We start from the raw sequence: 57,107 nt of genomic DNA, 5'->3' as shown, positions 1-57,107 counted from the left end.
CGTTCATCACCTTGTTCCAGGCCGAGACAAAGTCGCAGACGAATTTGCCCCCGGCATCGGCCTGACCGTAGACCTCGGCCAGCGCTCGCAGTTGCGAGTTTGACCCAAAGACCAGATCAACACGTGTTCCGGTCCACTTGACCGCCCCGCTGGTGCGGTCGCGGCCTTCATAGACGCCGTTGCCCGCAGCTTTCCACTCGGTACCCATGTCCAGCAGGTTGGTAAAGAAATCGGTGCTGAGCGTGCCGACGTTGTTAGTGAACACACCATGTGTTGTGTCGCCGAACGTCGCGCCCATTACCCGAAGCCCGCCAACCAACGCCGTCATTTCCGGGGCTGACAGAGCCAGCAGCTGCGCCCGATCGATCAACAGTTCTTCGGGCGATACGCTGTAGTCGGACTTTTGATAGTTCCGGAAGCCGTCTGCAAATGGCTCCATCACCGAGAACGACTCGACATCCGTCTGATCCTGCGTCGCATCTGTGCGGCCCGGGGCGAACGGTACCTGAACCTCATGACCCGCCGCTTTGGCGGCCTGTTCAATACCGGCTGCACCGCCCAGAACGATCACATCGGCCAAAGAGACCCGTTTGTTGCCCGACTGCGCATCGTTAAACGCTTTCTGAACGCCTTCCAACGCATCCAGCGCTTTGGACAGCTTCATCGGTTCGTTCACGTCCCAGTCTTTCTGCGGCGCAAGACGGATGCGGGCGCCATTGGCTCCGCCGCGCTTGTCCGACCCGCGGAATGTCGAGGCCGAAGCCCAGGCGGTCGACACCAGTTCAGAGACCGACAGGCCGGCTGCCAGAATCTTGCTCTTCAGGTCAGCCGCATCCGTGTCGTCGATCAGGTCGTGATCCACGGCCGGTACATTGTCCTGCCACAGCAACTCTTCGGTCGGGGCCTCATCACCGATATAGTTCGAGCGCGGGCCCATATCGCGGTGGGTCAGCTTGAACCAGGCACGGGCAAAGGCGTCCGCGAACTCTTCCGGGTTCTCGTGGAACCGCTTTGAGATCGGGCCATAGATCGGGTCCATGCGCATCGCCATGTCCGCCGTTGTCATCATTGTCTTGACCTTTTTCGACGGATCATGCGCCGCAGGGGCCATATCTTCTTCTTTCACGCCGACCGGTTCCCAGATCCAGGCGCCCGAGGGGCTTTTGGTCAGGTTCCAGTCATAGCCGAACAGCAGGTCGAAATAGCCATTGTCCCATTGGATCGGGTTCGCGGTCCACGCCCCTTCGATCCCGCTGGTGGTGGTGTCGTCACCCTTGCCCGAACCGAACTTGTTTATCCAGCCAAAGCCCATTTCCTCGATCGGCGCAGCCTCGGGTTCCGGACCAACCAGATCGGGATCACCTGCGCCGTGTGCCTTGCCAAAGGTGTGACCACCCGCGACCAATGCGACTGTCTCTTCGTCATTCATTGCCATCCGACCAAACGTGTCGCGGATGTCACGACCAGAGGCCAACGCATCAGGCTGCCCGTCGGGGCCCTCGGGGTTCACATAGATCAGGCCCATCTGCACGGCGGCCAGCGGGTTTTCCAGATCACGCTCGCCTGAATAGCGGCTGTGAGGGTTGTCTGTCGGAGCGAGCCATTCCGTTTCCGTACCCCAATAGATGTCTTCTTCGGGTGCCCAGATGTCTTCGCGGCCACCGGCAAAGCCAAAGGTCTTGCCACCCATGGATTCGATGGCGCAGTTACCCGCCAAAATAATCAGATCTGCCCAGGAAATCTGATTGCCGTATTTCTGTTTGATTGGCCACAGCAGACGGCGCGCCTTGTCCAGGTTGCCGTTGTCCGGCCAGCTGTTCAGCGGCGCAAAGCGTTGGTTGCCGGTCGACGCGCCACCACGGCCATCTGCGGTCCGGTACGTCCCGGCGCTGTGCCAGGCCATCCGGATGAACAGCCCACCGTAATGACCGTAATCCGCCGGCCACCAATCCTGAGAATCCGTCATCAGCGCGTACAGGTCTTCCTTCAGCGCCTTCATGTCCAGTTTCTTGAACTCTTCCGCGTAATTAAAATCGCCCCCAAGCGGGTTCGACGCGGGCGCATGCTGGTGTAGGATCGACAGGTTCAGTTGGTTGGGCCACCAATCCCGGTTTGACCGGGTTCCGGCGCCATGCATCACCGGGCATCCGCCCGTTTTGGGGTTATCACTTCCATCCATATCGATCTCCATTCCTGGCTAATTTCCGGCAGGTTCGCACGGTTCAAACTTGGTCGATCAAGAACTCATGCAGATGACACCTTTACCCGCCCTTAACTCGCGCCCAGGGGCACGCGTTTTTCGCTCGGGGGGATCGGCGACTCTTTGGTCTTGTCACCACCAGAAGTAGCAAATCAAAATCATGCATAAAAGTTTTGTTTAATGATGAATGCGATAGGAAATGATTATGGTATTTTCATAATCCACTGCGTGACAACCCGTTCACCGGCAGCACCACAAAATAACCTTGGGTCACATCCCAATAGCGCCAATTGTTTTTTTCGACCGCTGCGCCACTGTCAGACCCACGGAAGGTTACAGGCATAGCCATACCCGATCCGGCACTGAGGGAGTCAAAATGGAATTCGACTACGTCATCGTTGGCGGCGGGTCCGCGGGTTCGGTACTGGCCAATCGCCTCAGCGCCGACCCAAACACCCGCGTTTGCCTGCTTGAGGCTGGCGGTCGTGGCGACAGTATTCTGGTCCGTATGCCCTCGGCCGTGGTCGCTGCCCTGCCCGGGCGGCCAAAGATCAACAACTGGGCGTTCGAGACCGTGCCACAGCCGGGCCTGAACGGACGCCGGGGGTATCAGCCGCGCGGCAAGGCACTGGGTGGGTCCAGTGCCATCAATGCGATGCTTTACATACGGGGACAGCGTCAGGACTATGACGGCTGGTCCGATCTGGGCTGCACCGGCTGGGATTGGGAGAGCGTGCTACCCTTTTTCAAACGATCCGAGAATAATGAGGACGGAGCCGATGATCTGCATGGTGACAGCGGTCCGGTTCAGGTTTCACACCAAAAAGAGCCGCGCCCGATCACTCATGATTTCATCCGCGCAGCCGAACAATTGCAGCACCGCCGCACGCATGACTTTAACCGTGGCAACAATGAAGGGGTCGGCCTGTACCAAGTGACCCAATTTCACGACCCGGCCCGAAATGGAGAGCGTTGTTCAGCAGCTGCGGCCTATGTCTTTCCGGTGATGGACCGCCCGAACCTGAAAGTCATCACTCATGCAGTGGCAAAAGAACTGACATTCGACGGCAAGCGCGCGAGCGGCGTGATCTACAAGAAAAAAGGCAAAGGGCCCGACATCGTGGTTACGGCCAGACGAGAAGTGCTGATTTGTGCCGGTGCACTCAAATCTCCACAATTGCTGCAACTGTCAGGAATTGGGGATGGCGCGGACCTTGCCCGACACGGCATCACCGTGCGCCATAACCTGCCCGGCGTTGGCCAGAACCTGCAGGATCACCTAGATTTTATTCTGTCCTACAAAACAAAAGACACTGACAATTTCGGGATCGGGGCGACCGCATCGGTGAACCTGCTGCGGCACCTGCTGCGTTGGCGTAAGACCGGCGTTTCAATGGCGGCCACGCCGTTTGCCGAAGGGGCGGCTTTTCTGAAAACATCGCCTGATCTGGATCGGCCTGATATTCAGCTGCATTTCACTATTGCCTTGGTCGACGATCACGCCCGCAAACTGCATTACGGTCACGGATTTACTTGCCACGTCTGCAAATTGCGCCCCGAAAGCCGGGGCACGGTGGGGCTGCACAGCGCCGACCCATTCGCCGCCCCTGCCATTGATCCAGCGTTCCTGTCTGACGACCGTGATCTGGAAACGCTGATCAAGGGCGCGCGGATGACGCGTGACATCATTCAGGCCCCGGCGCTGGAGAAGTATCGGCACAAGGAAATGTTCGGAACCGAAACCGCGCAAACCGATGCCGATTGGGAAAACCACATCCGCGATCGCGCCGACACGATCTATCACCCGGTCGGGACCTGCAAAATGGGTTTGGATGACATGGCCGTGGTCGACCCGGAATTGCGCGTACGTGGTATCGATGCGCTGCGCGTGATCGACGCTTCGGTTATGCCGACGCTGGTGTCCGGCAACACCAATGCTCCCACCATCATGATTGCCGAAAAGGCCGCTGAACTGATCAAGGCTGCTGGCTGAGCGTCAGGTGTCTTTCATCAGGGCCTCAAGCCCGGTGCGGTAATCAGGATAAAGCAGACGTACGCCCAGTTCGTCCTTGATCCGATCATTCCTGACCCGCTTGTTTTCGTTATAGAAACTGCGGGCCATTGGGGTCAGATCAGCCTCGTCGAACGGCACCTCTGGCGGTAAGGGCAGGCCCTGCAACTCAGCGGCATAGGCGATCACGTCCTGCGGTGGCACCGGCTCATCATCGCAGACGTTATATATGGCACCAGGGTTGGGCGCGGCCATCGAGGCGGCCAGAACCTGTGCGATATCCGCGACGTGAATGCGCGAAAACACCTGACCGGGCTTGATAATACGCCGCATCCCCGCCCGCTTGAGCTTGGAAAACGGACCGCGACCGGGACCATAGATGCCCGCCAGCCGGAAAATATGTGTGGGCAGATCAGGGATGCTCATCCACTGCTGTTCAGCCTTCACCCGCCATCTGCCACGCTCAGCCGTGGGCGCAGGCGGGGTAGTTTCATCCACCCATGCGCCTTGATGATCGCCATAGACTGCGGTCGTCGACAGGTATCCCACCCATTCAAACTGCGCAGCCCGCGCAGAAATCTCATCTTGCAGGGCAGCCAGCACCGGGTCTCCGTCCGCTTTCGGCGCCGTCGAAATCAGCAAATGCGTCACCCCGTCCAGATTCGGCACCTGCCCTGGCCAGACCAGCGGGTCTGCTCCGGATGCGCGAATAGCGGGGGATTGGGCCGGGTCGCGTGTGGTGCCGCAGATACGCCAACCTTGTGGTTCAAGTAGCTGGGACAAGGCTTGCGCCGAATATCCGTGGCCGAACGAAAAAAGAGTTCCTGTCATGGCGCCTTAGATGATCCGCAATCCCGGCGGATGCAAGCAATTGCGCCGGAATACTTGATTCGAATCCCTCAATGCGCCTTTCTTTTGAGTATGAGTGACAAAACACCCAATCTGCACGCTGCCTATGCCCTGGACTCACCGGAAGAACACAAACGGCTCTATGCCGAGTGGGCCGGGGACTATGACGATTCCTTTGCAGCACTTGAAGACTATCAACTGCACATCCATACGGCCCGTGCCTTTGTGAGCGCGGGTGGGCAAGGCCCGGTTCTGGATGTGGGCGCAGGCACAGGACTGTGCGGTGCGGTTCTGGCCGGTCTGGGCGTCGGGCCAATTGACGCCACGGATATCAGCGCCGAAATGCTGGATCAGGCCATGCGCAAGGATATCTACCGCGATGCGATTGAGGCAGACCTGAACCAGGGTATCCCGGTCCCGCGCGACAGCTATGCGGGCATCGTATCCTCGGGCACTTTCACCCATGGCCATCTGGGCCCTGAGGCCCTGCCCGCCCTGCTGCGCATCGCCCGCCCCGGCGCACAGTTCGCCCTGTCGATCAACGCAAAACACTATGAAAAAATGGGCTTTGCCGAAACCTTGCATAAAATGGCGCAGGGCCAGATTCGAAACCTGACCCTGCCCGAGGTGCGCATCTATGGGGACCTCGCCGCAGGCCCCAACAAGGATGATACCGCTCTGATCGCCTTGTTCGAGCGGAGCTGACCTTTCAGGTATACATCTGCTTTTTGAAAGCGCGCGTCCGCGTCGTCGCCTCGGCCGAGCCGTCGTGATAGGTGCCAAACCACTTGTCGAACGGAATCTCAGAGGTGCCGTAGTTGCACTCGAAATACCGATGATGCAGCTGGTGGAAGAAGTCCCCTGCGCGGGCGGCATCGGTTTCCCGGGCACGCAGCTTTTCAAATCCGGAATGCGACAGGACCGGGCTGACCTGTTGGAAATAGGCATGGAACAGCAGGTGCAGCGGATGCGAGGGCACGATCAAGTGGATGAAGTAGGTGGTGAAGTACAGGATGTTTTCGAACCAATGGTTTGAAATGCCTGACCACGGCCCCGTATTTACGTTGCGGTGATGCACGGCATGCACGTGTTTATACAGCTTGGGGTGATGTTCCAGCCGATGCACCCAGTAAAAATGCAATCCCGACCACATCGGTATGAATGCCAGCCAAACCACGCACCAGACCGGTGCGCTGGCCCAAGTTACGGTGGGCACATAGCCGTTCGCCATCGCCCAGTAGATGATCCACTGATACACTGTCGCGACTGTCATCGCGCTGCCCAGCGTCCACCAGATATTGTCCCAAACCTGATTGCGAAAGGTGAACGTGCCGTTGCTGCGGGTCAGGTCGCGGCGGTCGAACTTTTTGTACATGCCCTGCCCTTTGCGCATGTACAGCCACCAGTGCAGACCACCCGCGATTAGAATCTGAGGCACCATGTTCAGCAGCCAAATGCGGAACATCCAGCCGGGTGCAAAGCTTGTCATCGTCTCTAACGCTGGGAAAAAGAGTACATAGGCTGTCACCGCCACCACCAAGCACAGAGTCAGCGACGTGATCTGCAACCAGGCACCGCTATACCATTTCAGCACGGCAGCGGGGCGCGGGGGCCAGTTGAACAACGGGTTCAATCCCACTGGCCCCTCGGGGTGGTAATTCCAGCGGGCGGCTTCGGGGTCCTGAGTGGAATCAGTCATAGCATTACCCTTTATGAGGCGTAGTCTGAGCCATCGGCATCCAGCAGAGCCTTGATTTCACGCAGATGCGCATCGGCCTGGTCGGGATACTCGTCCAGTTCCTGTGCCGTCTTTTCGGCAATCTCATCCGACAACACGCGCAACGGCTGGCCGGTTTGCAGCGCACGGATATACGTTTCGGCCGCGCGTTCGAAATAGTACAACCGGTTGAACGCATCCGCGGGATCGCTTCCGATCACCAACACGCCATGGTTGCCCATGATCATGACCTTCTTCTGCGGATCCGACAGCATTGACGCGCAGCGCTCACCTTCGCTTTCAAAGGCCAGACCACCAAATTCGTTATCCACCACATAGCGATTGTAGAAGGTGGCCGTATTCTGATCGATCGGCGGCAGGCGACTGTCGGCCAGCGAGGCCAGAACGGTGGCAAAGATCGAATGCACATGCATCACACAGCGCGCATGCGGGCAATGGCGGTGGATCGAGCCATGCAATCCCCACGCGGTTGGGTCAGGCGCACCGGGCTGAGACATGACGTTCGGGTCATTGGCATCCAGCAGCAACAGATTCGAGGCCTTGATACGGGCAAAATGCATCTGATTGGCATTCATCAGAAACTGCGTGCCATCATCATTCACTGCCAGACTGAAATGATTGGCGACGCCTTCATGCATGTTCAGACGTTCTGTCCAACGAAAGGTGGCGGCAAGATCTACGCGGTCCTCCCAGTGGTCGATATTGGGGCGCAGGTTTGTGATGGCCATTGCGGGCTCCGATAGGGTAGTTAGGGCTGCGGAAAAGCCTGCCTGCGCTTTAAAAAATTGACCAACGAAAAAAACAGTCCTAATTCATAAGTTGAGCTAATGGCAGGATTATGCGAATGCAGAAACAGCTTCCTCCGCTGGGGTGGTTACGCACGTTTGAAGCCGCTGCGCGCCACTTGTCCTTCACCGGCGCTGCCCGCGACCTGAACATGACCCAAAGCGCGGTCAGCCAGCAGATCAAATCGTTGGAGGGATATCTGGGCCAGCCCCTGTTCCTGCGCCGCCCGCGCGCGCTGGAACTGACCGAGGCCGGCATCACCTATCTGCCGGTGGTGCGCGAGGCGTTTCGAACGCTGGTCCGCGGCACGCAAGCCGTCACAGGCGCGCAGCAAAACGCCGTTCAGGTGCAAAGCAACATCACGTTTGCCGTCAATTGGCTGGCCCCGCGCCTGCCGCAATTCCGCGAGGCACACCCAGAAGTCCAACTGAACATTTTTACCGAATTATGGGAGCCGCGGGAGATGGCCGAAGGGGCCGCCGTGGAAATCCGATTTTCTCTGCGCCCATCCGATATGGTGCGAACGGAATTGTTGCGGACCGATTATTATTACCCAGTCTGTGCGCCGGGCTATGAAGTGATGCTGGACACGCTGCAACTAAAGCCGTTGTTCGATTGTTCGAATCTGCTGTCAAACTGGGCAAATTGGGCCGAAGAACAGGCTCTAATTTGGGGAAATCCGCCTATCACTTACTCGACAACCTATTTGGTCAGCCTGTCCGTCGCGATGGCAGGCGGGGGGCTATGCCTGACCCACGACACTATTGCACGCGGCTTAATCGAACAGGGGCGGCTTGTGGCCCCCTTTGCCCATCGCGCTCCAATGCCCGAAGCCTATTATCTGTTATTGTCACCCCAAGCCGAAGAAACCCCGGGGGCGCTGGCTTTTGCAGATTGGTTGCGCCGCGAGATGGAGGCAGACGCGCAGTCTTGATAAGGGGTACTCCCGCCCATCGTCACTGCCGCTGTGCGGCACTTCCTCTGGTTGGGTCCGGCAGCGCTGACGCGCTGCGTGACGGTTTCATGACAGCTGTACGGTGGGGGTTGAACCTTTCTCTGCATTCAGGAAAGTTGAGCCATGGAATACACACCTTTCCCAAGCTGGCCCGATGTCGCCCCTAAATTGATTGCCGTTGCCGCGGGACGGGAGGCCGCGGATTTGGTCATTCGCGGCGGCACTTGGGTGAATGTACATAGCCGCGAAACCCTACCCGATCACGACATTGCCATTGCCGCCGGGCGCATCGCGTATGTTGGGTCCGACGCGTCCCATTGCATTGGCCCCGACACGCAGATCATCGAAGCACATGGTCGCTATATGCTGCCGGGACTGTGCGACGCCCATATGCATATCGAATCGGGGATGTTGACCCCGGCTGAGTTTGCCCGTGCGGTGATTCCGCATGGCACCACCTCGATGTTCACCGACCCGCATGAGATTGCGAATGTGCTGGGGCTAGACGGCGTGCGCATGATGCATGATGAGGCGCTGATGCAGCCGGTGAACATCTTCACGCAGATGCCGTCATGTGCGCCGTCGGCACCGGGGCTTGAGACCACAGGTTATGAAATTACTGCTGAGGATGTGGCAGAGGCCATGAACTGGCCGGGCATCATCGGGCTGGGCGAGATGATGAATTTCCCCGGCGTTATTCACGGCGATCCGAAGATGCTTGCTGAAATCGCTGCGACCCAGCGAGCCGGGAAAACAGTCGGTGGGCATTACGCTTCGCCTGATTTAGGGCCTGATTTTGCAGCATATGTGGCCGGCGGACCAGCGGATGATCACGAAGGCACTTGCGAGGCCGATGCCATTGCCCGCGTGCGGCAGGGCATGCGGTCGATGATGCGGCTGGGCTCGGCTTGGTTTGATGTGGAAAGCCAGATCACAGCGGTCACCAATAAAGGATTGGACCCGCGCAATTTCATCCTGTGTACCGATGATTGTCATTCCGGCACCCTGGTCAATGACGGACACATGAATCGGGTTGTGCGCCATGCAATTGCTTGTGGTTGCGATCCGCTGGTGGCCTTGCAGATGGCAACGATCAACACGGCCACCCATTTCGGGTTGGAGCGTGAGATCGGTTCGATCACTCCGGGACGGCGAGCGGATATTATTCTCAGCTCGGACCTGACCGAGCTGCCCATCGAGATGGTCATTGCCCGCGGTCAGATTGCCGCCGAAAAGGGCGCAATTTCAGTAGATTGCCCGCATCTGAACTGGCCGGGTACTGCGCGCGACACCGTACATTTGGGGCACGCACTGACCGGTGCGGATTTCGAAATCAATGCCCCCGCAGGTGCCAATCGTGTGCAGGCCAATGTGATTGGCGTTGTGGAAAATCAGGCCCCCACAAAGGCGCTGAAATGCGAGCTGCCAATCATCGGCGGGTTGGTCGAAGGCGAAGGCGAGGTCTGCCAGATCGCGCTGGTCGAGCGCCACCGCGCCACCGGGGGGGTGACAAACGCCTTTGTCTCGGGCTTTGGATATCAAGGCAAAATGGCGATGGCTTCGACTGTGGCGCATGACAGTCACCACATGATCGTTGTCGGCACCGACCGTGACCAGATGGCACTGGCAGCAAACCGTTTGGCCGAGGTGGGGGGCGGCATCACTATATTCCGCGATGGCGCGGAACTGGCACTGGTGGAACTGCCCATTGCAGGCCTGATGTCGGATAGCCCAGCGACTGAAGTGGCGGCGAAAGCAGAACAGATGGTCGCGGCGATGCAGGCCTGCGGCTGCCAGTTGAACAACGCGTATATGCAGCACTCGCTGCTGGCCTTAGTCGTGATTCCCGAATTGAGGATTTCAGACCTTGGGCTGGTGGATGTGCGGACCTTTGAAAAGATCGACCTTTTGGAACCCCTTGCATGACAATAATCAGAACACCCGACGTTCCTACACCCGAGAAGTTCACCGACCCCGCGGCGGCGGTGGCTCGTCTGGAAGAGATTTACGATCAGGCGACCCAGTTCCTCTGCGACAGCTTTGCAAAGGCAATAGAAGGGGAGGCACCGCCCGAACGATTCAGAGCCTATTACCCGGAAATTCGCATCAAAACGGCGACCTATGCTCAGGTCGACAGCCGGCTTAGCTTTGGTCACGTCTCTGAACCCGGCACCCATGCCACCACGGTGACACGGCCCGATTTGTTCCGGTCCTACCTGACGCAGCAGATCGCCCTTTTGATCCGCAACCACGGCCAACCTGTGTCCATCGGCGCGTCGGACACGCCGATCCCGGTGCATTTTGCCGTCGCTAACAATCCCGACCTGGTGGTTCCGCATCAGGGAGCAGCCGGGTTTACGCTGCGCGATGTGTTCGACGTGCCGGATCTGACAACAACCAATGATGACATCGTTAACGGGGTTCATGATCACGAAGGGGATCACGGCCCGCTGGCCTTGTTCACCGCGCAACGGGTGGATTATTCGCTGGCACGGCTGGCGCATTATACGGCGACCGATCCCAGCCATTTCCAGAACCACGTGTTGTTCACCAACTACCAGTTCTATGTGTCCGAATTCGAAAACTACGCCCGATCACAGCTGGCCGATCCGGAAAGCGGCTATACCAGCTTTGTTTCAACCGGAAATGTCGAGATCACCTCGCCAGATGGCACATTGGACCAACCCCTGAAACTGCCGCAAATGCCGACCTATCACCTCAAACGCGAGGATGGGTCCGGGATTACTCTGGTCAATATCGGGGTGGGGCCGTCGAACGCCAAAACAGCCACCGACCATATTGCCGTCCTGCGCCCGCATGCCTGGTTGATGGTGGGCCATTGCGCCGGATTGCGGAACACCCAGGCATTGGGGGATTTCGTGCTGGCCCATGCCTATCTACGCGAAGACAAGGTACTGGACGACGACCTGCCCGTCTGGGTGCCGATCCCGCCCCTGGCCGAGGTTCAGGTCGCGTTGGAACGCGCCGTGGCCGAAGTCACCGAACTGGAAGGCTATGAACTCAAGCGGATCATGCGGACAGGTACCGTCGCCTCGGTCGACAACCGCAACTGGGAACTGCGCGACCAATCCGGCCCAGTCCAACGCCTCAGCCAATCCCGCGCGATTGCACTGGATATGGAAAGCGCCACCATCGCCGCCAATGGCTATCGTTTCCGGGTTCCATACGGCACATTGCTGTGTGTGTCCGACAAACCGCTGCATGGTGAATTAAAGCTTCCCGGGATGGCGTCGGCGTTCTATACCACTCAGGTCAGCCGCCATCTGGCGATCGGAATCCGTGCGATGGAACACCTGCGCGGCATGCCGTTAGAGCGTCTGCACAGCCGGAAATTGCGTTCATTTGACGAAACGGCCTTTCTCTGAAGCAAAAAAGCAACGAAATCCCCCTATTTTTAGGGTTTTCGACGCTACTATTCGTTGTGTTCGCCCACAATATCCCGTTACAGTTACGCGGTGAGGCCCTATTTATCGGGCACGTTAAGGAGACCAAGAAATGGCAAAGCCTATGACAAAGACTCAGCTGGTTGCTGCTCTCGCTGAGGAAATGGGAACCGACAAGAAAGCTGCAAACGCTGCGCTTGAGGCCGTGACCGGCCTGATCACCCGCGAAGTGTCGGCTGGTGGTGCGGTAACCCTGCCCGGTGTTGGCAAAATCTACTGCCGCGAGCGCCCCGAGCGCATGGTGCGCAACCCCGCCACCGGCGAGCAGTTCAAGAAAGAAGCCGACAAGGTGGTCAAGATGACCATCGCGAAGGCGCTGAAGGACAGCGTGAACGGCTGATCCCAGTCTAAACGGACAAGCGATTGAGGGCCGCCGATTGGGGGCCCTTTTTCTTTGCCTCTCAGTGCAGGCTTAGCAGCACTTCCAAATCGCGGCGGTTGAGGCGGGTCATCAAAGCCCTGTCATCAGCAGACAGTTTTGCCCCTTTGCGAATGTATGCCTCGAGATACGCGGCAATTTCACTGGTCGAGCGATAGTACAAATCCGGCGAAGACCGGCTGAGTTCATCCACAAGCCTAAACAGCAGTTTCTTCTGTTTTTCCGAGTCCAGATCTTTGCGTTTTTCTTCCAGCATGAAGTTTCCTATCACCCTTACAGACGAGGTAGGGCTTCATAGCTCTTCAACAACTCTTACGCGTTGTTTCTTTCCGATATTTTGGGCGCTTTTTTTGCATCTAGCGACTAGAAGCAATTTTGATTGCGATGAGTTCTTTCGGCCCAAAGATCAAAACCCTGTTTAAAAACTTAAATTGGCAACCAGCAATCCGCCTCGTCAAAATAAAACCTCGTGAAAACTGGAGGCGCAAGGAAGGGACTTGGCCTCAATAAGATTTCTATCAAAGCTGTTTCATCTGGAAGCTTTTCACTACTTACTAAAGAACTTTCGGCGTCAATAACCCAGTGGTGCAAGTTTTTTGATTTTAAAACCGAGACGAAAGCGTGCTTCTTCAAACAGCCAACTTTCGCGGTTTCATCAATCAAACGAATTTAGGAAGTTTGTCGACCGCTCAGGCTCTCAAGAGCCGCCAATCGATAAGACTGATAAGCAAAAGCAAGCAATGAGAATAGCAGTAAAAGAATTATTCTTTTCATAATCTTAAGCTACGCATACACAATTGATTTCACAAGCCGACGCAAAGCCATAATCTTACTCTGCAAAGCTGCGAAAACTGCCTGCTTTTCCGATGGAAACAACGGGCGCCTTGGCGCCCGTTGTTTGGTTAATCGCCAAAGTTGATCAGTGAACCGTCTCAACCTTGTGGAAATCCAGATCGCGGTCTTCGGGCATCGAGTCGATGCTCAGCACCTCTTTGCGCTTGGCGATCAGGATATAGACCACGCAGGCCAGATACAGGCCGACGACCACCGCTCCGATCCACTGGATCTGCAACCACTGGCTCTGGAACAACAGGGTCAGCACGAACAGCAGCACAACGTTGCCTGCGACATAAATCGCCTTGCCGAACCGCTCGACCGTCATGTTCAGGTTGTCAGTGTAGAGCCTAATAAGCGAGTCCAGCGAGTTGATCACGAAGGTCACGCCCACAATCACCATCGCGATGTTGGTGATGCCTGCGGTGCTGATGCCGTTCAGGTGGTAGTAGTAGAGAACAGTGAACCAGATCGCCAACGGGATCGACGGGAAGATCAGCAGCGCCGCCAGCAATTGCCAGGTCTTCAACCCACCCACAAAGCGCGAGGTGAACTGGCCAATCATGATCGACCACGCAAACCACCAGAACAGGTAGAAGGCGTGATAGTCGGTCAGCGGCAGGACGAATTTGTGCAGGTTGGCGAAATAGGCCCCGATATTGCTGCTGGTTTCCGCAAAACCGGTAAAGCCCATGCCAGCTGCAACCCACATGCCAAGGATCAGCGCCAGAAACAGAAAGGTCGAGCCCACCGAAAGGATACGCACGTATTTCAGGTCGGTCGACGAATAGGCCGCCGCCAGAATGACCACAAATACGATGACATAGAAGGTGGTGACCACGGATTCACCGTCTCCGACCTCGGGCAGGTAGCCGGGCAGGTAGATCAGGAACAGGCTGGCGGTAAAGGCGCAGGTGCCGATGATGACCACGTTGTTGATCAGCTTGACCAGCGGGATCTCAAAGAACTTGACCCGCGGTTCGATCACGCAGAAGTAGAACGCGGTCAGGAAATAGAAGGCCCAGATCAGAAAGCCCCAGAACCCGAACTCGATCGCCAGCGGATTAGCAAAGGCATAGGCTGGATCTTCGGCATAGCCGCCGAACTCGGTCAGCGGGAACATGATCAGGCCGACATCCAGACCGGATGTGAACAAGATCGCGATGAAGGTGAACAGATGGACAGGCGTCACGCCGACGCAGCGCAGATTCCACCATTTCACTACGAAGAAAGCGACCAGGCCCAAAGCCAATAGGACGCCAAAAGACAGAATGTATTCCAGAAGCACTGACAAACCTCCCATAATCAGCCAGATTTTTCGCATCTATCTTTAATTGGCCAGTCAATCAATAAAAACGTCGCAGTTTTCACGCTTGCCCCAAAGGTGTGGTTTTTTGGCAAGGGGCGGTTGCGGCCTGATGGAAATTCGGAAACAGTCGCCGCGTTCTGACTGGGGGATGCTCAATGGATCTGCGCGCCATCGCCATGGGGCTGGTTTTTGCTTTTATCTGGTCCTCGGCTTTCACCTCAGCCCGGATCATCGTTGCCGATGCGTCGCCTCTGTTCTCGCTGGCACTGCGATTCTTGATATCGGGATTGATAGGCGTGGCTATCGCACGGGCCATGGGGCAAAGCTGGCACCTGACCCGATCCCAGTGGCGCGCTACAATTCTGTTCGGAATCTGCCAGAATGCCCTTTATTTGGGTCTGAATTTCTATGCGATGCAAACAGTCGAAGCCTCGGTGGCGGCTATAATCGCGTCCACCATGCCGTTGCTGGTCGCTTTGGCCGGATGGTTGTTTTTGGGTGAAAAGCTGCGCCCGGTTGCGGTGCTGGGTCTGATCGCCGGATTTGCTGGCGTCGCCCTGATCATGAGCACCCGTATCGGCGGTGGCCTCGACCTGTTTGGTGTGGCTTTGTGTTGTATCGGGGCGCTGGCGCTGACTTTTGCCACACTGACCATCCGCGGCGCCACATCGGGCGGCAATTTCATGATGGTAGTCGGATTGCAGATGCTTGTGGGCTCAGCCGTTCTGTTTGTTGCCGCCCCCATATTCGAGACGATCTTTATCCACCCAACCGTGCCCCTGGCGATGGCCTTCACCTATACCACTTTGTTCCCGGGCCTGTTGGCCACGCTAATCTGGGTTCTGCTGCTGGACCGGATCGGAGCCACCCGCGCGGCGACCTTCCATTTCCTCAACCCGGTCTTCGGCGTTACCATCGCCGCTATTCTATTGGGTGAAAAGCTAGGCCCGCTGGATGCTGTCGGGGTTGGGATCACGACACTGGGCATTTTAGCGGTGCAGCTTTCCCGCCAACCTGCTCAGGGCAAAAAAGCCTCGACCTGACGCAGCAGCTTGGGTGAGTCCGGTTTCACACTTGCACCATATGTAACGACGACTTCCCCGTTGGGATCGAGCAATATTTTGTTAAAATTCCAACCAGGCTCAAATCCGGTTTGCGCCTTTACCTCCTTGTAAAATGGATGGGCATCGGCACCCCTGACCGGCGTAATATCCGTCATTGGCAATGTTAGTCCATAATTCAACTCGCAGAATTGCCGGACTTCTTCAGCAGACCCTAACTCCTGATTGAACGAGTCTGACGGCACGGCCAAAACCACAAGTCCGCGGTTAGAATAAACCTCATGCACCTTTTGCAGAGATTCATATTGTCCGGTAAATCCGCAGTGTGACGCAGTGTTGACGACAAGAACCGGTTGTCCCCTCCAATCTGCGATCGAAATGGTGCCACCATCGATTGACGCGAATTCTCCGATCAGCGGCGCGGCCTGAACGGCGCGACCAAGCATTATCAAAGCCGTTAGTAGAAGCATTCTGATCATTACATGGCCTCCCTTTGCTCTCATTACGTACGGAAACCGATTGCAGATCACCTGCACGACTGCGCGAGGACACTGAAATAGGGCTTTGAATTCTGCACCCCTGCCCCCAGATTATGCCACAAGTTTAATGACCGGAGGACCCATGACCCAATTCACTAAATCCCCCGAGGCCATCGCGGCATTGTCGCCCGAAGAGTTTCACGTCACGCAGCGCAGCGGAACTGAGCGCCCGGGCACCGGCAAATACCTGAGCAACAAGGAACCGGGTATTTACGTGGACATCGTCTCGGGCGAGCCGTTGTTCGCCTCGACCCACAAATACGAATCCGGTTGCGGCTGGCCCAGTTTCACAAAGCCCATCATCCATGAGCATGTGGAGGAGTTTCACGACGCCACCCATGGTATGATCCGCACGGAAGTCCGCTCAAAACATGGCGACAGCCATCTGGGGCATGTGTTCCCGGACGGCCCGCGTGAACATGGCGGGCTGCGCTACTGTATCAACTCTGCCGCCTTGCGATTCATTCATCGCGATGAGATGGAGGCCGAAGGTTATGGCGAGTACCTGATCCATGTGGAGGACATCAAATGACCGAACAACGCGCCGTTCTTGCCGGGGGCTGTTTCTGGGGCATGCAAGACCTGATCCGCAAATTGCCGGGCGTGTCGCGCACGCGCGTTGGCTATACTGGCGGTGACGTGCCCAATGCCACCTATCGCAATCACGGCACCCATGCCGAAGGGATTGAGATCTTTTTCGATCCAGCCAAGATAACCTATCGCGAATTGCTGGAGTTTTTCTTTCAGATCCACGACCCGACCACGCCGAACCGTCAGGGCAATGATCGCGGGATGAGCTATCGCTCGGCCATCTATTTTGTCGATGACGAGCAAAAACAAGTGGCGCTGGATACGATCGCCGATGTGAATGCCAGCGGTCTGTGGCCCGGCAAAGTGGTGACCGAGGTCGAGCCCGTCAGTGATTTCTGGGACGCCGAGCCCGAACATCAGGATTACCTGGAACGTATCCCAAACGGTTACACTTGCCACTTCCCGCGCGCGGGGTGGGTTCTGCCCAAACGCGACGCGGCTGAATAATACGGGTAGCCCCCTGCGGGGCTATTCCGACGCAACGCGGGGCCTGCCACTGGCCTCAACGGTGACCATAGCCTCGACGAATACCTCCTGCGCTTCGATACGGGCAGTGCGGATGTCCCGGTCAACCACGACCCGTATATCCGCAGCCCCGGCCTGACGCACAGCGCCCTCTGCCTCGTCCCGCAGCACCGATTCAAGCATGTCCAGCGCCTTGTCGGACTCGGTGAAATCCTGTGGACCGTCCTCAAGATGTACCCTGAACCGCCCCTCGGACGGGGATGTCACCGTGCCGGACCGGCGCAGGGTCAGCCGTCCGACCACAGCACCGATGGCGTTGGCCACGCCCGCGTGTTCAGGCAGGATCATGCGGGCGTGCAGTCGTTCCCCAACCGCTGGGTAATAGCTGGGGGCCGAGGCCCCAAGACCCACCACATCCACATTCAACGCTGTATCCAGCGCCAAAAGTCCACGATGGCGCGCCAGCCCTTTTTGCGTCAGAACGTGACGGGCAAGATCGGCAGAGGGCACGCCAAAGTCATCGGCCTCTTCAGCAAAAGCACTCTCTAACAAGGTCAATACGGTCTGTTCGGTCAACTGGTCCACGATCATCTGCGCCAGCTTTTCCGGTGATGCGGCCAACATGTCGCCGGTTCCCACACGCTTGCGCGCGACAATCTCCAACGCTTTACGCGCCGCATCCGCATCCCACACATCCAGCCGGCCCAACATATGGCTGGCATCCGAAGGCGTCACGCCAGAGACCTGAACGATCCCGCGATCCACCAGGCGCGTCAGGGCACCGTTTTCCATCCGGGTGCGCAATAGATCGCTGAGCGGCATGACATTATTGCCCAACCGCTCCATCAACGCCTCTTCCCGCGCGCCCAGGCCTTCGGCGTGGATGCCTGGGACTTGGCGGGCAAACCGGGTATCATGTTCGCCCACCGTTGTGGACCGCAATTGCATATCCAAAACCGCGTGGACAACATCTGGTGCCTCAGATGCAATCAGGGAAACCGGCAAAACCCGTCGCGGCCCCAAAAACACACCGCCACCCAAACCTTCGGTCACCACATGCATCTGACTGTCACCACCCAGACCATGGGTACGCATCGCCACGGCTTCAACCATGGTGCGGAAACCGCCGACCTGAGCGCCCGCTGGGTCAATTGCAGGTTTGCCATCGCGGATCAGGGCCACATCCGTGGTCGTTCCACCGATATCCGACACCAGCGCATTCTCTGCCCCGGTCAGCCAACTGGCTCCGACGATAGACGCAGCAGGTCCGCTGAGGATGGTCTCAATCGGGCGTTCCCTTGCCTGTTCGGCACTCATCAACGCACCATCTCCACGCACAACCATCATCGGCGCGGTGATGCCCAATTCCAGCAACCGATCCTGTGCGCGCCCGATTAACCGGTCGATCATCCCGATCAAACGGGCGTTCAATACCGCCGTCACCGCCCGTTTCGGACCGTTCAATTTGGCTGACAGATGATGTGAGCATGTCACCGGCGCGCCGGTCCTGTCGGTGATGATCCGTGCGGCCTCCAGCTCATGTGCGGGGTTGCGGGTGGCAAATTGCGAGGCCACCGCAAAGCCAGATATGCCTTTATGAGAGTCTAAAAATGCGTCCAACGCGGTCACATCCAACGGCGTGGTCTCTCCCCCGGCATGGGTGTGACCCCCGGAAATTACCAACGCCGGATCGCCCTTCAGCGCATCCCGCAATCCGTGCTTATCCAGATCACCATCCTTGAACCCGATATAGATTAACGCAACCCGTCCACCCTGCCCTTCAACGAGCGCATTCGTGGCCAGTGTGGTCGACAAGGACGCCATGGAAATCTGCCCCGGCGCCACTTGCGCCGCATCCAGAACCGCCTGAATAGCCTTACCCACACCGATCGCCAGATCAGCTCGCGTGGTCAGGGACTTGGCCGAGGCGATCACCTCTCGCTCATCCCGGATCAGCACCGCGTCGGTGTAAGTTCCACCCGTATCCACCCCCAAAGCCAGCGCCATCGGGTTCTCCTTCCTGTTCGCTGCTGATGGGTGTAGCGGTTTGGACCGACACGTCCAGCCTGTTTGCGGCACTTACGCCAGTTGTTCGACCGCCCAGCGCGCAGCATCCGCCACCGTTGGGTCTGGATCTTCCACCAATCCTTGCGCCACCGGTCGCAACGAAGCCATTCCCGAATTGCCGATAGCATACAGAGCATTACGCACGAACCGATCGCGCCCGATCCGTTTGATGGGCGACCCGGAAAACTTCGCCCGAAACGCGGCATCGTCCAATACCGCCAGCTCAGCCAGGGGTGGCGCTTTCAGATCGTCCCGTGCGGCGTACCGGACATCGCTGGCCGCAACGGCGAATTTGTTCCACGGACAGGCTGCCAGACAATCGTCGCAACCGTAAATCCGATTGCCCAGCTTGCCGCGCAGGTCTTCCTCAATCGGACCTTTATGTTCGATTGTCAGATACGAAATGCAGCGCCGCGCATCCAACTGATACGGGGCCGGAAACGCCTCCGTTGGACATGAATCCAAACAAGCCCGGCATTTTCCACAATGATCGGTTTCGGCCACGTCGACCGGCAAGTCCAATGTCGTGAAAACAGAGCCTATAAAGGCCCAATTTCCCCAATCTCGGCTGACAAGGTTGGTATGTTTCCCCTGCCAACCCAGCCCTGCGGCATGGCCTAACGCCTTCTCTGGAACAGGCGCGGTATCAACAAAAACCTTAACTTCTCCGCCGCTTTCGGCAATCAGCCAGCGCGCCAGCCGCTTCAGCCGTTTCTTGACCAGATCATGATAATCCTTGTTCTGCGCATAGACAGAGATCGCTGCCCTGTCTGGATGATCCAGTATATCAGTCGGATCATGCTCGGGCGCATAGCTTTCGGCCAGCATGATCACCGACCGCGCCTCGGGCCACAGGGCCGCCGGATCACCCCGCCAATGGGTACGCTCAGCCATCCATCCCATCTGCCCATGATACTCAGCCTGAAGAAATGCCTCCAGCCGTGACGGCACCTGCGGTACATCCCAGGGTCGACAGATCCGGCAAGACACAAAGCCTTCGCTCAGTGCCTGCGCCACCAACTTTTCCTTTAGATCCGATCCGCTCTTCATCTGGCTAAAAATATCCTCGGGGGTGAATTGGCCTATAGGGCCAATAAGGGGCAGACAGCCCTTGTTCCACCCTATCAGAAATCCAGATCGGCGTAATGCGCAGGGGGTCGGAATCCAGGCACCTGATCCGCAAGAATCGACCGAAACGCGGGGCGTGACTTGATCTTGGCATACCAGTCTTTCACCGCTTGCGATCTATTCCAGTCCACGTCCGAGATATAATCCAGCGCTGACAAATGTGCAGCAGCGGCAAAATCGGCCAATGTCATCTGATCCCCCGCCAGCCAACGGCGGTGATCCAAAAGCCAGGCCATGTAGTCCAGATGATATTTGATTGCCCGCGCGCCTTCCTTGACGTTCTTGCTGTCCGGATAGCCTTCACCGGTGACTTTCTTGTTCACACGTTCATACAGCAGTTTCGAGGTCACCTCGTGGTGGAACTTATCATCGAACCACCCCACCAAACGCCGCACTTCGTACCGGCTTTCGGGTGTTTTCGGCATCAACGCAGGCTCCGGACGCGTTTCCTCGATATATTCACAAATCGCCGCGCTTTCCGCCATCACTTGCCCGTCCAGCCGCAACACCGGCACCTTTCCGGCAGGGTTGCGACGCAGGAAATCCGGGTCTTTCTCCCAGTATTTCTCCTCGACCAGCTCAACCTCGATCTTCTTTTCCGCCAAAGACAGACGAACCTTGCGGCAATAAGGGGATAGGGGAACGTGAAACAAACGCGCCATGAGCTTCCAATCGAACCAGTGTATACCCCCCAGCTTTAGCCTTGAGGGGTGTTGAGTTTCAATCCTCGAAACAATCCGCGCGACCATCTGCGCGGATGGTGGCCGCTCCATCCAGGATCGACGCGGCCCGTCTGCGCGTTCGCACTGACGGATCAGTGACCGAGCGATTGCGGGGTGAGGGCAAAATCGCCGCGATCCGGGCCGCCTGAACCGGACTCAGCCGGGCAGCGGATACGTTGAAATTGCTTTGAGCCGCCGCTTCGACCCCAAATACGCCCTGTCCGGTTTCAGCGACGTTCAGATAGACCTCGAGAATACGCTGTTTGCTCCAGAAGATCTCGACAACCGGCGTGATCGAAGTTTCCAGCGCTTTACGCACCCAGCTGCGGCCCTGCCACAAGAATACGTTTTTCACCACCTGCTGGGTAATGGTCGACGCCCCGCGTGATCCGCCATCTTCAAGCGCATCGCGAATTGCCTCAACGTCAAAGCCCCAGTGTTGGCAGAAATTCGCGTCCTCAGCCGCAACAACTGCACGCGCCATGACGGGTGAGATTTCCTCGATCGGGACCCAGTCACGCTCGACCTTGCCCAGCCTACGCCATTCCGACCAGATCGTGTGTGTCACGGGCGGGTTTACCACCGAATACAAAGCGACCAATGCAACGACCAACACAACGGCCGCCAACAAGCCACGACTGACCCATCGGCGAAGCCGTTGCATCAGTGGGGTTTTGGCTTTGGATGCCTTTTTTTTCTTACCGCTTTTTTTGCGGACTGCTGCTTTTGCCATGTCACAGCTATACGACGTTGGGCGCGCGTTTGAAACGGGTGTTGTCGGTATAAGGATTTAAGAAAACCCGCGCAGCCAATTGGCGCGCGGGTTTGAGACTGGTCTGTTGCAACCCGTTATTCAGCCGGAACAGCCGTTGCTTCGGTGGTCAGAGGGTGGCTGAGCTTGTTCAGCATCTCTTTCGGGCAAACCTGCAAGAAGTTGGCCTTTTCAACATCCCAATGCTGCAGGATGTCGGCGGCCTTACGGCTGAAGGTTTCGGCCTGATGGGTTTCGATCAGCGATTTCAGCTGATCTTCCCAATGGTCGACGGTCACCGGGCAGGTCACCAGCGTTTCCATGTTCATCAGCGCCTGCGCCTTGCCTTCCGGGTCGTACAGATAGGCCATACCGCCGGTCATGCCTGCGCCAAAGTTGGCACCAATATCACCCAGGATCACCGCGATTCCGCCGGTCATGTATTCACACCCGTTCGAACCGCAGCCCTCGATCACAACCATTGCGCCCGAGTTGCGCACTGCGAATCGCTCGCCCGCGCGACCAGCGGCAAACAGGTGGCCATCGGTGGCGCCGTACAGGACGGTGTTGCCGATTATGGTGTTGTCATCCGCCTTCAGCGGGCTGACCTGTGGCGGACGCACGACGATGGTGCCGCCCGACAAACCCTTGCCGACATAGTCATTGGCATCACCCGACACTTCCAGCTTCAGACCGGGTGCTGCAAAAGCCCCCAGCGACTGACCGGCCGAGCCCTGCAGTTTGACGTGCAGGTGATCGGACTGGAACGTGTTCCGCATGCCAAAGTTCTGCACGATATGGCTTGAGACGCGGGTGCCCACAGTCCGGTGCGTGTTCTGCACCGCATAGGACAGCTGCATTTTCTCACCGTCTTTCAGGAACCGCGCGGCATCCCGCACGATTTCAGCGTCCAGCGTATCCGGCACCGCGTTACGGTCCTTGTCGCGATTGTAGACGATATCATGCGCGCCATCGACGGTGATCAGCAGCGGGTTGAGGTCGAGATCGTCCAGATGCGCCGATCCACGGCTGACCTGCGCCAACAGGTCGGCCCGGCCGATGATTTCATCAATCGAACGCGCGCCGAGGCTGGCCAGAAGCTCGCGTACTTCCTGCGCATAGAAGGTGATCAGGTTCACCACCTTGTCTGCGTTGCCGGTGAATTTGGCGCGCAGGTCCTCGTCCTGCGTACAGACACCGACGGGGCAGGTGTTCGACTGGCACTGACGCACCATGATACAGCCCATCGCGATCAGGGCGGCAGTGCCGATGCCGTATTCTTCGGCCCCCATCATCGCAGCCATGACGATATCGCGACCGGTCCGCAGACCACCATCGGTCCGCAGGGTGACACGGTCACGCAGGTTATTCATTGCCAGAACTTGATGCGCCTCGGTCAGGCCCATCTCCCACGGCAAACCGGCATATTTGATCGACGTCGCGGGCGACGCACCTGTACCACCGTTGTGGCCCGAGATCAGGATCACATCCGCCTTGGCCTTGGCCACACCGGCGGCAATCGTGCCAACGCCCGAAGACGCCACCAGTTTCACCGTCACCTTGCAGCGCGGGTTGATCTGTTTCAGATCATAGATCAGCTGCGCCAGATCCTCGATCGAGTAGATATCGTGGTGCGGCGGCGGCGAGATCAGCGTCACGCCCTTGGTCGAATGGCGCAGACGCGCGATCAGGTCGGTGACCTTCATGCCCGGCAGCTGACCACCCTCACCCGGTTTCGCACCTTGGGCGACCTTGATCTCCAGCTCTTCACATTGATTTAGGTACTCGGCGGTTACACCGAACCGGCCCGACGCCACCTGTTTGATCTTGGCTGACGGATTGTCGCCATTGGGTTCCGGTACGAAATGGGCCGGATCTTCACCACCCTCGCCCGAGTCGGATTTCGCACCGATCCGGTTCATCGCCACGTTTAGCGTCTTGTGCGCCTCGGGGCTGAGTGCACCCAGCGACATGCCCGGCGTGACAAAGCGTTTGCGAATCGAGGTGATCGATTCCACCTCTTCGATCGGCACCGGTTTGCCCATGGGTTTGAAATCCATCAGGTCGCGCAGATGGATCGGCGGGTTCGACTGCATCTTGGCCGAATACTGCTTCCACAATTCATATGAGGCCCTATTACAGGCCATCTGCATCATATGCATCGAGGTTGCTTCCCACGCGTGAGTCTCACCCGACTTGCGTGCTTTGTAGAAACCGCCGATGGGCAGCACATCCAGACCGCTGTCCCAGCCCTTGGCGTGAATTTCTTCGGCTTTGACGCGGATGCCGTGAATCCCGATGCCCGAGATACGGCTGATCATGCCTGGGAAATACTCGGCCACCATGGCGCGGCTCAGACCCACGGCTTCGAAATTCAGTCCGCCGCGGTAAGAGGAGACAACCGAGATACCCATCTTGGCCATGATCTTGAGAAGACCCTGATCAATTGCCTCGCGATAGCGGGCTACATTTTCCGTCAGCGAGCCATCCAGCAGGCCACGTTCAATGCGGTCGGCCAGCGAATCCTCGGCCAGGTAGGCGTTCACAACCGTCGCGCCACAGCCAATCAACACGGCAAAATAGTGCGGGTCGATACATTCCGCCGACCGCACGTTGAGCGAGCTGAAGGTCCGCAGACCCTGACGTGTCAGATGGCTGTGTACCGCGCTTGTGGCCAGGATCATCGGCATCGCCACTTTGTCCGGCCCGGAATACTGATCGGTCAGCACCAGATGCCCTGCACCAGAACGCACGGCCTCTTCCGCTTCGGCTCTAATACGGATCAAAGCGCGGTCCAGCGCGCCCTCACCGGGTTCAAAGCTGCAATCGATCTCAGCCAGCGGCGCGTTGAAGTTTTCGGCCAGAATTTCCCACTGAGCGTTGCCGACAAAAGGGCTTTCCAGAACGATGATCTCGGTCTGGCTACTGTCCTCGTCCAGCACGTTCTTGAGGTTCCCGAACCGCGTCTTCAACGACATCACGCGGTATTCGCGCAAGCTGTCGATGGGCGGGTTGGTCACCTGGCTGAAATTCTGCCGGAAGAAATGGCTCAGCGGACGGTACTGCTTTGACAGCACAGCCGAAGGCGTGTCATCCCCCATCGAGGCCAAAGCCTCTTTGCCGTCCTCGGCCATGGGTGCAAGGATCTGCTCAAGTTCTTCGATCGAATATCCAGCCGCGATCTGACGTTTGCGCAGTTCCTCACCCCTAAACAAGGGCTGTTCGGTTACACTGCCCAGCGTAGTGTCCAGATCGTTGATTTTGCCGACCCAGTCGCCGAACGGCAGGGCGCGCGCCAGCTTGTCCTTGATTTGCTTGTCACGGAACAGCTTGCCCTTCTTCATATCCACAGCCAGCATCTGCCCCGGACCCAGCGCGCCTTTTTCGGTCACAGTGGCCTCATCAATCGGCACCATACCAGCCTCAGAGCCCGCAATCACCAGACCATCGCCCGTCACCACATAGCGCATCGGGCGCAACCCGTTCCGGTCCAGACCGGCACAGACCCAGCGGCCATCGGTCATCGCCAGCGCGGCGGGACCGTCCCACGGCTCCATCACCGAGTTGCAGTAGGAATACATGTCACGCCAGGCCTGCGGCAGTTCCACCGCCTGCTTGGACCAACTTTCCGGCACCAGCATGGTTTTCGCCATCGGGGCCGAGCGGCCCGCGCGCACCAGAACCTCGAAAACCGAGTCTAATGCGGCCGAATCCGACGATCCACCCGCGATGATCGGCTTGATGTCTTCGGCATAGTCGCCAAAGGTGCCACTGGCCATGCGGATCTCATGACTTTTCATCCAGTTGACGTTGCCCTTCAGGGTGTTGATTTCACCATTATGGGCCAGCATCCGGAACGGTTGCGCCAACCACCATTGCGGGAAGGTGTTGGTCGAATAGCGCTGGTGATAGATCGCAAAGGCGGATTCGAACCGCTCATCCATCAGGTCGGGGTAGAAAACCGCGACCTGCTCAGCCAGCATCATGCCTTTATAGATGATCGAGCGGCAGCTCAGCGACGCCAGATACAGGTCCGAAATCCCGGAAGCGGCGGCAGCTTTTTCAATACGGCGACGGATGACGTACAGCTCACGCTCGAACGTCTCTTCATCTACACCTTTCGAGTTCGAGATCAGGATCTGTTCGATCTCGGGCCGGGTCGCGTTGGCCTTTTCACCCAAGCAGGTCACATCGACCGGCACGTGCCGCCAGCCGTAAATGTAATATCCCATTCGCAGAACTTCGGTTTCTACGATGGTCCGGCACTGTTCCTGCGCGCCGAAATCGGTACGAGGCAGAAACACCTGACCGACAGCGATCAACTGGTCCAGATTGGGCTCATGACCTGTGCGGCGGATCTGGTCATAAAAAAAACGAACCGGGATCTGCACGTGGATGCCCGCACCATCGCCGGTCTTGCCATCAGCATCCACGGCGCCGCGGTGCCAGATCGCTTTCAGCGCATCAATACCGGCGTCGACAACCTTGCGTGATGCTTTGCCGTCAACGGATACAACAAGACCCACACCACAGGAAGAATGCTCTTCTTCCTCAGAATAGAGACCGTTTTTTGCCATCCATTCACGTTTGGCTTCTTCGGCCCGTACCCAATCGGCATCATATTTGGTCATTGGCTGTCTCCTTCTTCCGAGGGGGCAAACATCGCCTCGACCTCGGCTTTGGTCATTTGCTTGCGCTCACCTGCGAACGCATACCCTTTGGGCTTTTTGTCGATAAAAAGTTCCAGTTGCAGTCCGTGGCCCGTGTCTTCGAACAGGCCCGCTGCTATTTCTGTGTGTCCGTGCATGTCGCCGGGCGCGGTGACCCGGTACCACAGGGCTGAGCCGCATTCGGCGCAAAAGGCGCGTTCGGCCCAGTCGGACGAGGTAAAGGTCTTGACCGGTCCCAGCGCGGCATACCCCTCTTCGGCTTGAAAACTCACCAGCATTGAACTGGTCCAGCGGCGGCACTGGTCGCAATGACAGGCACCCAGCGCATCCTTCGCTGGGGTGGCGGTGACGGTGACCGCACCGCACATGCATTGGCCTTGCAGTTCAGGCATTCCTGACCCTCCTGTCGCTGGGCTGGGTGTTACTCGGCTGCGACGGCAGCCTTGCTGTTGAACCTGTCAATGATCGCATCGGCACAGTCGCGGCCGTCACGGATCGCCCAGACCACCAGCGAGGCGCCACGCACGATGTCACCAATGGCATAGACACCGTCCATCTCGGTTTCGCCGGTTTGGAACGCGGCCTTAACGGTGCCCCAACGAGTCACGGGCAGGTCGGGCTGACCAAACAGCGTAGGCAGGTCTTCGGGCTCAAAGCCCAGCGCCTTGATGACCAGATCGGCCTCTTCGACATAGTCCGCACCTTCGATGACCTCGGGGGCTTGGCGGCCAGTGGCATCTGGCTGACCCAGACGCATCTTTTGCACCATCACGCCAGAAACCTTGTCATCGCCGGTGAACCCTTTGGGGGCGCTCAGCCATTCAAAGATCACGCCTTCTTCCTCGGCATTCTGCGTTTCACGCTGCGATCCCGGCATGTTTGCCCGGTCACGGCGGTACAGGCATTTGACCGAGGTCGCCCCTTGACGGACCGAGGTGCGTACGCAGTCCATCGCGGTATCGCCGCCACCAATCACAACAACTTTTTTACCGTTGGCATTCAGCCGGCCATTGTCGAAATCCTCGACCGCGTCACCAAAGCTTTTGCGATTCGAAGCGGTCAGGAAATCAATGGCAATTTCGATACCATTCAGGCCACTGCCTGGCATGGACAGATCACGGGACTTGTAGACCCCGGTTGCGATGATCACTGCATCATGCTTGGCGCGAATGTCGTCGAATTTGGCGGCGTCCACGTCGCAGTTCAGCTCGAAATTGACCCCGCCATCAGCCAGCAATTCGTTGCGACGCTGAACAATGTCCTTTTCCAGCTTGAAGCCTGGAATACCGTACATCAACAGGCCACCGGCACGGTCGTGACGATCATACACAGTGACCTGAATGCCAGCCCGGCGTAGCATGTCCGCAGCCGCCAATCCACCGGGTCCGCCGCCTATGATACCGACGCTTTCGCTGCGCTCGGCACCAGGTGCAACGGGGGTCACCCAGCCTTTGTCCCAGGCGGTGTCCGTGATGTACTTCTCAATCGTTCCGATGGTAACCGTGCCGTGACCTGATTGTTCGATCACACAATTGCCTTCACAAAGACGATCCTGCGGGCAAATGCGGCCGCAGATTTCCGGGAAGGTATTGGTGGCCTGGCTGGTCTGATACGCCTCCTCCAGACGGCCCGTGGCGGTCAGGCGCAGCCAATCAGGAATGTTGTTGTGCAGCGGGCAATGCGACTGACAATAGGGAACACCGCATTGGCTGCAGCGACTAGCCTGTTCTTCCGCCTTGGCTGCGGCGTATTCAGCATAGATTTCGTCAAAGTCTTCTTTGCGGTCATCGGCGGCACGCTTTTCAGGCATGACGCGGTCGATCTGCACAAATTTCAGCATCGGTTGCTTGGCCACGGGTCAGACTCCATGAATTGGCTTGGTCGCGCCTGTTTAAGAGATACCTTACGGAATTAAAAGTCAATTATGCTGACCTAAATTAAAAAAATATACGACGTCAGGAAAAGTAATTGGAAAATGTCGTCATTTTTAGTTCCGTTTCGGACCCTTTTACGTGCTTTCCTTTTCGGCACCGCACTTATACCCATTTCCCCTAACAATACGCGGCGGCAGCACGGCAGGTTAAATGAGTCTATTTCAGTTGATTCTCGCGGCGATTATTCAGGGGATAACTGAGTTCTTGCCGATCTCTTCCTCGGGTCACCTGATCCTGCTGCCCAGCTTGACCGGTATGGAAGATCAGGGGCTGGCCATCGACGTCGCCGTGCATGTCGGCACGTTGGGCGCGGTTATCCTGTATTTCTGGTCCGATGTGAAACAGGCCGCTGCCGGCCTGCCACGCGCCCTGACCGGGCAGATCGACACCCCGCAAGCACGGCTGGCGATGAGCCTGATCATCGCAACGATTCCCACGGTCATTGTCGGTGCCATTTTGTTCACAACCGGGCTCAGCCAGTCCCTCCGCTCAATGGCGGTGATTGGCTGGACCATGCTGGGCTTCGGATTGTTACTGTATTGGATGGACCAAAAGGGCCCCCAAACCAAGAAAACCAACGATTGGGGCCCGCGCGATGCGGTCATCATGGGTTTGTGGCAGGTTCTGGCGTTGATCCCCGGCACCTCGCGGTCAGGCATCACCATCACCGGCGCGCGGCAGCTGGGCTATAGCCGCGAAGACGGCGCGCGGATCGCGATGCTGATGTCGATCCCGACGATTCTGGCCTCGGGCGTATTACTGTCGACACAGGTGATCCGCGAGGCTGATGCCCAACTGGCTAAGGACGGTGCCATAGCCGCTTTTTTTGCCTTTATCTCGGCCTTATTGGCGCTGTCCCTGATGATGCGCCTGCTGCGCAGCGTCAGCTTTACGCCTTATGTAATATATCGCGTGATTCTTGGGGCAATCCTGCTGGTGATTGCCTATAGCTGATCAGGTACGCAGGTTGTCTGCCGATTTCTGGATCTCATCATACTGGCCCGAGGGACGGAACTTCCACAGGTAGTCCGGCAAGATGGATTCCAAAGTAGCCGGTTCGATCCCCAAGTCGCCAAAGCCTTTGGCATCGCCCGACACCACATTGTCCCGGCGCAGATTCGTCAGCTGATCGCGCGTCAGAATGTGGTTGGGAAACAGCTGAAAACTGACAAATTTGGCTATATCCAGCACACCCGCCATGATCCGGGCGGCCCAAAACGGCACACCAACAATCACCCGGCGGCGGTGAATCACCCCCAGCATCTGCTGCATCAGCGCGCGGAAGGATTTCACCTCGGGGCCGCCCAGCTCATAAGTGCCACCCTCGGCCTGCCCCAGAACGCCCTGCACGGCGGCTTTGGCGACATCATCCACATAGACCGGCTGGAACTTGGTCTCTGCGCCGACCAAGGGCAGGAACGGCCCCATCCGGGTCATCCCGGCAAAGCGGTTAAAGAACTGGTCCTCGGTTCCGAAAATAACCGACGGGCGCAAGATCACAGCGTTCGGCATATGCGCCAGCACACCGGCCTCGCCCTGTGCTTTGGTGCGGGAATACTCGCTTTTGGCCGTGGCATCCGCGCCGATGGCCGAGATATGCACCATCCGCGCAACACCCTGTTCGGCAGCGATGCGCGCGATCCGCTCAGCCCCTTCGGCCTGTACCGCGTCAAATTCGTTCTTACCCAGCTCGTTCAGCACACCCACGCAGTTCACCACCGCATCGGCCCCATGCATCACGGCAGCAACCGACGCATCATCGCGGATGTTGCACAAAATGGGTTCAACCTGACCAACCACGCCATAAGGTTTGACGAACATCGCCTCATTCGGGCGCCGCACTGCGACCCGCACACGCCATCCTTCATTTGCCATACGCCGGGCGATATACCGACCGACAAATCCCGATCCGCCATAAATCGTGACCAGTTTGGACATGCGAGGGCTCCTGCTGATTGGTCTTGATCCGATCTACCGCCCAAAGCACCGGCAAACAAGGCGCAATAACGCCGCGCGTCCGCGAAAACCCCGGCAATTTCCCAAGCGTTTCGGAGGTGGGTCAAAAAACTTGTGAAAATCTTCCCGAATCTGGTTGACGCCCCCCGTCAGTAGGCTTAAACGCCGCTCCACGACACCTGCCCAGGTGGCGGAATTGGTAGACGCGCTAGCTTCAGGTGCTAGTGTCCGTATGGACGTGGAGGTTCGAGTCCTCTCCTGGGCACCAAATCCCCGACAGATTTTTGGCTTGTCTCTAATCGTATCAGATACGTGTTCGGGTGACGTATTCCCCCAATTTTTATCTATTAGACGTCTCTCCCTTCCGGCTATGCTTTGCCAGATTACTGCGGAGACAGACTGGCTAAATGGTCCCGTTCAGGCCTTAGCGAGACCCGCATCTTTCGTGACGCTACGTCACAAAAACTGGCCGGGTAAGTGAGCATCTTTACGTAAAGGTAAGCTTTCCAATCATTTTTTGACTGGTCGGTTAATAAATGACGCAAAAACCCGGATTCTTCCCCCTTACGGTGGCAAACGACCTGCCTAAATGCGCTCTGTCGCTGCGGATCATCACTCACGGATTAATGATCCTCGAGCTCTCGACCATAGGGTTCGGGTCGGGTCCGCAGCGGCAAATTTTTACGCTTTGAATTTGAAGGACCGCAACAATGAAGAAAATTTCGTTTCTCAGTCGCTTCAAGTTAATGAAAGCGCACCGGATGGACGTTTCAGAAGATGACCTGTCTTCGGATTATCGGCGCAGGCTGCCCCTGGTGAAGAAATCTGAACTCAAGGTGCTCTTTCGAACCGTGCTGGAAGAAAAGCGGGCGGACCTGCCATCGCGACGCCGGTGATGGCATACCAACGACGGTTTAGAGCCCTCCGTTTGAACGGGTCAAGCTTACCCTGTCAGACCCGGGATTTTTCGAACTTTTCCCAAGCGGATTGAAACGCATTGAAATCAAACCCCGGCTGTTCGGCAGCGTCGAGGACGATGCGTTCGGTGGACAGCAATTTCTGGATTGCGCCCTCTAGTTGGTCAACAACATCTTCTGGTATCACCAGCGCTCCGTGCTGATCGGCATGGATCAGATCACCAGGATTGACCGAAAGACCAAAGATCGAGACCGGCGTATCGACCGCGCGCACGTGGACAAAACCATGGCTTGGCCCGACCGATCCGGCAACCACCGGGAACCCCTGTGGCAGATCGCCAAGGTCGCGCATGACACCGTTGGTCAGCGCGCCGGACATGCCGAACCCCTTGTGTACGGTGGTGTTGATCTCACCCCAATAGGCACCGATACAGTTGGGGAAATCGACATCCTCGATCACCGCAACCGAGGGTGCGGGACCTTCGGCCATGTATTTGTAATAGTCCATCCGGCGTTCCCTGATGACCTCGGGCGCCTCGGACGGAGGCTGCACAGCGGCGATCTTTGCCGTACGGGCGTAGCCCACGATCGCAGGTTCCGACGGGGCCGAACACAGCATGGTGCCGCGCGAGAAGCCGTCAAATCCGCGCTTGCCCTGCGCCACCTCGATGGCGTTGCAGACGGTGGGGGTGTCAACCTTGCGCAACAGGGTCAGAAGGGAAGGTGTCATGGGGCCTCCAGCCAGCGGATCAGGGCCGCTGTTGTGTCATTGGGTTGTTCCAGAGTGGGCAGGTGCCCTGCCTCTTCGATGATTTGTAACGTGCTGTTGGGCAGAAGGTCGTGCATCAACTGGTGTCGCTCGACCGGGCACAGGCCATCCTCGCGCCCACACATCACCAGTGAGGGGCCCGTGTAGACAGCCAGTGTTTCGGTCTGGTCCGGGCGATCCATCAAAGCGCGGGATTGGCGAAGGAATACGTCCGGACCCAGATCAACGGCCATCGCCATGCATAGGTCCAGAATGGCCCCCTGATGCGGACCGTCGGCCAGGTAATTGGGCTTCATCTCGTCGCGCATCACCTGCCGCAACTGACCTTCCTGAACGGCCTTCATCTGCGGCCCACGCCGGGCTTTGACATCGGGCTTTTCGGCCAACGGATTGGTGTCCATCAACGCCAACCGTTCAACGCGATCCGGGGCTTCCCGCACCACCTCCATCGCAACGATGCCGCCCATCGACAGGCCGGCCAGCGCAAAGACCGACGGTGCGTTTGACAAGATTTCGGCTGCCATCTCCTGAACACTGTCCTGCGTCACCAGAGGGAAGGTCATCAGCGGCCGTGACCCGGACAACGCAGCGATCTGCGGCTGAAACAACCGAGCATCACACATCATACCCGGCAAAAGAACCAGCGGTGTCATGCCGAGGCCAGTATTGCACCCTCGGACAATGCCGTCAGCTTGGCATAGGCAATATCGGGATCCACCGCGCCAAATCCTGCAAAGGTGCCAAACCCACAATCACTGCCTGCGATCACCCGATCGGCACCGACGATATTGGTAAACCGCGTGATCCGCTGCGCCACTAATTCAGGGTGTTCGACAAAATTGGTGGTGGTGTCGACCACACCGGGAACCAGAACCTTGTCGTCCGGAATCTCGGAATTACGGTCGCGGAACACGGTCCATTCATGGGCGTGGCGCGGGTTCGAGGTTTCAAACAGCACGTAGCGGGATTTGGTCGCCATCAGAGTGCTGAACACCTTATCCATGGCGATGTCACAACAATGTGGCCCTTCGTAATTGCCCCAGCAGATATGCACCCGCACCCGGTCCTGCGGAACATTCTGCAGCGCGTGGTTCAGGGCCTCGACATGCATGTCGGCGATCTTGACGAACTCTTCATCGGTCAGGTCGGTGAACAGCATGTGCCGCGACAGGGCCAGATCAGGGCAATCCAGCTGCAAATCCAACCCGGCGGCCACGATGGTTTCGTATTCCTCCTTCATCGCATCGGCCAGCGCGGCCAGATAAGCCTCACGCGTGGGGTAGAAATCGTTCTGCAGAAACAGCGAGATGACCCCTGGTGAGGCGGCATTCATAAAGCCCTGCCCGGCCCCGTGCTGCGCCATCGCAGCCTTGAGGTTGGCGATGTCCTTCTCAAGCTCACCCTGCCCTTTCGACCGCACCTCGCCGGTACATTGAGGCCGCGCGTATTGGGGCGTACCGCCATCATCAGCCAGCCGTTGCAGAAAACCGGGGAACATCTTCAGATCGGCGGGCGCATTGCGCGGGCTATCGCCTGAAAACCCGGTGTAACGGTCCTTGACATAGGTGGCATAAGAAATCTTTGAGGTCTCGCCATCGCTGACAATATCCACACCGGCCTCGATCTGCTTGCGCACGGTCTCTGCCACGGCGTTAGTCATGCAGGCGTCAAATGCGGCGGGGTCAAAGGGTTCCTCCCGCTCGCGCGCAAAAATGAAATCCACCACGTCCTGAGTTCGTGGCAAGGATCCGACATGTGTTGTCTTTACGGTCATGAAACCTCCATTAATTCTTGCGTGCCATCAGTACTGTGTGGCTTTGGGTCTCCGGATCCTTGGCTAGAAATCCGGTCATGATCATCCCGTTTTCTTCAAGGCAGGTGGCGTAACCGGCGGGTGAGAGAGAGGCGTGATACACGGGTTCGCCGCCAACAGTTCCCTGTTCCTCGCCCGCGCTGGGGCCAACGGTCAGCATCAACATTCCGCCCTCGCGCAGATGGCGGGCCATCCGGGCGATGCAGTCTTTCTGCTCGTCCGCGGTCAGATGGAAAAAGCTGTTCCAGGCGACAATACCATCAAAGCTCTGGTCCAGTTCGAAATTACGCATGTCGGCCTGCCGCCAGTCTCCATCAGGCCAACGGCTATGGGCGATCTCAAGCATGGCCTCGGAAAAATCGACACCTGTGACGGTGAACCCTTCGGCCTTGAACCATCGGGCAATGGGCTCACCGGTGCCGCAGCCCAGATCAAGGACGTGATCGCCGGGCTTCAGACTGGCGGTGAAGCGCGCCAGCCAGCGCGCTTCGAACAAAGCCCGCGAGCGTTGCTCGTCATAGGCTTTGGCCTGCCGTTCATAAACGGCGTGGGTATCGTTCGGATCGACGGTCATCCGACCCATGTGGCTCCGGCGGGGTCATCGGTCGCCGTGATGCGGTACAGGCCTGCCTGCCCGGTCATGGACGGCGCGACGGTGTAAGCCTCACCCGGCATCACCAGCGCGGTATCACCGTTGGACAATGTGACCTCATATCCGTCTACGGTGATACGCCAATGGCCGCTGGCCGGCATCAGAACCACAGGCTTTTCAGCTTTGACCGGATCATTCACAGCCGAACCACGGGTCAGGAAATCAATCTCGAACCCCGGCTTGTCCTTGATAAGACCGGTCTCACCAATCACCAGCGCAGGTTTTTCAGCGCCCAGCGCCATCAGGTCCCAATAGCGGGCGACGTATTTGCCGATCACCGCGTCGACCGGCACCTCGGGATAGGCTTGCAACTCTGCTTCGTTCAACAAGGACATCGGCCGGACATTGTGGGGCAGTTCCTGACCCTTTTTGCTGTCGTAAAGCACACCGTTGTCGCCCAGCATCAGACCATGCGCCTGTGCGTCCTCGATCACCTGCGGCGCCCACGTGACACCGCCACCGGCATCATCGCCACCGAGGATCGACATGATCATGCCGTAGTCCTGACCGACATTCTCGAACCCGCGGAAGATACCGGTGGGAATGTTGAAGATATCCCCCTCTTCGGCAATGAATTCTCCGGCCGTGCCATAGCGTCCCCAGAAGAACCGCCAGCGGCCTTTCGCGACAAAGAACACCTCGGCCGTGGTGTGGCTGTGCAGCGAGTTTCGGCATTTCGGCGGCTGACCCGCCGCGCCGATGTTAAAGCCGATCTTGTCGATGATGTGGACGTGCTGATCGGGCGATTCCGACACGCCGCCACCGATGATGGTAAAGTTCTCTTTCTGATCGCTGCCCGGAGTGTGAGCGTCGATAAAGGCAGTTTTACAGGGTTGCAGCTCGCCATAACGGACGATGCGTTGTTGAATGGTACTCATGACGGTGTCTCCTTGGATTTTGGGGGAAAGATGGGATCAATTCCCGCCCCCCGGAGGCCGATTGTTCAGACGTCGTGCGCGCAGCGACGCACGATGGGTATGATAGCGCCGTGCAGTCTGGCTGGCGTTCAGGGATGAGACCATCGCGGTCACCTAGCCCTCTCCACCCTGCAGCAGGATCTGTTTCCAGACCGAAGTTTCGTCGAACAGCGTGTACTCGCGCCGCAGCTGTGGCTGACCGCCGATCAGCGCACCAAACTCAGCATGGCTGATCCCCAGAACATAGACCTGCGCGCCGGTTGGGGCACCAAATGCACCCCAGCCATCATGTTTACCCCACAGGCTCCAGCGCACGGCAGCACGGGGCGGCATGTTCGGATCATCGCGACCAATCTGGTGTTCAACCTTGAATTCCGCATTGGGGAAGCTGGCCCGCAGACCCATCCAGAACCGATCCACCGCATCCCAGCCATGGCCAGTGACACCGCCGACATATTCCGATTGCACGGCGCGGTCATACTCGGCCTCGATCACGCCCATATCGGCATTCATGATCTTGGTCAGGATATAGGCATAGCGCTGACCCCATTCATTGTCATTGCCCTTGCCTTTATAAGGGCCGGGCTGGTCGGTTTCTGGCGTCAGCGGTTTGACGCAGTTCTCTGGCCCACCCTCGCGCGCGATCAGGTCGGCAGCGTATTCCTTGGGATCCCAGCCCATCTGCCGGACGATGGCACCCTGATCGCGGATCAACCATTCATCGTCGATCTGATTATCTTTGGCGTGACAGTCGGCCAGAATCCGATAGCGCAGCTTTGTGCCGGTCGGCTTGCCATACACCCCTTCGGCCAAATGCGTCGCGGTGGAGATAATCCGATGCGAGCTTAACATCCCCTCTTCCGGCGTGCCGGACCAGATCACATCCTCGCCCAACAGCTGCCGATCCGGAAACTCAGCCAGTGTTGCCATGGTGGCGCCGATGACGTTCTGATTGCCCAGAACCACAGATCCGGGCGAGCGAACGACGATATCCTTGCTGTAATAGTCATGCAGCGTGGCGATGCCCCGGTCTTCCCAAATTTCCTTGGTGATACCGATAATGTAGTCGGGAAAATCCCGGAACTTCGGATCGAAGCCTTTCATATGTCTGTCCTTTGTGGGGTCCACCCTTTTGGCAACCGGGCCGAGGTACGTACAATCAGCGGCCCGTCTATGGCCACCTTGCGCGCCGCGGCGGTTGCCGGGTTTTCGATATGATCCAAAAGCGCGTCTACGGTTTCAGAAACCATCAGATTGGCCCGCTGTCGGATCGTCGTGAGGTTATAGGCAAGCCACCCAGCCTGCGGGACATCATCATACCCGATCACCGAGACATCTTCGGGCACACGCAGGCCAAGCTCAAAGCGGATGACATCCATGACGGCCAGCGCCATATGATCATTTGCCACGAACACGGCATCAGGCCTGTCATCCGGTGCAACATCAAACATGCGACGTGCAGCCGTTCGGGCATTTTCCGTGTGAAACTCACCCACACCATGGGCAAACACGGTCTCACCGGCCTCAGCCAATGCCGCCCGGAACCCGGCCTCGCGGTCACGCTGGGTCGAGGCACCCTGCCAACCCGCGATGTAAGCAATGCGACTGTGGCCAGCGGCAACCAGGAACTCGGCCACCTTGCGGCCACCGGCATAATTGTCCGACGTGACCGACGTGATCCCGTCCAGGTCCTGACTTCGGTTGAACAGCACCACGGGTACACCCGCCTGCTGACAGCGCGTTGCAATATCTGACGACATCGCAACCGAGGCCAAAACAACGCCATCCACCTGATAGTCGAGGATTTCCTCCATCACGTCATCAATGTTACCCGCCGTGCGAGAGGCCATGAAGATCAGCACGTGATACCCCTGTTCTTGCAGGGCGTTGGACAGTTTCTCAAGCGCTTCGGGATAGAAGTAGTTGTCCAGATAGGCGACCACCAGACCGATGATACGGCTTTTGCCCGACACCATTGCGCGCGCCAGAACATTGGGTCGATACCCCAGCTCTGCCGCCGCCTTGCGCACCTTTTCTTCAGTCTTTTTGCTGACCGAGGCACCCGGCGTGAACACCCGGCTAACCGCCGACTGACTGACGCCTGCCAGTTGCGCAACCTGAAGGGATGTGACTTTTTCTGCCATCAATCCGCTGTCCACCCCCCGTCAATCAACATCGAAGTTCCGGTCACCAAAGCCGAGGCGTCCGAGGCCAGATAGGTCACCGCGCCCATGATGTCTTCGACTTCACCGACACGGTCCAGCTTGATCTTCTCCATGATCCAGGCGGCGCGCTCGGGGTCATCGAAGGTGGCTTGCGTCAAGGGTGTGCGAATGAAGGTCGGGCAGACCGTGTTGATGCGGATGCGCTGCTTTCCCCATTCGATTGCCATGGCTTTGACCATACCCTCAAGCCCGTGCTTGGTGGCACAATACAGCGCCCGATCGACCCCGCCGACATGGCCCATCTGGCTTGAGATATGGATGATCGAGCCCGGCCTGCCCGTCGCCATCAATACCTTGGCCGCATAGGCCGACAGGAAATAAGCCGACCGCAGATTTACATCTGTGACCGCATCGAAATCCTCGGGCGTGGTGTCGATCGCCGCGCTGTGGCGCGCGGTTCCGGCGGAATTCACCACGACGTCAAAGACGCGCCCATCAAACAGCTTCTGCAGGGCATTCAAATCGCCCTGATCCACAACCGCAGCTTCGGCCGACCAGCCCTGCGCCTGCAACGCCGCGACGGTTTCAGCCAGCCGGTCTGCCCCACGCGCGGCGCAGACCACATGCGCCCCGGCCTCGGCCAAGGCCACCGCACAGCCCTGTCCAATCCCCGAGGACGCGCCGGTCACAAGGGCGGTTTTGCCGTTCAGCGAAAACGAAGGGGTGCGGGGCAGGTCAGTCATCAGCTCATTCCATCAGGCGTTTCAATGCGGCCCAGATTCCGGGCCTTGTTGAATTCACGCAGACGGGCGAAAACGTCAACGCCAAGCTGGCGGTAGGCATCCAGAAGATCGACCAGCACCCAGTTTTCGCGTATGCGCCCGTTTTCCAATCGCCAGAAATCCAGACTGCACATGGTGATTTTCTTGCCCGAAGGCGCAATCCCCATCCATCCGTCATGGGTAACCGTCTGGATCATGTTCGGCCAGCCGGTCACAGCCGCATACTCGCCATCACCAAAGAAATGATAAGTGATGTCGTCCACATACTGCCCGCGATCCGGCATGCCGTTCAGGAACGGAATCTGATGCCAGTTGCGAAACCCTGCGTAACCGCGCCCGGTGCCGATGCCCGAAGGCCCGTACCAGTTCATGCGTGGATGCCAGAACCGCTCCATCTCCATCACTTCGGGGCCACCTTGTGACGGGTGTTTTTTCAAGTGTTCCAGCATGTCGATAATGTGTTGGCACGTCGCCTTGCCCTTGGCCGCATCGTAAGGTCCGGGCACGAACCCGTCCTGAGTGGCTGGTCCGGGCACATGCCATTCACGGCCAAGGCTGGGGGCCATCGGCCAGGCGTTGGCCTGCATCATCACCTCAGGGATGTCCCAGAGCGCCTGAACCTCGACGACCTGTCCGTCCACGAAACGATAGAATTCGTGAAACCGCATGGTGACCTGATGGCCCGTCGGTGGGATATCCAGCCAAGGCCCGGTGAAGGTACCGGTGTAATACCCCCCGCACCCGACCCAATCCGCGCCGTTTTCGTCCGGCCCGGCCATGACGATATAGTCGCGACGCTCCAGATCGGGCCATGCGTCCAGCAGGTCCTTATAGGCGAAGTCGTAATATGCATCGCTGCCGATACTGTCACCAAAGGGATGGCATAGGTGGAACACTGCATCCGATGTCGTGACCTCAGCCAGCGCCTTGCGGACGCCGGCTTCGGAAAAGTCATACATCGCGGCCCTTAGCAAAGCGATCAGGGCCTTATGCTGTGTGTGCTTGTCGCTCATTCAGCGGCATCCCGATACGGTGCGGGCTTGCCGTAAGGCACGTTGATACCGCCATAGCGGCGCACCCGCACGTTGCACTGTTCAGCATGGCCCACAAAACCTTCAAGCATGCACAGGCGCGACCCATATTCGCCAATCAACGTCGCCGCCTCGTCGGTCAGAACCTTTTGATAGCTATGCGTTTTCAGATACTTACCCACCCAAAGACCGCCAGTATAGCGCCCGGCTTTCTTCGTTGGCAGGGTGTGGTTTGTTCCGATCACCTTATCCCCGTTCGAGACATTGGTGCGCGGACCAAGAAACAACGCGCCATAGCAGGTCATGTTCTCAAGGAACCAATCATCCCTATCTGTCATCACCTGCACATGTTCGGATGCGATATCATCGGCGACCTGCAGCATCTCATCATATGTGTCGCAAACGATCACTTCGCCATATTCGTCCCACGATACTTTCGCGGTGCCTGCCGTGGGTAGGATTCCCAGCAGACGGTCGACCTCGGCCATCGTATCCTCGGCCAGTTTGCGCGAGTTGGTCAGCAGCACGCAAGGACTGTTATAGCCGTGTTCCGCCTGACCCAGCAGGTCGGTCGCGCAGAGTTCCGCATCGGCGGCAGTCTCGTCGGCGATGACCATGGTCTCGGTCGGGCCAGCGAACAGGTCAATGCCGACACGGCCGAACAGTTGCCGCTTGGCTTCGGCCACAAAGGCGTTGCCCGGACCGACCAGCATATGCACGGGGTCAATCGTTTCGGTGCCCAGCGCCATCGCGCCGATGGCCTGAATGCCGCCCATGACATAGATCTCATGGGCGCCGCCCAGATGCATCGCGGCAATCACCGCTGCGTTCGGCTTGCCATTGAACGGAGGTGTACAGGCGATGATGCGCGGCACGCCCGCCACCGAAGCCGTCGCCACCGACATATGCGCCGAGGCGACCATCGGGAATTTGCCACCGGGCACATAGCATCCCACCGACTGCACGGGGATGTTCTTGTGGCCCAGAATGACGCCGGGCAGGGTTTCGACCTCGATATCCACCATGGAATCGCGCTGCGCTTGCGCAAAGTTGCGCACCTGTTCCTGCGCGAATTTGATATCGGCCAGTTCACGGTCGGTCAGTTGCCCGATGAGGTCGTCAATGTCCTGCTGAGACAGGCGGAACGACGGGGGCGAATAGTTGTCGAACTTTTCGCTCAGCTCGCGCACGGCCACATCGCCACGGGTTTCGATGTCTTTCAGGGTCGCTTCGACCACAGCGCGGGTTTTGGCGTCATCTTCGGCCCGGTCAGCATCAGATTTACCGCGTTTGAGATACTCGATTGTCATGTTTCCAATCCTCAGTTTTCCGGCCGGGGCGCTACTTTTTCACCCCGGTCAAAAGCTTCCCAGCCTTCCCCGTTGAACAGATCGACACCCAGCTGCGCCGCGACATGTGCGAAATCGACGTTCACCCAGTTGTCGACGACCTTGCCATCGACCACTTTCCAGAAATCCATGTACCGGATCTCGACCCGTTTGCCGGTGGGGGCGATGCCCAGAAACTCACCGGAATGGGTCGCCTCTTGGCGGCCAAACGCTGCGGCCCATTCGCCCATATACAGGCGGGCCTCATCAATGCAGGTCTTGTCCGAGAACGCGGCCTGAAACGGGCGCTGCCAGTTGTCCTGAAACTCTTGCAGGCCGGTCTTGGTGCCACAGCCCTGATTGCCCATCCAGCGAAAGCCCTGGGCAAAGAACTCGCCAATGTCATCAATGCGGTGGTCATTCAGGCCATCGACCATGGTTTCGATCACGCGGCGCGTGTCTTCGGTTTTGTCCAGGTCCGTGTCGCGGGTTAGAACCGCTTGTTCGGGGCGGGAACCTTTCATCTTTTTATCCTTTCAGGTTGCCGAGGGAGGGATTGGGTCAAGAAACCCCAATGCTTAGAAAATCCCTGGGCATCCTGTTCAGCGCCGGGTGGCGCGACAGGGCGTTATGGCGTGCGTTCTTGCTCATTACCCTTTCACCGCTCCGGCGGTCAGACCGCTGACGATCTGGCGCTGGAAGATCAGAACAAGAAAGATCAGCGGCGCGGTGATCGATACGGCGGCTGCCACAGCGACCACCTGATCGGTTGTCGTGGTCTCGCGGTTGAACATGCCGACAATGGCGGGAACCATGGTCTGGTTCTGCGCATCCAGCAGCAGCGACGTGACGAGGATGTCGTTATACGCCAGCAGAAAGCTGAACAGCCCGGTGGTGATCACGCCCGGCCACATCACCGGCATGATCACGCGTCGGAACGCCTGGAAGTGATTGCAGCCATCAACGCGCGCGGCCTCATCCAGTTCGGCCGGGATATTCTGGAAGAATGACCGCAGCATCCAGATCGTAAAAGGCTGGTTGATCGCCACCAGCACCGCAATCACGGCAAATGGCTTACCGTACAGCGTCGGTGCGTTTTCCCCCAGGATCGGCGCCAACCATTCGGATGAGCTGATGAAGACCGGCAGATAGCTGGCCACCAGCGCCGAGGGCGGCAGCGCGCGGAAGATCAGCGCGACGATCAGCAGCCAGAACGCCAGAGTCGAACCCGACCGTGCCAGCCCGTAACCCGCCAGTGTCCCGACCGACAGCGACAGAACAACAACCCCCGTGGTTACGATCAGCGAGTTCTTGAAGTTGTTCGAAAACCCTCGGTCGATCCAAACGGTTTTATAGTGTTCGGTCGTCAGCCCCAATATGTCCCGCCCCAGAGGGCCAAAGAGCGGGTTCAGTATGCTCAGAATGGCAGGCAGGATCACGAAGAATACGATCAGAAAGGCCACCACGGTGGCCAGAATGCCAATCACCCAGCCAAACCACTCCTGACCTTCTTTGGAATAGGCTTTGATCATCCCAGGCATCTTTTTGGTCACCAGAGCAATCGTGCCCCAGATCACCCCGATCCCCAGAATGATATCCAGCAGCGAAATCCCCTTGCCATTGGCCAGCGTCGCCGGTCCGAAGATCACGTTCAACGCGTTGCCGTCAAAGGCATCGACCGGGGATTTGAAACTCATCACCGTGATCCAGAAGATCGGGAAGATGGCGACTATGCACCAGAAGGCCAGGAAGATGTTTGAAGTCAGCCGCAGGCTGAGCGGTTGGCGAAGCGCGCGCGAGGACATGTCAGTGACCTCCTTTGTGATCGCGCCATGTCCGGCGCAGCGGGAAGATAAGAAGGATGGCAATGCCGATCATGGTCAGCATGGCGCTGGCCGAGGCCCGGCTGATCGAACGGTTGCCCGCCTGATCAGGCACCAGGAAGTCATAGGTCAGCCATTGTAGTGAGATGACATAGCCTTGGCTGGCGAAACCGACGATCTCTTCGAACACCCGATAGCTGTCCATCAAGTGGATCATCGACACAAAGATGATCAGCGGCATCAGATGCGGGATGACGATGTATTTCATCCGCTGCCACCGGGTTGCGCCGTCAATCACAGCACTTTCCAGGCTGTCCTGATTGACCGTTTGCAAACCGGCATAAAACACGATGGCGGCAAAGGGGGCGACGTGCCAGACGCGGTACAGCATCATCAGCACCTCAATTGTCCAGGCCTGCGCAAACAGCGCGATATCGCGGTTCAACCACCACTCCAGCAGCGCCGTCAGGATACCGTCGCCGCGAAACAGCCAGTTGACCGACAGCACCCCGATCACCGGGGTAATGATGAAGGGCAACAGCGAAATAAAGATAACCGGCCCTTTTATCGCCTGCGCGGCATTGTTGATCAAAACGGCGATCCCCAGCCCGCAGACGATGACCAGCGGCAGGGTGATCAGCGTGAAAGTCAGCGTGAACCGCAGCGCTTTCCAGAAGTTGATGGTGGACAACACATTCCAGCTGCCCTCGCTGATCGCGCGCCATGCACGTTCAGGCTCCAGCACGTTGCGATAGCTTTCCAGCCCGACATACTGGGTCTGCATGATGACCTTACCCTCTTCGTCGAGTTGGGGTTGCGAAACCGTCTCGGTCACACAGGTCTGGGTCAGAAAGCCGGGGGTGCAGGTTTCAACTTCAACCGTCTCATAGATCGGTTGGGTGACATAGAAACTCTGCTTGAACACGCTGATCAGCGGGAACGCGATAAAGAGAAGCATCATAAAGACAGAGGGGCCAACAAAGGCGGCAAATGTCCGGAAATTCATGGCTCTGCCTTTCTCATGGTTCTCAAAGGGAAGAGTGCAGGAGGACCGAGGCCCTCCCGCGGGAGGATCAGTTGTTGATCAAACCGGCTTCTTTGGCGGCGGTGATGTAATCCGCCTCGATATCGGCCAGTGTGGTTTGCGCGTCCTTGGCGCCGGTCATGAAATCAGCCAGACCGTTGCCCAATGCTGTGTGCATGATGCCCATCGGGCCCGAAGCCGGGTATGCCTTGGCCCCGGCTTGGGCCGATGCAGCCGCACCGGCGGCCAGTTCACCTGCCTTGTAGGCCGGGTTCAGCCAGACGGCAGCGTCATTGTTGGCACTGACCATTTCCTCATCCATGCCTTCAAGCATGACGCGGAAGGCGGCGTCAGCCTCTTCATCGCTCATGTTCGAGGCCAGAACGAAACCGTCCCACCAGATCGTGGTGGCCGGTGCAGCCGAGCCCATCGGAGCCGCCGACATGGTAACCTTGCCCACCACCTGGCTTTCGGCTTCGTCATTCATTGCAGCGGCGCGGCTGGCCCACAGGTTTGCCATGGCAATCTTGCCCTGCTGGAACTGCTGCTGAACGTAAGTTGAATCCGAGACCAGATATTCCGGATCCATATAATCGGTCATGGCCTTCAGGGTTTCCAACGCCTTAACGCCCTGCTCGTTATTGATCGCAGGCATGTTGCCGTCGCCAAAGAAAGATCCGCCTTCACCCATATACATGTTGATGAATTCCTGACCGAGGTTCCAACCGGTCTTGAAGGTGCCGCCGATCGGGTATTCCATAACACCCGCATCTTTGATCTTGGCGGCGGCGGCCAGAACGTCATCATAGGTTGCGGGCTCGGCAATACCCAGGTCGGCCAGAACGTCGTTGCGGTACATCATGTGCTGCGCATTCACCATCATGGCAATTGCCATGGTCTTGCCATCCACCTTGATCAGCTGGTTTGGCAGCAGGTTCTGTCCGTATTTCTCGACCAGATCGTCCAGCGGCCGGATCGTGCCTGCATTCAGCAACGGGATCAGAGTCGTGTTCGACACCCCACCGATCTGATAGAGCGACGGGCTGGCGGCAAAAGCCTCAGGCTGTTTCTCGCGGAATTCCTGGTCCAGCGAGGCATTGAAATTGCCGCATTCGGCCATCGCATCGGTGACGGCTTTCCAGGCCTCGAAACCAGCCGAGAGCGATTTGAGCGGTACGTCATTTTCAAACGAACAGGCAGCCCATGTGCCACTTGCCGCGATGGACATGGCACCTGCCATGAGGATCGTCTTGAGTTTCATGCGTTTCTCCCTGTCAGGATCGGTCCGTCGTCGACGTCCGGACCGGTGTTAAGCCCGTATGGGCTGTTCGTGGGGTTGTTCCCCGATCCGCGCACCGCTTCCAGCTTCGAAGAGGTGACAGATTTCTTTGGGCACCGAGAACGAGACGGGATCTCCAATCTCGGCGCGGAAGGCTTTGTCGGCTTTGACCGATACCAGCGCACCGCCGACCCGGACCGAGATCATGGTCGCATCGCCCAGCAGTTCCAGCGTGTAGATCGGTGCGGTGATTTCGCCCTGCCCTTCGGCAAGGCCAGCATCTTCAGCGCGGAAGCCCAATGTCATCGGACCGTCCGGTGCGTCGACCGGAATGGCTACATGTTCGGCGCGGAACACACCGCCCGAAACCTCGCCATCCATCAGGTTCATCGCCGGTGAGCCGATAAAGCTGGCCACAAAAGTATTGGCGGGCCGGTCGTAAATATCGGTCGGGCTGCCGACCTGCTGCACCACGCCTTGTTTCATCACAACAACTCGGTCGGCCAACGTCATCGCCTCGATCTGGTCGTGGGTCACGTAGATGGTTGTCACCGCCAGTTCGTGGCTGAGGTTCTTAATCTGAGCTCGGGTCGAAACACGCAGCTTGGCATCCAGGTTCGACAACGGCTCGTCCATCAGGAACACGTTCGGTTCCCGTACGATGGCGCGGGCCAGCGCCACACGTTGCCGCTGACCACCTGACAATTCGGCGGGTTTGCGGTGCAAGAAATCGTCCAGTTCCACCATCGCGCTGGCCCGACGCACCTTGTCGTCATGGGTCGACGGGTCGATGCCGCGCACTTTCAAAGGAAAGCGGATGTTTTCGTAGACGTTCATGTTGGGATAGAGCGCGTAGCTCTGGAACACCATCGCCACATCGCGGTCCTTGGGCTCCAGATCGTTGACCACCTTGCCATCGACCAGAATTTCGCCCTCGGTGACGTCCTCAAGACCGGCGATCATGCGCATCGTGGTGGTCTTGCCACAGCCCGAGGGGCCCAGCAGAACCAGAAATTCGCGATCCGCGATGGTCAGGTCGAAATTGTGGACCCCAATGAATGACCCCCAGCGCTTGCCGACGTTGCGCAATTGAATTTCCGCCATGGTGCCCCCTGAAAGGATTCGTTTGCATACGTTTGCAAAACAGTAATTCGCATATATCAAATCAGGCAAGACTTTTTTGCATACGTATGCAAAAATACGCGAAACCACCGAGTCGAATTCGCGGAATAGACCCCGCAAAACACTGATAAAGAACGGAAAGCACCGTGAGTTTTCAAACTGAAAAAAAGCTGATCCTGTCCTTCCATGACGCGCTTAGCCGCGCTAATGGGGATGAGTTGGCCACCGTCATGAAGCAGTATTGCGCACCGAATCTGGTGTGGCGCGGATTTCACCCGTTCGACGAAATCGCAGGCCCTGACGCGGTGGCGCGCAGGTTCTGGCAGCCGCTGAAACACAGTCTGACCCATCTACAACGCCGACAGGATATCTTTTTCGCGGGCCGAAATTCTTTGACCGAAGGGGGGGTCTGGGTGGTGTCGATGGGGCACCTCATGGGTCTGTTCGACGCGCCATGGCTGGGCATCCGCCCCACTGGCAAGATGGCCCTTCTGCGGTATTGCGAATTTCACAAAGTTGCAGATGGCAAGATTTCCGAAACCGCAATGTTTTTCGACATTCCGCACCTGATGGTTCAGGCAGGTCAGAACCCCTTTCCGCCACCGACCGCAGCGCATCTGGTGCAACCCGGACCTATGACACATGACGGCATTCTGACCGAAGATCAGCCCGCCGACGAAGGTCACAAGACGCTGGAGGTCATCAACGCCATGATCGCGGACCTTGGGCAGTGGGACAGCGGCTTGTCCCTGACGGATGAGCTGGCGCAAACCTGGCACGAGGACATGATCTGGTGGGGGCCCGAAGGGATCGGTGCCACCTACACAATCGCGCGTTACGCGCAACAGCATTCCGGCCCGTTTCGCGCGGCCTTCACCGAACGCTCAAAGACCCAACATATCTGCCGCATGGCCGAGGGGCACTATGGCGGCTTTTTCGGCTGGCCCAATTTCACCGCCGTGCCCACGGGCGGTTTCATGGGGATGCCCGCCACCGGAAAGGCGGCTGAGTTTCGGGTGATCGACATCTATCGCCGCGCGGGTGACAAGCTGGCCGAGAACTGGATCTTCATCGATCTTTTGCATTTCTGGAAACAACAGGGCGTCGATATTCTAGCCCGCACAACCGGGATTGAAACACCATGAGGATTGATGCGCATCACCATTTGTGGGACCTGACCGCGGTGCATTATCCGTGGTTGATGGAAAAAGGCGCGGTGCGATTCTTCGGTGACCCCAGCCCCATTCAGCGGAACTATCTGCTGCCCGAGTTCCGAGCTGACGCTCAAGGATTTTCCGCCTCGGTCCATATCCAGGTAGGTGCGGCCGATCCCTGGGCCGAGGCGCAATGGGTCCAGTCTGTTGCCGATCAAAATCCCGATTGGCCACTGGTCCAGGTTGCCTTTTGTGATCTGACTGCACAGGACGTAACCGCGCAACTGGATCGTTTGCAATCCCTGCCCTCTGTGCGTGGGGTGCGTCAGATCATCGGCCGCGCCCCGGGCGAGGATCAACTGTCCGGCACAAACGACCTGCTGGACAATCCAAGGTTTCTGGACGGGTTGAAACAACTGGGCGACCGCGGACTGTCATTTGACCTGCAATTGCTGCCAGAATTGATGGAGCAGACCGCCGTCGTTCTGGCGCGGGCCCCTGCGACGCGGGTGGCGCTGTGCCATGCAGGGTCACCCCATGACCGGTCGGAACGGGGGTTGCAACAGTGGGCGCAAGCGCTGCATCACCTCTCGGCGTTGCCGCAGGTGACATGCAAGCTGTCCGGTCTTGGCATGTTCGATCACAACTGGAGCGCCGACCGCGTGCGGCCCATCGTGGACACATGCCTGACCCAATTCGGGCCCCATCGGTGCATGTTCGGGTCGAACTTCCCGGTCGACAGCCTGTCTTCCACCTATGCGGCTTTGATTGAAAGGCACGGCGCGCTGGTTCCCGAGCAAGACCACGATCTTGTCTTCGGAGGCACAGCGCGCCAGTTCTATCGCATCTAAGCAATCAGGGTCAGAACCGGCTGCATATGGGTTCCAACGACGCCTCAGCTCGGCATCCCCAACTACAATTCAGGCGAATTACCAAACCGAAAGACCCTGGGACGGCGCCGCCTACACGTGATAGGCGACGCCTGATTCATCAATCGCTGATCGCGCCTTCTTCATCGCGGCGCTGGTGCATCTTGGCTTTGACCCGTGCGCCCACGATCAGGGGCAGAACAAAGCCGATGATGGCAATGGTCCACAGCGCGATGGACAACGGGCTGTCGATCAGGGTCCACCAGTTGCCGTTGTCGATGGTCACCGCTCGACGCAGGTTGTTTTCCATCGAGTTGCCCAAAAGCGTGCCCAAGATAACCGGCACCAGCGGTACGTCCAGCTTGCGCAGAACCCACCCCATGACACCGAACCCGATCATCACCAGCAGATCAAAGCTGGAGCCCGAAATGCCATAGATACCCACAAAACTGACCATCGCCACGACGGGCATCAGGATGCGCGACGGCACCATCAGAACCCGAGTGAACAGGCCCACCATCGGGATATTCATAGCCAGCAGCATAAAGTTCGCGATGAACAGCGCCGCGATCAAACCCCAGACCACATCCGGGTTCTGCGTGAACAGCAGCGGCCCCGGCGTGATGTTCAGCGCCAGCAGGACCGCCAACAGCACGGCCGTGGTTCCCGAACCCGGTACGCCCAGCGCCAGCATTGGTACCAGAGCACCCCCGGCAGCGGCGTTGTTCCCGGCCTCGGGCGCAGCCACACCGCGCGGATCACCGGTGCCAAAGGTGTTTTCCTTGTCGACCAGCCGCTTTTCCATCGAATAGGAAATGAACGAGCCCAACGAAGCGCCTGCGCCCGGCAAAACCCCGGCTATAAAGCCCAGGAAAGAGGTGCGCAGCATGGTCGGTGTGCATTTCCTGACCATCGACATCGGCGGGTAAAGCCGACCGATATTCAGCTTGCGCCCCTCGGCATCCGATCCGCCGTGGCGGTGTTCAAGAAAGATGAACACTTCGGACAAGGCGAACAAGCCGACGATGGCGACTAGAAAATCCAACCCGTCATACAGATGCACCTCGCCAAAGGTGAACCGCGGCACGCCGGTTTGTGTGTCGACACCAATGGTTGCCAGCCCAAGTCCCAATGCGGCGGCAAATGCCGATTTCGCCTGATTGGTCGACGACACGCCGCCCAACGTCATAAAGGCCAGCGCGAACAGGGCGAAATATTCCGCCGGTCCAAACAACAGCGCGATCTTCACCAGCTGCGGTGCCAGAAAGATCAGGCCCCAAGTGGCCAGAAACGCCCCAACAAACGACGCGATGCCGGACAGCGACAGCGCCTCACCTGCGAACCCTTTTTTGGCCATCGGATGCCCGTCCAGACAGGTCATCATCGCGGGCTCATCCCCGGGGATATTCAATAGAATGGATGAAATCCGTCCCCCATACATTGCACCGTAATAGACGCTGGTCAGCAGGATCAGCGAGGGTGTCGCCCCCAGACCTAGCGTGAACGCCAGCGGGATCAGAATGGCCACACCATTGGACGGGCCCAGACCGGGCAACGCACCCATGATTGTACCCAGAAAACAGCCCAGCAGGGCCAGCATCAGGTTCTGCCATGTCAGCGCGATGGCGAAACCGTCCCCAAGGGATGCTAATGTTTCCATGCCCCTCTCCTCAGAAGCCCAGCGGGCCGCGGGCCAGTGACAGGCCCAGAACCAGATGGAAAATAACGTAGATACCTATGGATGTGCCGACGCCAACCAACACGCTTTCCAGCGGCCCGGCCCCCAGACGCCAGGCCAGATAGGTGGCGGCAAAGGCGGTGGCGATGACAAATCCCACAACGGGCAGCAATTCGGCGTAAAGGATCATCATGACCACGGCCGCGCCGATCTCAACCAGACGGTCCAGCGCGGGCCATTCGGGTTCGGTATCAGGGCGCAGGGCGATGACGATGCTCGACAGGCCCAGAATGGCAGCAATGATCAGCGGGAAGGCCTTGGGCCCGACGGCGTCAGACAGAAAGCTTTCCTCGATCGCCAGTGCGGAAAAGGCAAATCCGATGGCAAGTAGCAGTCCGACGACCCCGAAGATACGGTCACTCATCGGTGTCTCCTATAGTTCGGGTAAATGATTTGGATCCGGGCACAGCCAGGCGCCCGGATCACAGTGAGTGGTGTTATTTGATGATCCCGATCTCTTTCGAGATGGTCTGGATCTGACCCACGGATTCAGCCACGAAGTTCTGGAAATCTGCGCCTTGCAGGTCCAGCGGTGCCAGACCGTTGGCGGCCATCACCTCTTTCCATTCATCTGAAGCGTAGAGATCACCGATCTTGCCGACCCAGTCGCCATAGGCGTCATCGGTCATGCCACCGGGGGCATAGAAGCCACGCCAGTTGGCGCCGATCGCGTCAATGCCCTGTTCCTTGGCGGTCGGGAAATCGGCGAATTCGCCGGGCAGACGTTCGGGTGCCAGCACCGCGATCACCTTGATGTCGCCCGAGTCTACGAAACCCTTGGCCTCGGAGATATCGCCGGTAAAGGCCTGAACCGACCCGGCCAGCAGCTGGGTCACGGCCTCACCACCACCGTCAAAGGCGATGTATTTGACCGAGCGCACATCGTCGATGCCATATGCATTGGCCGCGATCAGAACCTTCAGGTGATCCCAACCGCCCACGGCCGAGCCACCCGCAACCGACACGGCGGTTGGGTCGGCTTTGATCTGGTCTAGCAATTCAGGCAGCGTGTTGACCGGGCTATCTGCCGCAACGGCAATCACGCCGTAATCCGCGCCGATGGCCGCCAGCCACCGCACCTGATCCATGGTATTGCCGGGGTAAGCCCCCTGCGCCAGACGGGTGGCAGTGGCCGCACTGGCCGCCACGATCAGCTCATTATCCTCGCCGCGCTTGTTCACCACCTCGGCAAAAGCAACACCGCCGCCGCCACCGGCAAGGTTCACCACTTGCATGGTCTGGTCGATCAGGCCCAGATCCTGCAGCGATTTACCCACCTGACGACAGGTGAAATCCCATCCGCCACCGGGGTTGGCCGGGGCGATACATTCCTGCGCGCTAGCCGCTACGCCGGACAGGGCAAAGACAGCAGCCGCAATCGCGCCACTGGTTCCAAACAGTTTCATTCGTGTCTCCTCCTCTGGTCTTTTTGGACTGCGCGTGCAGCCGAAACCGATCCCCGCAGGACACAAGGCCCGTCCTTGCAGGTTGAATCTGTTTACCGAATAATGCTGTCACGAACCTGTCAGGGTTCAGGCGTTCGCCTTGGGGAGGGGTCATGCGCGTATTGATGATCGAAGATGCCGAAGATCTGGCCGAAGGTGTCATGGCCCATCTCGCCCGGTCCGGTGTCGTATGTGATCTGGCCACAACCGTCGAAGCCGCCGGTGATTTTCGTGCAGTCCAAACCTATGACGCCATATTACTGGATATCAATCTACCCGATGGGTCCGGGTTGAGTTTCCTAAGCAAGATCCGCGCTGCAGGTGACCGTATCCCTGTGCTGATGCTGACCGCGCTGACCTCGGTCGAAGATCGGATCGCCGCGCTGGACAAGGGGGCCGACGACTATCTGGGCAAGCCCTTCGACCAGCGCGAGCTTGAGGCCCGGTTGCGCGCCCTGGTTCGTCGCGACGCCGACCGAAAATCCGAGCAGATCACGCTGGGCCCGCTGATCTATGCCCCCAAGGACCGCAGCGCCGCGCTGGAGGGCAAACGCCTGAACCTGACTGCGCGCGAGGCCGCTGTGCTGGACGCACTGATCCGGCATGAGGGGCAATTCCTGTCGAAAACCCGGCTGTACGATTCGCTTTACGGGTTCGAGGATGCCGATGTCGGCGAAAACGCGATTGAGCTGTATATCGCCCGCCTGCGCAAAAAGTTCACCGGCAGTACGGTCAGCATCACCACCCGGCGTGGTGTCGGATACCGGATCGGTCTGGATGGCTAAGCTGCACCTGCCCCACAGCCTGACTGCCCGTGTTCTCAGCGCGGTGATGCTGATTTTGATACTGGGCGGCTGCCTTGTCGCTTTGTCGATCTGGGCCAATGGCAGATTGGCGGCGCGGCAGGCTTATGACAGGCTTTTGCTTGGCGCCGCCAGCGACATCGCCGAATCCGTGCGGATTCAGGACGGCGTACCCGTCGTAGACCTGCCGGTTTCCGCCTTTCAACTGCTGGCGCAAGCCCCTGAAGATCGGATTTTCTATGCGGTTCAAGTACCAGATGGCCCTTTTATCACCGGGTTGGACCGCGACACGGTGATCGACATACCGCAACAGCCTGGTGCTGCTCCGATCTATTTCGCCGCTGATCTGAACGGAGAACCTGCGCGCTTTGTCCGCCTGGCCCGCCTGTTTGCCGAACGCGAGTTTTCGGGCGAGGTGGAAATACTGGTCGGGCAGACCTTGCGCGCGCGTCAGATGATGACCGTTGGCCTGATGCGCGACGCCTTGCTGCCGATGGCGGTGGCGGGCGTTCTGTTGCTGGCGATGTCATGGATTGTCACCCGATCCGCCCTGCGCCCGCTTGAGGCCCTGTCCGAGGATCTGACCCGCCGCGATCCTCACGATCTGACCCCTATGGCCAGCGACGGCCTGCCGCGCGAACTGCAGGTGATGCTGAACGCGATGAACCGCTTTATGGGACGGCTGGACCGGCAGGTGGACACCATGCGCAACCTGATTGCCGACACGGCGCATCAGCTACGCACGCCGGTGGCGGCGATCCGGGTTCAGGCGGAAATTGCGCAGGATGATCCCGACCCCCCCGCCCGCAAACGGGCATTAGACCGGCTACTGGGCCGCACGCGATCGCTGGGCACTTTGCTGGACCAACTGCTGTCCCGTGCCATGGTGATCCACCGCATCGACAGTGCCCCGCGCCTTCCCGTTGATCTGCGCGAGGTGGCATTGGACGTGCTGGAACAAAGCGATCATGAGCTTGTCGCCCCCGGGGTCGAAGTGCGGCTGGAGATCGGAGAAAATCCCGTTCTGGTAAATGCCGATGCCTTTTCTCTGGCCGAAGCTGCCAAAAACCTGTTGGGCAATGCGCTGCGGCACGGGCAACCCCCGGTCAGCATTGGGGCTGCGCAAGAAAGTGGCCGTGCCGTATTGTGGGTGCGCGATCATGGGCCTGGCCCGGCCACCCCTGTCGCCGAACAAATCGGTGATCGGTTCAATCGTACCACCGGCTCGGGCGAGGACAGCAGCGGGCTGGGACTGTCCATCGTGAAATCGACAGCCGAGGCGTTTGACGGCAAGGTTGAAATGACTAGCGACAACATTGGCTTTCGCGCCGCACTCAGCTTTCCTGCCACGACCTCAAGGGGGGTGGAATGATCCGCGCTTTGATGACCTGCCTTCTGTTTGCCCTGCCCGGCCTTGCATGCGCGCAGGAGGCCACAGCCAGCTTCGGTGACGGAGCCGACCCGATGCTGATCCGTTCGACCACTGATATCGCCATCATCGCCCCGGTTCTTGAGCGGTTTGCCGACCAGAACCCCGACCTGCGGATCACGTATGAGCAATGGGGGTCAAACGCGCTGTTCCAGCACAGCCGGACGGTTTGTAAGAATGGTGAGAACCCGGCTGATGTGGTCTTTTCCTCGGCCATTCAGCAAATGGTCTGGCTGGTTAACGCCGCCTGCGGGCATCGTTACAGATCACCCCGAACCGAAGCCCTGCCCGCGGCCCGGCGTTGGCGGGATGAGCTGTGGGGGATCACCACGGAACCCGCGGTTATTGCTTATAACAAATCTCTGCTGTCAGATCAGGATGTTCCGCGCAACCGGTTTGCCCTGTTGGACGCCATGCGCACCCAGCCCGACCTGTTACGCGGGCGGGTGGCCACCTATGATATCGCCGCATCCGGGCTGGGGTACCTGTTTGCTTATGGCGACAGTCTTGAGGCCACGACATTCGGGTCCCTGATCGAGGGGTTTGCCCGCATCGACGCCGTGGCCACCTGTTGTTCCGCCGAAATCATCCGTGATGTGGCCGAGGGGCGGTTCTTGATCGCCTATAACGTTCTGGGCTCTTACGTAGCCAATGCCGATGCCCCCGGTGTGGGGGTGATCCTGCCCGAGGATTACACGCTGGTCCTATCCCGCGCCTTCATGATCCCGGCACAGGCGGAAAACAAGGATGCCGCCACCGGGTTTCTGGATTTCCTGCTGTCGCCTGAGGCACAAACCCTGCTGGCGGCCTCGGGCCTTGTCGCCCCGATGGACGCGGCTGAGACTGGCCTGAACCCTAGCGCCCGCCGATTTATCGCCCTGTCCCCAGCGCTGCTGGTGGCGCGCGATCAGAACCGTCGGGCCGAGCTGTTTAAACTCTGGAACGACGCATTCAACGTAGAAACTGCGCGTTAAGGCGTCAGGCCTGTTTTTCCACCACGGGTTCGACATCGGGCCGCACCGGTTCAACGTCAGGGCGGACAGGTTCGGCCTCCATCTCGATGATCTCGGGGGCCTCGGCCTCTTCGACCACGTCCTCTTCCGGCTCGGCTTCGGGCTCGGGTTCCGGCTCGACTTTGTCCTCCAGCGCGCCGACGATCAGCGGCAGCATATGCACACCAGTGGCCGTGGCGATCTCAGGCGTTTGCGGGGTCTGCCAACTGAGCGTGTCAAAGCTGCCGCAGTTCTGGCACACCGGTCCCCATTCGGGCTGGATGTCGTGGCAATTGTCGCAGACCCATTGCGGCCCGCGCGGCGCGTTCAGCGCCTTGGCCAGCCAGCCTTGCACAACAGCGTCCGAGGACCCTTCGCCCCGTTCTATCGCTGCCATCAGGGTATAGGCCCGCGCATCGGCCTGTTTTTCCACCACATCGCCCAGCGCGCGGCGGGCTTCAGGGAAGTCCTCGGCGACGATGTTCAACTCAGCCAGGATCAGGCGGGTTTCCAGGTTTTCGGGGTGGATACGGGTCAGGGCAGTGAACCGGGAGATCCGGGCCGCCGGTGTTTCATCCGGCGCAATCTCGGCAAAGGCATGGGCCAGATCGGGATGCGGTTGCACCTCCCAAGCCTTTTTCAGGATCTTGGTCGCAGCACGCGGCTTGCCCTTTTCAATATAGGCGCGCGCGGCCATCGCGGCGGCAGGCACCAGATCGGGTGACAGGCGGTTGGCCTCGATCGCGTGTTCCTGTTGTTCGACCGTGGCGCTGTCATCCAAAATGTCCTTGGCTTCGGACAGGGCCAGAACCGCGTCACGGCGCTTGAACACGTCGCGCGGTAGTTGGCCCGCCTTCAACTTGGCCGTCAGGGTTGATCGCGCTCCGGCCCAGTCCTGCGATTTGGTCTGCAGGCCCAGCAAAATATCTTGGGTTTCAGCGTGACGCGGTTTGATCGCCAGCGCCTTTTCAGCAAGCTTTCGGGCTGTGTCATCATCACCCTCGGCCAGTTTCTGCTTCATGATGCCGCGCACACCGACAAAGCGGGTGGCGTTATTGGTGACTAGTTTCTTGTAGGTCTCTGACGCCTTTTTCGTATCGCCATTCATCTCGGCAGCCTGTGCCACCAGCAGATTGGTCAGTTCCGGCTTGTTCAGCAGTTTCTCCGCCTTGGCGGCCTTGTTCATCGCCACGCGCCCCTCACCCGAGGCCAACGCCATCAGGCCATCCGCCAGCGCCTGATAACCGCGCTTCTCGCGGCTGCGGTCGAAATAGCGCGACAGGGCAGTTTCGTCGCCGTTGAGGAAATGCAATGTCGCGATCAGCAGGGTCAACAGCTTGAAGATCACCCAGATGGCCACCACAAGCACGCCCAGCGCGATCACCGATTGCAATGGCCCCAATGTAAATTCGGTGCCCGCAACGGTGATCTGCACGCCACCACTGGTTTCCATCAGGAACATGGCGCCCATGGCCAGCAGGCCGATAATCGCTACAAAAACAAGGATCTTTAACAATGACCACAGCATGGCAGGTCCTTCAGTTCGAGTTTACGCTGGATTGCAGCGCATTTGCGGCGTCCACGGCAGCCACACGTGTCTGGGCCGCCTGTTCCCAATCGGCCAATGCGGCCTGTGCCGTGTCGGGCAGAGATTTAAGCTCGCTCAGCGCGGTGGCGATATCCCCTTCGGACAGGGCTGCCTGTGCCCGTGACAGGACTGCGTCCGGGCCGTCACCATCTTGCGGCGTTACCGATCGCGCGCCGGTCTGCCGTTGCAGAAAAGCGACCAGCCCGGTTGTCTTGTCAGCATCGCGTGCATCGGCCAGCGCAGTGCGGGCCGCAGGCACAAAGGACTCGCGCAAGGCAGCAAGAGTTGCAACACCTTCCGTGGACGGTGTTGACAGGGCCTCTGGCACGTTCACGCCACCTGCCGTCAATTGGTCTACCAGGTCGTTATAAGGCTGGCCCGCCTCCAACTGCCCATGCACCTGAGACAGAACCGCGGCATTGGTCGCGGCCTGTGCCTTGACTGCGGCCTGCGCCTCAAGCGCTTGTGCATCCGAGACCATTTTCTCGACCTCAGCCCGCTGCGCGGTCAACGAGTCCTGCAGTTTCTTCAGTTCGGCCTCAAAGGCGGCCGACACCTCAGGCGAGGCGCCTTGCGTCAGGGCGCCGCTTTCCAGATCGTTCAGACGGCTGGCCAAGGGGTCAACCTTGCCAGCCAGCCCATCCAGGCTGGTTTTCAACGCCGCCAGATCCGAACTGAGCGGCGTGACCTGATCAGTCAGGGCCGCGATCTTGCTGTCTACGTCCGAACTGCCGGATTGGGATTCGGATAGGGATTTCGTCAGCGCTTCAATCTGACTGGCCTGGTCGCTCAACTTCGATTCAAGGGCTGTCAGCGCGTCAGACCGGCCCGAATTGAACATGCCCGCGCTGCCAGCGGCAAAGCCAATCGCCGCGGCAATTGCACCACCGATCAGGGCCGGGACAAAGCCGCCTCGCTTTTCTTCTTTGTGCGCCGCAGGCTCAGCGTGGGTCGGTTCCACGGCCATTTCGGCTTCGGCTTCGGCTTCGGCTTCGGCTTCGGCTTCGGCTTCGGCTTCGGCTTCGGCTTCGGCTTCGGCTTCGGCTTCGGCTTCGGCT

General features: G+C 58.6%; 52 protein-coding genes and 1 tRNA gene (1 of these 53 running past the window's edge). 17 read left to right on the top strand and 36 right to left on the bottom strand.

Features of this window, described 5'->3' with window-relative positions:
- Positions 1-2,179: the 5' portion of a catalase/peroxidase HPI gene (katG, locus tag ACR0LY_RS19825; RefSeq protein WP_170349449.1), read on the bottom strand. The gene continues 23 nt to the left of window position 1, outside the view; the window shows 2,179 of its 2,202 coding nt (coding positions 1-2,179); the start codon lies at positions 2,177-2,179; its stop codon lies off the left edge, out of view.
- 235 nt (positions 2,180-2,414) lie between these two features.
- Positions 2,415-2,549: a hypothetical protein gene (locus ACR0LY_RS19820; RefSeq protein ID WP_302477189.1), complete on the bottom strand. Its 135-nt coding sequence runs from the start codon at positions 2,547-2,549 to the stop codon at positions 2,415-2,417.
- 27 nt (positions 2,550-2,576) lie between these two features.
- On the opposite strand from ACR0LY_RS19820, the gene ACR0LY_RS19815 reads away from it, so the two are divergent.
- The gene (locus ACR0LY_RS19815; protein WP_170349451.1) at positions 2,577-4,193 is read left to right on the top strand and encodes a GMC family oxidoreductase; all 1,617 of its coding nucleotides are present in this window, start codon (positions 2,577-2,579) and stop codon (positions 4,191-4,193) included.
- Positions 4,194-4,196: 3 nt separating this feature from the next.
- On the opposite strand, the gene ACR0LY_RS19810 is transcribed toward ACR0LY_RS19815, so the two are convergent.
- Entirely contained in the window at positions 4,197-5,042 is an 846-nt protein-coding gene (locus ACR0LY_RS19810) for an SDR family oxidoreductase (RefSeq protein WP_170349453.1), read from the bottom strand.
- 90 nt (positions 5,043-5,132) lie between these two features.
- On the opposite strand from ACR0LY_RS19810, the gene ACR0LY_RS19805 reads away from it, so the two are divergent.
- Positions 5,133-5,765, top strand: coding sequence for a class I SAM-dependent DNA methyltransferase (locus tag ACR0LY_RS19805; RefSeq protein WP_170349455.1), 633 nt, complete (start codon positions 5,133-5,135; stop codon positions 5,763-5,765).
- 4 nt (positions 5,766-5,769) lie between these two features.
- Here the strand turns inward: ACR0LY_RS19805 and ACR0LY_RS19800 are convergent, their stop codons facing one another.
- Together ACR0LY_RS19800 and ACR0LY_RS19795 are read right to left on the bottom strand one after the other, a co-directional pair.
- Positions 5,770-6,759 (bottom strand): sterol desaturase family protein, encoded by a 990-nt coding sequence (locus ACR0LY_RS19800; RefSeq protein ID WP_170349457.1) that lies wholly within the window; start codon positions 6,757-6,759, stop codon positions 5,770-5,772.
- An 11-nt stretch (positions 6,760-6,770) separates the two neighbouring features.
- Complete coding sequence (locus ACR0LY_RS19795; protein WP_170349459.1) at positions 6,771-7,526, bottom strand: class II aldolase and adducin N-terminal domain-containing protein; 756 nt, start codon at positions 7,524-7,526, stop codon at positions 6,771-6,773.
- Positions 7,527-7,642: 116 nt separating this feature from the next.
- On the opposite strand from ACR0LY_RS19795, the gene ACR0LY_RS19790 reads away from it, so the two are divergent.
- From ACR0LY_RS19790 to ACR0LY_RS19775, 4 genes are all read left to right on the top strand, one after another.
- Positions 7,643-8,518 carry a LysR family transcriptional regulator gene (locus ACR0LY_RS19790; protein WP_170349460.1) on the top strand — a complete coding sequence of 292 codons (876 nt, stop codon included), beginning with the start codon at positions 7,643-7,645 and terminating at the stop codon, positions 8,516-8,518.
- A gap of 144 nt (positions 8,519-8,662) precedes the next feature.
- Positions 8,663-10,465 carry an adenine deaminase gene (gene ade, locus ACR0LY_RS19785; RefSeq protein ID WP_170349462.1) on the top strand — a complete coding sequence of 601 codons (1,803 nt, stop codon included), beginning with the start codon at positions 8,663-8,665 and terminating at the stop codon, positions 10,463-10,465.
- A complete protein-coding gene (locus ACR0LY_RS19780; RefSeq protein WP_170349465.1) occupies positions 10,462-11,925 on the top strand; it encodes an AMP nucleosidase in 1,464 nt (487 codons plus the stop codon). The genes ade and ACR0LY_RS19780 overlap by 4 nt, the downstream gene beginning before the upstream one ends.
- 130 nt (positions 11,926-12,055) lie before the next feature.
- Entirely contained in the window at positions 12,056-12,343 is a 288-nt protein-coding gene (locus ACR0LY_RS19775; RefSeq protein ID WP_170349467.1) for an HU family DNA-binding protein, read from the top strand.
- A gap of 61 nt (positions 12,344-12,404) precedes the next feature.
- On the opposite strand, the gene ACR0LY_RS19770 is transcribed toward ACR0LY_RS19775, so the two are convergent.
- Together ACR0LY_RS19770 and ACR0LY_RS19765 are read right to left on the bottom strand one after the other, a co-directional pair.
- Complete coding sequence (locus tag ACR0LY_RS19770) at positions 12,405-12,638, bottom strand: hypothetical protein (protein ID WP_170349469.1); 234 nt, start codon at positions 12,636-12,638, stop codon at positions 12,405-12,407.
- A gap of 663 nt (positions 12,639-13,301) precedes the next feature.
- Positions 13,302-14,540, bottom strand: coding sequence for a BCCT family transporter (locus ACR0LY_RS19765; protein ID WP_437436837.1), 1,239 nt, complete (start codon positions 14,538-14,540; stop codon positions 13,302-13,304).
- 140 nt (positions 14,541-14,680) lie between these two features.
- Between ACR0LY_RS19765 and ACR0LY_RS19760 the strand changes: the two genes are divergently transcribed.
- On the top strand, positions 14,681-15,568 hold the full coding sequence (locus ACR0LY_RS19760; RefSeq protein WP_170349470.1) for a DMT family transporter: 888 nt from the start codon (positions 14,681-14,683) through the stop codon (positions 15,566-15,568).
- Here the strand turns inward: ACR0LY_RS19760 and ACR0LY_RS19755 are convergent.
- On the bottom strand, positions 15,544-16,065 hold the full coding sequence (locus tag ACR0LY_RS19755) for a glutathione peroxidase (RefSeq protein ID WP_170349472.1): 522 nt from the start codon (positions 16,063-16,065) through the stop codon (positions 15,544-15,546). The two genes, ACR0LY_RS19760 and ACR0LY_RS19755, sit on opposite strands and share 25 nt — an antisense overlap.
- Positions 16,066-16,207: 142 nt before the next feature.
- Here ACR0LY_RS19755 and msrB point away from each other — a divergent pair, with 142 nt between their 5' ends.
- Positions 16,208-16,657, top strand: a complete 450-nt coding sequence (msrB, locus tag ACR0LY_RS19750) for a peptide-methionine (R)-S-oxide reductase MsrB (RefSeq protein WP_170349474.1) — start codon at positions 16,208-16,210, stop codon at positions 16,655-16,657.
- On the top strand, positions 16,654-17,163 hold the full coding sequence (gene msrA / locus ACR0LY_RS19745) for a peptide-methionine (S)-S-oxide reductase MsrA (protein WP_170349476.1): 510 nt from the start codon (positions 16,654-16,656) through the stop codon (positions 17,161-17,163). The genes msrB and msrA overlap by 4 nt, the downstream gene beginning before the upstream one ends.
- Before the next feature lie 21 nt (positions 17,164-17,184).
- Here the strand turns inward: msrA and ACR0LY_RS19740 are convergent, their stop codons facing one another.
- From ACR0LY_RS19740 to ACR0LY_RS19710, 7 genes are all read right to left on the bottom strand, one after another.
- Positions 17,185-19,188: a hydantoinase/oxoprolinase N-terminal domain-containing protein gene (locus ACR0LY_RS19740; protein WP_170349478.1), complete on the bottom strand. Its 2,004-nt coding sequence runs from the start codon at positions 19,186-19,188 to the stop codon at positions 17,185-17,187.
- Between the two features lie 72 nt (positions 19,189-19,260).
- Positions 19,261-20,298, bottom strand: coding sequence for a tRNA epoxyqueuosine(34) reductase QueG (gene queG / locus ACR0LY_RS19735; protein WP_170349479.1), 1,038 nt, complete (start codon positions 20,296-20,298; stop codon positions 19,261-19,263).
- Between the two features lie 74 nt (positions 20,299-20,372).
- The gene (gene fzlA, locus ACR0LY_RS19730; protein ID WP_170349481.1) at positions 20,373-21,038 is read right to left on the bottom strand and encodes an FtsZ-binding protein FzlA; all 666 of its coding nucleotides are present in this window, start codon (positions 21,036-21,038) and stop codon (positions 20,373-20,375) included.
- Between the two features lie 58 nt (positions 21,039-21,096).
- On the bottom strand, positions 21,097-21,831 hold the full coding sequence (gene mtgA, locus ACR0LY_RS19725; RefSeq protein ID WP_170349483.1) for a monofunctional biosynthetic peptidoglycan transglycosylase: 735 nt from the start codon (positions 21,829-21,831) through the stop codon (positions 21,097-21,099).
- A gap of 116 nt (positions 21,832-21,947) precedes the next feature.
- Entirely contained in the window at positions 21,948-26,480 is a 4,533-nt protein-coding gene (gene gltB, locus ACR0LY_RS19720; protein ID WP_170349485.1) for a glutamate synthase large subunit, read from the bottom strand.
- On the bottom strand, positions 26,477-26,911 hold the full coding sequence (locus ACR0LY_RS19715; protein WP_170349486.1) for a GFA family protein: 435 nt from the start codon (positions 26,909-26,911) through the stop codon (positions 26,477-26,479). Before ACR0LY_RS19715 ends, gltB begins: the two co-directional genes overlap by 4 nt.
- A gap of 29 nt (positions 26,912-26,940) precedes the next feature.
- Positions 26,941-28,374, bottom strand: a complete 1,434-nt coding sequence (locus ACR0LY_RS19710; protein WP_170349487.1) for an NAD(P)-dependent oxidoreductase — start codon at positions 28,372-28,374, stop codon at positions 26,941-26,943.
- A gap of 229 nt (positions 28,375-28,603) precedes the next feature.
- On the opposite strand from ACR0LY_RS19710, the gene ACR0LY_RS19705 reads away from it, so the two are divergent.
- Entirely contained in the window at positions 28,604-29,407 is an 804-nt protein-coding gene (locus tag ACR0LY_RS19705; RefSeq protein WP_170349488.1) for an undecaprenyl-diphosphate phosphatase, read from the top strand.
- On the opposite strand, the gene ACR0LY_RS19700 is transcribed toward ACR0LY_RS19705, so the two are convergent.
- Positions 29,408-30,391 (bottom strand): complex I NDUFA9 subunit family protein, encoded by a 984-nt coding sequence (locus tag ACR0LY_RS19700; RefSeq protein ID WP_170349489.1) that lies wholly within the window; start codon positions 30,389-30,391, stop codon positions 29,408-29,410.
- Positions 30,392-30,590: 199 nt separating this feature from the next.
- On the opposite strand from ACR0LY_RS19700, the gene ACR0LY_RS19695 reads away from it, so the two are divergent.
- Positions 30,591-30,677 (top strand) — tRNA-Leu (locus tag ACR0LY_RS19695).
- A gap of 442 nt (positions 30,678-31,119) precedes the next feature.
- A complete protein-coding gene (locus ACR0LY_RS19690) occupies positions 31,120-31,305 on the top strand; it encodes a hypothetical protein (protein WP_170349490.1) in 186 nt (61 codons plus the stop codon).
- 55 nt (positions 31,306-31,360) lie between these two features.
- Here ACR0LY_RS19690 and ACR0LY_RS19685 read toward each other — a convergent pair whose 3' ends face one another.
- The 15 genes from ACR0LY_RS19685 to ACR0LY_RS19615 form a co-directional block, all read right to left on the bottom strand.
- Positions 31,361-32,056 (bottom strand): RraA family protein, encoded by a 696-nt coding sequence (locus tag ACR0LY_RS19685; protein WP_170349491.1) that lies wholly within the window; start codon positions 32,054-32,056, stop codon positions 31,361-31,363.
- On the bottom strand, positions 32,053-32,748 hold the full coding sequence (locus ACR0LY_RS19680) for an alpha/beta fold hydrolase (RefSeq protein WP_170349492.1): 696 nt from the start codon (positions 32,746-32,748) through the stop codon (positions 32,053-32,055). Before ACR0LY_RS19680 ends, ACR0LY_RS19685 begins: the two co-directional genes overlap by 4 nt.
- On the bottom strand, positions 32,745-33,869 hold the full coding sequence (locus tag ACR0LY_RS19675; protein ID WP_170349493.1) for a cobalamin-independent methionine synthase II family protein: 1,125 nt from the start codon (positions 33,867-33,869) through the stop codon (positions 32,745-32,747). Before ACR0LY_RS19675 ends, ACR0LY_RS19680 begins: the two co-directional genes overlap by 4 nt.
- Before the next feature lie 10 nt (positions 33,870-33,879).
- A complete protein-coding gene (locus ACR0LY_RS19670) occupies positions 33,880-34,491 on the bottom strand; it encodes a class I SAM-dependent DNA methyltransferase (RefSeq protein ID WP_170349494.1) in 612 nt (203 codons plus the stop codon).
- Complete coding sequence (locus ACR0LY_RS19665; protein WP_170349495.1) at positions 34,479-35,438, bottom strand: cupin domain-containing protein; 960 nt, start codon at positions 35,436-35,438, stop codon at positions 34,479-34,481. Before ACR0LY_RS19665 ends, ACR0LY_RS19670 begins: the two co-directional genes overlap by 13 nt.
- Before the next feature lie 153 nt (positions 35,439-35,591).
- Entirely contained in the window at positions 35,592-36,581 is a 990-nt protein-coding gene (locus ACR0LY_RS19660) for a nuclear transport factor 2 family protein (protein ID WP_170349496.1), read from the bottom strand.
- Complete coding sequence (locus tag ACR0LY_RS19655; protein ID WP_217354048.1) at positions 36,578-37,621, bottom strand: LacI family DNA-binding transcriptional regulator; 1,044 nt, start codon at positions 37,619-37,621, stop codon at positions 36,578-36,580. Before ACR0LY_RS19655 ends, ACR0LY_RS19660 begins: the two co-directional genes overlap by 4 nt.
- The gene (locus ACR0LY_RS19650; RefSeq protein ID WP_170349498.1) at positions 37,621-38,385 is read right to left on the bottom strand and encodes an SDR family NAD(P)-dependent oxidoreductase; all 765 of its coding nucleotides are present in this window, start codon (positions 38,383-38,385) and stop codon (positions 37,621-37,623) included. Before ACR0LY_RS19650 ends, ACR0LY_RS19655 begins: the two co-directional genes overlap by 1 nt.
- Positions 38,385-39,437: an ester cyclase gene (locus ACR0LY_RS19645; RefSeq protein ID WP_170349499.1), complete on the bottom strand. Its 1,053-nt coding sequence runs from the start codon at positions 39,435-39,437 to the stop codon at positions 38,385-38,387. Before ACR0LY_RS19645 ends, ACR0LY_RS19650 begins: the two co-directional genes overlap by 1 nt.
- Positions 39,434-40,765: a histidinol dehydrogenase gene (gene hisD, locus ACR0LY_RS19640; RefSeq protein WP_170349500.1), complete on the bottom strand. Its 1,332-nt coding sequence runs from the start codon at positions 40,763-40,765 to the stop codon at positions 39,434-39,436. The genes ACR0LY_RS19645 and hisD overlap by 4 nt, the downstream gene beginning before the upstream one ends.
- Before the next feature lie 11 nt (positions 40,766-40,776).
- Positions 40,777-41,307 carry an ester cyclase gene (locus tag ACR0LY_RS19635; protein ID WP_170349501.1) on the bottom strand — a complete coding sequence of 177 codons (531 nt, stop codon included), beginning with the start codon at positions 41,305-41,307 and terminating at the stop codon, positions 40,777-40,779.
- Positions 41,308-41,433: 126 nt separating this feature from the next.
- Positions 41,434-42,588, bottom strand: a complete 1,155-nt coding sequence (locus ACR0LY_RS19630) for a carbohydrate ABC transporter permease (protein ID WP_170349502.1) — start codon at positions 42,586-42,588, stop codon at positions 41,434-41,436.
- 1 nt (position 42,589) lies between these two features.
- Entirely contained in the window at positions 42,590-43,612 is a 1,023-nt protein-coding gene (locus ACR0LY_RS19625; RefSeq protein WP_170349503.1) for a carbohydrate ABC transporter permease, read from the bottom strand.
- 67 nt (positions 43,613-43,679) lie between these two features.
- Entirely contained in the window at positions 43,680-44,891 is a 1,212-nt protein-coding gene (locus ACR0LY_RS19620) for an ABC transporter substrate-binding protein (protein ID WP_170349504.1), read from the bottom strand.
- A gap of 48 nt (positions 44,892-44,939) precedes the next feature.
- A complete protein-coding gene (locus tag ACR0LY_RS19615) occupies positions 44,940-46,013 on the bottom strand; it encodes an ABC transporter ATP-binding protein (protein ID WP_170349505.1) in 1,074 nt (357 codons plus the stop codon).
- A gap of 164 nt (positions 46,014-46,177) precedes the next feature.
- On the opposite strand from ACR0LY_RS19615, the gene ACR0LY_RS19610 reads away from it, so the two are divergent.
- Both ACR0LY_RS19610 and ACR0LY_RS19605 read left to right on the top strand, forming a co-directional pair.
- Positions 46,178-47,176: an ester cyclase gene (locus tag ACR0LY_RS19610; RefSeq protein ID WP_170349506.1), complete on the top strand. Its 999-nt coding sequence runs from the start codon at positions 46,178-46,180 to the stop codon at positions 47,174-47,176.
- Positions 47,173-48,036, top strand: coding sequence for an amidohydrolase family protein (locus tag ACR0LY_RS19605; RefSeq protein ID WP_170349507.1), 864 nt, complete (start codon positions 47,173-47,175; stop codon positions 48,034-48,036). Before ACR0LY_RS19610 ends, ACR0LY_RS19605 begins: the two co-directional genes overlap by 4 nt.
- A 139-nt stretch (positions 48,037-48,175) precedes the next feature.
- On the opposite strand, the gene ACR0LY_RS19600 is transcribed toward ACR0LY_RS19605, so the two are convergent.
- The 3 genes from ACR0LY_RS19600 to ACR0LY_RS19590 all read right to left on the bottom strand — a co-directional run bounded on the left by ACR0LY_RS19600 (position 48,176) and on the right by ACR0LY_RS19590 (position 51,198).
- On the bottom strand, positions 48,176-49,714 hold the full coding sequence (locus ACR0LY_RS19600) for a tripartite tricarboxylate transporter permease (RefSeq protein ID WP_170349508.1): 1,539 nt from the start codon (positions 49,712-49,714) through the stop codon (positions 48,176-48,178).
- 10 nt (positions 49,715-49,724) lie between these two features.
- Positions 49,725-50,156: a tripartite tricarboxylate transporter TctB family protein gene (locus tag ACR0LY_RS19595; protein WP_170349509.1), complete on the bottom strand. Its 432-nt coding sequence runs from the start codon at positions 50,154-50,156 to the stop codon at positions 49,725-49,727.
- Between the two features lie 73 nt (positions 50,157-50,229).
- Positions 50,230-51,198: a Bug family tripartite tricarboxylate transporter substrate binding protein gene (locus tag ACR0LY_RS19590; RefSeq protein WP_170349510.1), complete on the bottom strand. Its 969-nt coding sequence runs from the start codon at positions 51,196-51,198 to the stop codon at positions 50,230-50,232.
- A 152-nt stretch (positions 51,199-51,350) separates the two neighbouring features.
- On the opposite strand from ACR0LY_RS19590, the gene ACR0LY_RS19585 reads away from it, so the two are divergent.
- Genes ACR0LY_RS19585 through ACR0LY_RS19575 form a run of 3 tightly spaced genes read left to right on the top strand, consistent with a single transcriptional unit; the run spans position 51,351 to position 54,443 of the window.
- Positions 51,351-52,022 (top strand): response regulator transcription factor, encoded by a 672-nt coding sequence (locus ACR0LY_RS19585; protein ID WP_170349511.1) that lies wholly within the window; start codon positions 51,351-51,353, stop codon positions 52,020-52,022.
- Positions 52,015-53,412, top strand: coding sequence for a sensor histidine kinase (locus ACR0LY_RS19580; RefSeq protein WP_170349512.1), 1,398 nt, complete (start codon positions 52,015-52,017; stop codon positions 53,410-53,412). The genes ACR0LY_RS19585 and ACR0LY_RS19580 overlap by 8 nt, the downstream gene beginning before the upstream one ends.
- A complete protein-coding gene (locus ACR0LY_RS19575) occupies positions 53,409-54,443 on the top strand; it encodes an ABC transporter substrate-binding protein (RefSeq protein ID WP_170349513.1) in 1,035 nt (344 codons plus the stop codon). The genes ACR0LY_RS19580 and ACR0LY_RS19575 overlap by 4 nt, the downstream gene beginning before the upstream one ends.
- 4 nt (positions 54,444-54,447) lie before the next feature.
- On the opposite strand, the gene ACR0LY_RS19570 is transcribed toward ACR0LY_RS19575, so the two are convergent.
- Both ACR0LY_RS19570 and ACR0LY_RS19565 read right to left on the bottom strand, forming a co-directional pair.
- A complete protein-coding gene (locus ACR0LY_RS19570; protein WP_170349514.1) occupies positions 54,448-55,989 on the bottom strand; it encodes a heme biosynthesis protein HemY in 1,542 nt (513 codons plus the stop codon).
- 10 nt (positions 55,990-55,999) lie between these two features.
- Positions 56,000-57,107 (bottom strand): COG4223 family protein (locus tag ACR0LY_RS19565; protein ID WP_480567595.1); only part of this gene is annotated, 1,108 nt, incomplete at its 5' end.

This window comes from Ruegeria sp. BC5 (assembly GCF_056539205.1).
The sequence above is the reverse complement of the archived record's forward strand: the minus strand, read 5'-3'. Positions and strand labels throughout refer to the sequence as shown.

What these genes read in the sequence shown, in the direction of transcription:
- ACR0LY_RS19820 (WP_302477189.1), bottom strand. Translation starts at nt 2,549, where the DNA reads ATGGCTATGCCTGTAACCTTCCGTGGGTCTGACAGTGGCGCAGCGGTC.
- ACR0LY_RS19815 (WP_170349451.1), top strand. Translation starts at nt 2,577, where the DNA reads ATGGAATTCGACTACGTCATCGTTGGCGGCGGGTCCGCGGGTTCGGTA.
- ACR0LY_RS19810 (WP_170349453.1), bottom strand. Translation starts at nt 5,042, where the DNA reads ATGACAGGAACTCTTTTTTCGTTCGGCCACGGATATTCGGCGCAAGCC.
- ACR0LY_RS19805 (WP_170349455.1), top strand. Translation starts at nt 5,133, where the DNA reads ATGAGTGACAAAACACCCAATCTGCACGCTGCCTATGCCCTGGACTCA.
- ACR0LY_RS19800 (WP_170349457.1), bottom strand. Translation starts at nt 6,759, where the DNA reads ATGACTGATTCCACTCAGGACCCCGAAGCCGCCCGCTGGAATTACCAC.
- ACR0LY_RS19795 (WP_170349459.1), bottom strand. Translation starts at nt 7,526, where the DNA reads ATGGCCATCACAAACCTGCGCCCCAATATCGACCACTGGGAGGACCGC.
- ACR0LY_RS19790 (WP_170349460.1), top strand. Translation starts at nt 7,643, where the DNA reads ATGCAGAAACAGCTTCCTCCGCTGGGGTGGTTACGCACGTTTGAAGCC.
- ade (WP_170349462.1), top strand. Translation starts at nt 8,663, where the DNA reads ATGGAATACACACCTTTCCCAAGCTGGCCCGATGTCGCCCCTAAATTG.
- ACR0LY_RS19780 (WP_170349465.1), top strand. Translation starts at nt 10,462, where the DNA reads ATGACAATAATCAGAACACCCGACGTTCCTACACCCGAGAAGTTCACC.
- ACR0LY_RS19775 (WP_170349467.1), top strand. Translation starts at nt 12,056, where the DNA reads ATGGCAAAGCCTATGACAAAGACTCAGCTGGTTGCTGCTCTCGCTGAG.
- ACR0LY_RS19770 (WP_170349469.1), bottom strand. Translation starts at nt 12,638, where the DNA reads ATGCTGGAAGAAAAACGCAAAGATCTGGACTCGGAAAAACAGAAGAAA.
- ACR0LY_RS19765 (WP_437436837.1), bottom strand. Translation starts at nt 14,540, where the DNA reads ATGCGAAAAATCTGGCTGATTATGGGAGGTTTGTCAGTGCTTCTGGAA.
- ACR0LY_RS19760 (WP_170349470.1), top strand. Translation starts at nt 14,681, where the DNA reads ATGGATCTGCGCGCCATCGCCATGGGGCTGGTTTTTGCTTTTATCTGG.
- ACR0LY_RS19755 (WP_170349472.1), bottom strand. Translation starts at nt 16,065, where the DNA reads ATGATCAGAATGCTTCTACTAACGGCTTTGATAATGCTTGGTCGCGCC.
- msrB (WP_170349474.1), top strand. Translation starts at nt 16,208, where the DNA reads ATGACCCAATTCACTAAATCCCCCGAGGCCATCGCGGCATTGTCGCCC.
- msrA (WP_170349476.1), top strand. Translation starts at nt 16,654, where the DNA reads ATGACCGAACAACGCGCCGTTCTTGCCGGGGGCTGTTTCTGGGGCATG.
- ACR0LY_RS19740 (WP_170349478.1), bottom strand. Translation starts at nt 19,188, where the DNA reads ATGGCGCTGGCTTTGGGGGTGGATACGGGTGGAACTTACACCGACGCG.
- queG (WP_170349479.1), bottom strand. Translation starts at nt 20,298, where the DNA reads ATGAAGAGCGGATCGGATCTAAAGGAAAAGTTGGTGGCGCAGGCACTG.
- fzlA (WP_170349481.1), bottom strand. Translation starts at nt 21,038, where the DNA reads ATGGCGCGTTTGTTTCACGTTCCCCTATCCCCTTATTGCCGCAAGGTT.
- mtgA (WP_170349483.1), bottom strand. Translation starts at nt 21,831, where the DNA reads ATGGCAAAAGCAGCAGTCCGCAAAAAAAGCGGTAAGAAAAAAAAGGCA.
- gltB (WP_170349485.1), bottom strand. Translation starts at nt 26,480, where the DNA reads ATGACCAAATATGATGCCGATTGGGTACGGGCCGAAGAAGCCAAACGT.
- ACR0LY_RS19715 (WP_170349486.1), bottom strand. Translation starts at nt 26,911, where the DNA reads ATGCCTGAACTGCAAGGCCAATGCATGTGCGGTGCGGTCACCGTCACC.
- ACR0LY_RS19705 (WP_170349488.1), top strand. Translation starts at nt 28,604, where the DNA reads ATGAGTCTATTTCAGTTGATTCTCGCGGCGATTATTCAGGGGATAACT.
- ACR0LY_RS19700 (WP_170349489.1), bottom strand. Translation starts at nt 30,391, where the DNA reads ATGTCCAAACTGGTCACGATTTATGGCGGATCGGGATTTGTCGGTCGG.
- ACR0LY_RS19690 (WP_170349490.1), top strand. Translation starts at nt 31,120, where the DNA reads ATGAAGAAAATTTCGTTTCTCAGTCGCTTCAAGTTAATGAAAGCGCAC.
- ACR0LY_RS19685 (WP_170349491.1), bottom strand. Translation starts at nt 32,056, where the DNA reads ATGACACCTTCCCTTCTGACCCTGTTGCGCAAGGTTGACACCCCCACC.
- ACR0LY_RS19680 (WP_170349492.1), bottom strand. Translation starts at nt 32,748, where the DNA reads ATGACACCGCTGGTTCTTTTGCCGGGTATGATGTGTGATGCTCGGTTG.
- ACR0LY_RS19675 (WP_170349493.1), bottom strand. Translation starts at nt 33,869, where the DNA reads ATGACCGTAAAGACAACACATGTCGGATCCTTGCCACGAACTCAGGAC.
- ACR0LY_RS19670 (WP_170349494.1), bottom strand. Translation starts at nt 34,491, where the DNA reads ATGGGTCGGATGACCGTCGATCCGAACGATACCCACGCCGTTTATGAA.
- ACR0LY_RS19665 (WP_170349495.1), bottom strand. Translation starts at nt 35,438, where the DNA reads ATGAGTACCATTCAACAACGCATCGTCCGTTATGGCGAGCTGCAACCC.
- ACR0LY_RS19660 (WP_170349496.1), bottom strand. Translation starts at nt 36,581, where the DNA reads ATGAAAGGCTTCGATCCGAAGTTCCGGGATTTTCCCGACTACATTATC.
- ACR0LY_RS19655 (WP_217354048.1), bottom strand. Translation starts at nt 37,621, where the DNA reads ATGGCAGAAAAAGTCACATCCCTTCAGGTTGCGCAACTGGCAGGCGTC.
- ACR0LY_RS19650 (WP_170349498.1), bottom strand. Translation starts at nt 38,385, where the DNA reads ATGACTGACCTGCCCCGCACCCCTTCGTTTTCGCTGAACGGCAAAACC.
- ACR0LY_RS19645 (WP_170349499.1), bottom strand. Translation starts at nt 39,437, where the DNA reads ATGAGCGACAAGCACACACAGCATAAGGCCCTGATCGCTTTGCTAAGG.
- hisD (WP_170349500.1), bottom strand. Translation starts at nt 40,765, where the DNA reads ATGACAATCGAGTATCTCAAACGCGGTAAATCTGATGCTGACCGGGCC.
- ACR0LY_RS19635 (WP_170349501.1), bottom strand. Translation starts at nt 41,307, where the DNA reads ATGAAAGGTTCCCGCCCCGAACAAGCGGTTCTAACCCGCGACACGGAC.
- ACR0LY_RS19630 (WP_170349502.1), bottom strand. Translation starts at nt 42,588, where the DNA reads ATGTCCTCGCGCGCGCTTCGCCAACCGCTCAGCCTGCGGCTGACTTCA.
- ACR0LY_RS19625 (WP_170349503.1), bottom strand. Translation starts at nt 43,612, where the DNA reads ATGAATTTCCGGACATTTGCCGCCTTTGTTGGCCCCTCTGTCTTTATG.
- ACR0LY_RS19620 (WP_170349504.1), bottom strand. Translation starts at nt 44,891, where the DNA reads ATGAAACTCAAGACGATCCTCATGGCAGGTGCCATGTCCATCGCGGCA.
- ACR0LY_RS19615 (WP_170349505.1), bottom strand. Translation starts at nt 46,013, where the DNA reads ATGGCGGAAATTCAATTGCGCAACGTCGGCAAGCGCTGGGGGTCATTC.
- ACR0LY_RS19605 (WP_170349507.1), top strand. Translation starts at nt 47,173, where the DNA reads ATGAGGATTGATGCGCATCACCATTTGTGGGACCTGACCGCGGTGCAT.
- ACR0LY_RS19600 (WP_170349508.1), bottom strand. Translation starts at nt 49,714, where the DNA reads ATGGAAACATTAGCATCCCTTGGGGACGGTTTCGCCATCGCGCTGACA.
- ACR0LY_RS19595 (WP_170349509.1), bottom strand. Translation starts at nt 50,156, where the DNA reads ATGAGTGACCGTATCTTCGGGGTCGTCGGACTGCTACTTGCCATCGGA.
- ACR0LY_RS19590 (WP_170349510.1), bottom strand. Translation starts at nt 51,198, where the DNA reads ATGAAACTGTTTGGAACCAGTGGCGCGATTGCGGCTGCTGTCTTTGCC.
- ACR0LY_RS19585 (WP_170349511.1), top strand. Translation starts at nt 51,351, where the DNA reads ATGCGCGTATTGATGATCGAAGATGCCGAAGATCTGGCCGAAGGTGTC.
- ACR0LY_RS19580 (WP_170349512.1), top strand. Translation starts at nt 52,015, where the DNA reads ATGGCTAAGCTGCACCTGCCCCACAGCCTGACTGCCCGTGTTCTCAGC.
- ACR0LY_RS19575 (WP_170349513.1), top strand. Translation starts at nt 53,409, where the DNA reads ATGATCCGCGCTTTGATGACCTGCCTTCTGTTTGCCCTGCCCGGCCTT.
- ACR0LY_RS19570 (WP_170349514.1), bottom strand. Translation starts at nt 55,989, where the DNA reads ATGCTGTGGTCATTGTTAAAGATCCTTGTTTTTGTAGCGATTATCGGC.